37 protein-coding genes (1 of these 37 running past the window's edge) are annotated in these 57671 nt (G+C 69.4%); 23 read left to right on the plus strand and 14 right to left on the minus strand.

What is annotated here, in order from left to right; all coding sequences use genetic code 11:
* Window positions 1-333 precede the first annotated feature (333 nt).
* Window positions 334-2418 carry a S9 family peptidase gene (locus ACZ6QO_RS32995; RefSeq protein ID WP_465856569.1) on the plus strand — a complete coding sequence of 695 codons (2085 nt, stop codon included), beginning with the start codon at window positions 334-336 and terminating at the stop codon, window positions 2416-2418.
* A complete protein-coding gene (gene mgrA / locus ACZ6QO_RS33000) occupies window positions 2415-3422 on the plus strand; it encodes an L-glyceraldehyde 3-phosphate reductase (RefSeq protein WP_465856571.1) in 1008 nt (335 codons plus the stop codon). Before ACZ6QO_RS32995 ends, mgrA begins: the two co-directional genes overlap by 4 nt.
* 134 nt (window positions 3423-3556) lie before the next feature.
* Here the strand turns inward: mgrA and ACZ6QO_RS33005 are convergent, their stop codons facing one another.
* Entirely contained in the window at window positions 3557-6145 is a 2589-nt protein-coding gene (locus ACZ6QO_RS33005; protein ID WP_465856573.1) for a lysylphosphatidylglycerol synthase transmembrane domain-containing protein, read from the minus strand.
* A gap of 342 nt (window positions 6146-6487) precedes the next feature.
* Here ACZ6QO_RS33005 and ACZ6QO_RS33010 point away from each other — a divergent pair, with 342 nt between their 5' ends.
* Window positions 6488-8503: a molybdopterin-containing oxidoreductase family protein gene (locus ACZ6QO_RS33010; protein WP_465856575.1), complete on the plus strand. Its 2016-nt coding sequence runs from the start codon at window positions 6488-6490 to the stop codon at window positions 8501-8503.
* Window positions 8504-8623: 120 nt separating this feature from the next.
* Here the strand turns inward: ACZ6QO_RS33010 and ACZ6QO_RS33015 are convergent, their stop codons facing one another.
* The gene (locus ACZ6QO_RS33015; RefSeq protein ID WP_465856577.1) at window positions 8624-9073 is read right to left on the minus strand and encodes a GNAT family N-acetyltransferase; all 450 of its coding nucleotides are present in this window, start codon (window positions 9071-9073) and stop codon (window positions 8624-8626) included.
* A 117-nt stretch (window positions 9074-9190) separates the two neighbouring features.
* Between ACZ6QO_RS33015 and ACZ6QO_RS33020 the strand changes: the two genes are divergently transcribed.
* The 6 genes from ACZ6QO_RS33020 to ACZ6QO_RS33045 all read left to right on the plus strand — a co-directional run bounded on the left by ACZ6QO_RS33020 (window position 9191) and on the right by ACZ6QO_RS33045 (window position 15463).
* Entirely contained in the window at window positions 9191-9643 is a 453-nt protein-coding gene (locus ACZ6QO_RS33020) for a hypothetical protein (RefSeq protein ID WP_465856579.1), read from the plus strand.
* A gap of 341 nt (window positions 9644-9984) precedes the next feature.
* Window positions 9985-10536: an RNA polymerase sigma factor gene (locus ACZ6QO_RS33025; RefSeq protein WP_465856581.1), complete on the plus strand. Its 552-nt coding sequence runs from the start codon at window positions 9985-9987 to the stop codon at window positions 10534-10536.
* On the plus strand, window positions 10533-11378 hold the full coding sequence (locus tag ACZ6QO_RS33030; protein ID WP_465856583.1) for a hypothetical protein: 846 nt from the start codon (window positions 10533-10535) through the stop codon (window positions 11376-11378). Before ACZ6QO_RS33025 ends, ACZ6QO_RS33030 begins: the two co-directional genes overlap by 4 nt.
* 286 nt (window positions 11379-11664) lie before the next feature.
* Window positions 11665-13020, plus strand: a complete 1356-nt coding sequence (locus ACZ6QO_RS33035; protein ID WP_465856585.1) for a hypothetical protein — start codon at window positions 11665-11667, stop codon at window positions 13018-13020.
* 126 nt (window positions 13021-13146) lie between these two features.
* Window positions 13147-14970 carry an acyl-CoA dehydrogenase gene (locus ACZ6QO_RS33040; protein ID WP_465856587.1) on the plus strand — a complete coding sequence of 608 codons (1824 nt, stop codon included), beginning with the start codon at window positions 13147-13149 and terminating at the stop codon, window positions 14968-14970.
* A 265-nt stretch (window positions 14971-15235) separates the two neighbouring features.
* The gene (locus ACZ6QO_RS33045; RefSeq protein ID WP_465856589.1) at window positions 15236-15463 is read left to right on the plus strand and encodes a DUF6458 family protein; all 228 of its coding nucleotides are present in this window, start codon (window positions 15236-15238) and stop codon (window positions 15461-15463) included.
* An 86-nt stretch (window positions 15464-15549) separates the two neighbouring features.
* Here the strand turns inward: ACZ6QO_RS33045 and ACZ6QO_RS33050 are convergent, their stop codons facing one another.
* The 4 genes from ACZ6QO_RS33050 to pdhA form a co-directional block, all read right to left on the minus strand.
* On the minus strand, window positions 15550-15843 hold the full coding sequence (locus ACZ6QO_RS33050; RefSeq protein WP_465856591.1) for a Dabb family protein: 294 nt from the start codon (window positions 15841-15843) through the stop codon (window positions 15550-15552).
* 152 nt (window positions 15844-15995) lie between these two features.
* Complete coding sequence (locus ACZ6QO_RS33055) at window positions 15996-17507, minus strand: dihydrolipoamide acetyltransferase family protein (protein ID WP_465856593.1); 1512 nt, start codon at window positions 17505-17507, stop codon at window positions 15996-15998.
* Between the two features lie 12 nt (window positions 17508-17519).
* Window positions 17520-18494 (minus strand): alpha-ketoacid dehydrogenase subunit beta, encoded by a 975-nt coding sequence (locus tag ACZ6QO_RS33060; protein WP_465856594.1) that lies wholly within the window; start codon window positions 18492-18494, stop codon window positions 17520-17522.
* Complete coding sequence (gene pdhA / locus ACZ6QO_RS33065) at window positions 18491-19588, minus strand: pyruvate dehydrogenase (acetyl-transferring) E1 component subunit alpha (RefSeq protein ID WP_465856796.1); 1098 nt, start codon at window positions 19586-19588, stop codon at window positions 18491-18493. Before pdhA ends, ACZ6QO_RS33060 begins: the two co-directional genes overlap by 4 nt.
* A 365-nt stretch (window positions 19589-19953) precedes the next feature.
* On the opposite strand from pdhA, the gene purS reads away from it, so the two are divergent.
* Together purS and ACZ6QO_RS33075 are read left to right on the plus strand one after the other, a co-directional pair.
* Window positions 19954-20202, plus strand: a complete 249-nt coding sequence (gene purS / locus ACZ6QO_RS33070; RefSeq protein ID WP_465856596.1) for a phosphoribosylformylglycinamidine synthase subunit PurS — start codon at window positions 19954-19956, stop codon at window positions 20200-20202.
* A gap of 221 nt (window positions 20203-20423) precedes the next feature.
* Entirely contained in the window at window positions 20424-20813 is a 390-nt protein-coding gene (locus ACZ6QO_RS33075) for an ATP-binding protein (RefSeq protein ID WP_465856798.1), read from the plus strand.
* Window positions 20814-20860: 47 nt separating this feature from the next.
* Here the strand turns inward: ACZ6QO_RS33075 and ACZ6QO_RS33080 are convergent, their stop codons facing one another.
* From ACZ6QO_RS33080 to ACZ6QO_RS33090, 3 genes are all read right to left on the minus strand, one after another.
* Window positions 20861-24649: an AAA family ATPase gene (locus ACZ6QO_RS33080; RefSeq protein ID WP_465856598.1), complete on the minus strand. Its 3789-nt coding sequence runs from the start codon at window positions 24647-24649 to the stop codon at window positions 20861-20863.
* 188 nt (window positions 24650-24837) lie between these two features.
* A complete protein-coding gene (locus tag ACZ6QO_RS33085) occupies window positions 24838-26655 on the minus strand; it encodes an ATP-dependent nuclease (protein ID WP_465856600.1) in 1818 nt (605 codons plus the stop codon).
* Window positions 26656-28770, minus strand: coding sequence for a UvrD-helicase domain-containing protein (locus tag ACZ6QO_RS33090; protein WP_465856602.1), 2115 nt, complete (start codon window positions 28768-28770; stop codon window positions 26656-26658).
* A 210-nt stretch (window positions 28771-28980) separates the two neighbouring features.
* Between ACZ6QO_RS33090 and drmD the strand changes: the two genes are divergently transcribed.
* The gene (drmD, locus tag ACZ6QO_RS33095; RefSeq protein WP_465856604.1) at window positions 28981-32367 is read left to right on the plus strand and encodes a DISARM system SNF2-like helicase DrmD; all 3387 of its coding nucleotides are present in this window, start codon (window positions 28981-28983) and stop codon (window positions 32365-32367) included.
* A gap of 62 nt (window positions 32368-32429) precedes the next feature.
* Window positions 32430-36512, plus strand: a complete 4083-nt coding sequence (locus tag ACZ6QO_RS33100; protein WP_465856606.1) for an Eco57I restriction-modification methylase domain-containing protein — start codon at window positions 32430-32432, stop codon at window positions 36510-36512.
* A gap of 30 nt (window positions 36513-36542) precedes the next feature.
* Here ACZ6QO_RS33100 and ACZ6QO_RS33105 read toward each other — a convergent pair whose 3' ends face one another.
* From ACZ6QO_RS33105 to ACZ6QO_RS33120, 4 genes are all read right to left on the minus strand, one after another.
* Entirely contained in the window at window positions 36543-36971 is a 429-nt protein-coding gene (locus ACZ6QO_RS33105) for a hypothetical protein (protein WP_465856608.1), read from the minus strand.
* 69 nt (window positions 36972-37040) lie between these two features.
* On the minus strand, window positions 37041-38807 hold the full coding sequence (locus tag ACZ6QO_RS33110; protein ID WP_465856610.1) for an alpha/beta hydrolase: 1767 nt from the start codon (window positions 38805-38807) through the stop codon (window positions 37041-37043).
* A 383-nt stretch (window positions 38808-39190) separates the two neighbouring features.
* Window positions 39191-40495, minus strand: a complete 1305-nt coding sequence (locus ACZ6QO_RS33115) for a helix-turn-helix domain-containing protein (protein WP_465856612.1) — start codon at window positions 40493-40495, stop codon at window positions 39191-39193.
* Between the two features lie 340 nt (window positions 40496-40835).
* Complete coding sequence (locus ACZ6QO_RS33120; RefSeq protein ID WP_465856614.1) at window positions 40836-41714, minus strand: hypothetical protein; 879 nt, start codon at window positions 41712-41714, stop codon at window positions 40836-40838.
* A 217-nt stretch (window positions 41715-41931) separates the two neighbouring features.
* Here ACZ6QO_RS33120 and ACZ6QO_RS33125 point away from each other — a divergent pair, with 217 nt between their 5' ends.
* Together ACZ6QO_RS33125 and ACZ6QO_RS33130 are read left to right on the plus strand one after the other, a co-directional pair.
* Entirely contained in the window at window positions 41932-42279 is a 348-nt protein-coding gene (locus tag ACZ6QO_RS33125) for a hypothetical protein (protein WP_465856616.1), read from the plus strand.
* 157 nt (window positions 42280-42436) lie between these two features.
* Complete coding sequence (locus tag ACZ6QO_RS33130; protein WP_465856618.1) at window positions 42437-42892, plus strand: ATP-binding protein; 456 nt, start codon at window positions 42437-42439, stop codon at window positions 42890-42892.
* Between the two features lie 149 nt (window positions 42893-43041).
* On the opposite strand, the gene ACZ6QO_RS33135 is transcribed toward ACZ6QO_RS33130, so the two are convergent.
* Window positions 43042-43242, minus strand: a complete 201-nt coding sequence (locus tag ACZ6QO_RS33135) for a hypothetical protein (RefSeq protein ID WP_465856620.1) — start codon at window positions 43240-43242, stop codon at window positions 43042-43044.
* Between the two features lie 209 nt (window positions 43243-43451).
* Here ACZ6QO_RS33135 and drmA point away from each other — a divergent pair, with 209 nt between their 5' ends.
* From drmA to ACZ6QO_RS33175, 8 genes are all read left to right on the plus strand, one after another.
* Complete coding sequence (gene drmA / locus ACZ6QO_RS33140; RefSeq protein WP_465856622.1) at window positions 43452-46949, plus strand: DISARM system helicase DrmA; 3498 nt, start codon at window positions 43452-43454, stop codon at window positions 46947-46949.
* Window positions 46946-48793, plus strand: a complete 1848-nt coding sequence (gene drmB, locus ACZ6QO_RS33145) for a DrmB family protein (protein ID WP_465856624.1) — start codon at window positions 46946-46948, stop codon at window positions 48791-48793. Before drmA ends, drmB begins: the two co-directional genes overlap by 4 nt.
* Entirely contained in the window at window positions 48790-49575 is a 786-nt protein-coding gene (gene drmC / locus ACZ6QO_RS33150; RefSeq protein WP_465856626.1) for a DISARM system phospholipase D-like protein DrmC, read from the plus strand. Before drmB ends, drmC begins: the two co-directional genes overlap by 4 nt.
* Window positions 49576-49738: 163 nt before the next feature.
* Window positions 49739-50422, plus strand: a complete 684-nt coding sequence (gene purQ, locus ACZ6QO_RS33155) for a phosphoribosylformylglycinamidine synthase subunit PurQ (protein WP_465856628.1) — start codon at window positions 49739-49741, stop codon at window positions 50420-50422.
* A 50-nt stretch (window positions 50423-50472) separates the two neighbouring features.
* On the plus strand, window positions 50473-52728 hold the full coding sequence (purL, locus tag ACZ6QO_RS33160; protein ID WP_465856630.1) for a phosphoribosylformylglycinamidine synthase subunit PurL: 2256 nt from the start codon (window positions 50473-50475) through the stop codon (window positions 52726-52728).
* Window positions 52729-53231: 503 nt separating this feature from the next.
* Window positions 53232-55550 (plus strand): adenylate/guanylate cyclase domain-containing protein, encoded by a 2319-nt coding sequence (locus tag ACZ6QO_RS33165; protein ID WP_465856632.1) that lies wholly within the window; start codon window positions 53232-53234, stop codon window positions 55548-55550.
* 48 nt (window positions 55551-55598) lie between these two features.
* A complete protein-coding gene (locus ACZ6QO_RS33170) occupies window positions 55599-56273 on the plus strand; it encodes a Crp/Fnr family transcriptional regulator (RefSeq protein WP_465856634.1) in 675 nt (224 codons plus the stop codon).
* A gap of 117 nt (window positions 56274-56390) precedes the next feature.
* Window positions 56391-57671, plus strand: partial view of an MFS transporter gene (locus tag ACZ6QO_RS33175; RefSeq protein WP_465856636.1) — the 5' portion only. 225 nt of this gene lie beyond the right edge of the window; the window shows 1281 of its 1506 coding nt (coding positions 1-1281); it begins with the start codon at window positions 56391-56393; its stop codon lies beyond the right edge, outside the window.

Consider the following 57671-nt stretch of genomic DNA (forward strand, 5'->3'; position numbering starts at 1 on the left):
GATCAGAGCCAAATCGCGGTGTTACCCGCACTTGACTTCCAACCACCCGAACCATCTAGCATTCAGGCCGCCCCGTCTCCAGGGCAACCCCTCTAACTTACCCGATCGGATCGAGCGGTGCAAACCGCCCGGTCAGACCGGTGAAGTTCGTGGGGTACCGGCCGCCACGTGCACGCGCCCACGCCGAGCCGCTGTGCGGTGGTGTGGGGTTGTGCCGGGCGATGCCGACGACTGAAAGATTAGCAGCCTTCGGGAGTGTCGGCGCACACTTCGCCGTCATGGACACGCGTCAGGCCAGTGGGCCGGACGAGACCGCGCCATAGACTCGGCGACGTGAGCAGCGACATGCCTCCCGTGGCGAAGAAGGTCCCGGCCGAACGCACTCATCACGGCGACACCGTGATCGACGAGTACGCATGGATGGCCAACAAAGAAGATCCCGACACGGTCGCCTACCTCGAGGCTGAGAACGCCTTCACCAAGGCCAGCACCGAGCACCTGCGCGACCTGCAGGACCAGATCTTCCAGGAGATCAAGGGCCGCACCCTTGAGACCGATCTGTCGGTCCCCACGCGCAAGGGCGGCTGGTGGTACTACTCCCGCACCGCGGAGGGCAAGCAGTACGGGATCCAGTGCCGGCTCGAGGCCACCGGCGACACGCCTCCCGAGCTCAAGCCGGGCGAGCCGCTCCCGGGTGAGCAGGTGATCCTCGACGGCAACGAGCTGGCCGGCGACAGCCCGTTCTTCGCCGTCGGCACCTCGGCCATCTCCCCGGACGGCACCGTGCTCGCGTACTCCACCGACTTCAGCGGCAACGAGCGCTTCACCCTGCGCTTCAAGCGGCTCGAGTCCGGCGAGATGCTGGGTGACGAGATCCCGGGCATCTTCTACGGGGGCGCCTGGTCCGCGGACGGCTCGGCGTTCTTCTACACGACCATCGACGAGGCGTGGCGGCCGTACCGCGTGTACCGGCACATCCTCGGCACGCGCGCCGAGGACGACGTGCTCGTCTATGAGGAGGCCGACGAGCGGTTCTGGGTCGGCGTCGGCCTCACCCGCAGCGAGCGCTACCTCGTACTGAGCGCCGGGAGCAAGATCACCAGCGAGGTCCGCGTCCTGGACGCCGAGTACCCCACCGGGGAGTTCAGGGTCGTCCGCCCTCGCAAGACCGGTGTGGAGTACTCCATCGACCACGCGGGGGACCACTTCCTCATCCTGCACAACGAGGACGCGCAGAACTTCGAGATCGCGAGCGCGCCGGTGGACGACCCGGCCGCGTGGACGCCGTTCATCCCGCACCGCGACGACACCCGGCTGCTCGACGTCGACGCGTTCAGCGACCACACGGTCGTGCACTTCCGCCGCGACGGCCTCACCGGCATCCGGGTGCTGCCCGCGGACGGCGATCCGTACGAGATCTCCTTCCCCGAGCCGATCCACTCCGCCGAGCCGGCCGGGAACCCCGAGTTCCACACCAAGCGGCTGCGCCTGGCCTACACCTCGATGGTCACGCCCCCCTCGGTGTACGACTACGACCTCACCGAGCACCAGCTGATCCTGCTGAAGCGCCGTCCGGTGCTGGGCGGGTACGAGCCGGGCGACTACGAGCAGTTCCGGGGATGGGCGACCGCCGACGACGGCACGCGCATTCCGATCTCGATCGTCATGAAGAAGGGCACCGAGCGCCCCGCCCCCACCGTGCTGTACGGATACGGCAGTTACGAGACCTCGATCGACCCCTCGTTCTCCGTGGCGCGGCTCAGCCTGCTCGACCGCGGCATCGTCTTCGCGATCGCGCATGTCCGGGGCGGCGGCGAGATGGGCCGCAAGTGGTACGAGCACGGCAAGCTGGCCCAGAAGAAGAACACCTTCAGCGACTTCGTGGCCGCGGCGCGGCATCTGAAGAAGTCCGGCTGGTCGAGCGACATCATCGCCAGGGGCGGTTCGGCCGGCGGCCTGCTGATGGGGGCGGTGGCCAACCTCGCCCCTGAGGTGTTCGCCGGCGTCGTGGCGGAGGTGCCGTTCGTCGACGCCCTGAACACGATCCTCGACCCGTCGCTGCCGCTCACCGTCATCGAATGGGACGAGTGGGGCGACCCGCTGCACAACGCCGACGTCTACGAGTACATGAAGTCGTACACCCCTTACGAGAACATCGACGACCGGGTGTACCCTCCCATACTTGCGTTGACCAGCCTCAATGACACCCGTGTGCTCTACCACGAGCCGGCGAAGTGGATCGCCAGGCTCCGCGCCACCGCGAAGGGCGGGCCGTTCCTGCTCAAGACCGAGATGGGCGCCGGCCACGGCGGTCGAAGCGGACGGTACGACGCATGGCGCGAGGAGGCCTTCACCCTTTCGTGGATCATCGACCGGGCCGCCTCGCGGAAGCTCGAAGAGACAGGGGAGACGCAGTGACCTATTCGGCGACCAGCGACCGCTACGAACGCCAGCCGTACAACCGGTCGGGCAAGAGCGGCCTGAAGCTTCCCGCGGTCTCGCTCGGCCTGTGGCACAACTTCGGCGACGACAAGCCGTTCGACACCCAGAGGGCGACGCTGCGCAGAGCCTTCGACCTGGGCGTGACCCACTTCGACCTCGCCAACAACTACGGCCCGCCGTACGGCTCGGCCGAGGCCAACTTCGGGCACATCTTCGCCCAGGACTTCCGGCCGTACCGCGACGAGCTGATCATCTCCACCAAGGCGGGGTACGACATGTGGCCCGGCCCCTACGGCGAGTGGGGCTCGCGCAAGTACATGCTGGCCAGCCTCGACCAGTCGCTGTCACGCATGGGGCTCGACTACGTCGACATCTTCTACAGCCACCGCCCCGATCCCGAAACCCCGCTGGAAGAGACGATGGGGGCGCTGGACACGGCCGTGCGATCGGGGCGCGCCCTGTACGCGGGCATCTCCAACTACACGGCCGAGCAGACCAGGGAGGCGGCCCGCATCCTGCGGGAGATGGGCACCCCGCTGCTCATCCATCAGCCGCGCTACTCCATGCTGGACCGCTGGATCGAGCAGGACCTGCTGGACACCCTGGAGGCCGAGGGCGTGGGCTGCATCCCGTTCTCGCCGCTGGCGCAGGGCATGCTGACCGACAGGTACCTGCAGGGCGTCCCTGAGGGGTCGCGCGCCTCGCAGGAGCGGTTCCTGCGGCCGAGCCAGCTCACCGACGACCTGCTCCGGCGGGTCCGCGCCCTGAACGACATCGCGGCGGGCCGCGGCCAGTCGCTCGCCCAGATGGCGCTGGCGTGGGCGCTGCGCGACCAGCGGGTGACGTCGGTGCTGATCGGCGCGAGCGGCGTCCGGCAGCTTGAGGACAACGTCGCGGCCGTCGACCGCCTGGACTTCTCCGCCGAGGAGCTCGCGGCGATCGAGAAGGAGATCCCCCAGCCGGGAGAGCGCATCATCTGACCCGCGGTACCCGACACCCGACAGGCCCGGCCCCGGCACAGGGGACCGGGCCTGTTCCATATGCCGGATCCCCATGTCGGATCCCAGGTGGGACCCGCGGTCCCCATGTGGGACCCGCGGTCACGAGCCGGTGGTCACAGGCCGTCGTGCCGCTGGAGCCAGGCGAAGGACGCCCACCCCGGCAGCACCGGCAGCCAGAAGGTGAGCAGCCGGTAGAGCAGTACGGCGGACGTCGCCACCGTGGGCGGCAGCCCGGACAGCGTCAGGCCGACGTAGAGCGCCCCCTCGACCGCCCCGAGCCCGCCGGGCGTGGGGGCGGCGGAGCCGATGGCCGTGCCGGCCAGCACGACGATGGCCACGGCCGCGAAGCTCAGCGAACCGCCGAAGGCCCGCACGCAGGCGGCGAGACAGATGATGAACGTGAGCGTCAGCAGCAGCGTGCCGCTCAGTCCTTCCACGATCTTGCGCGGCGACTGGAGCACGTCCAGCAGGCGGGGCATGACTCCGGAGAACAGCGACCGGATGCGCCCGGTGATCAGGCGCCGCAGCGGCGGCACGGCGAGGACGATCAGCACGAGCACGGCGCCGGACAGCAAGGCGATGACCAGCCCGCGCGAGGGGCTGACCGACGGCGCGGCCTTGATGCCGGTGAGGTAGCCGAACAGCAGGAGCAGCAGGATGTGGCAGCCGAGCCCCACGAGCTGGGAGGCGCCCACGCTGGCCACGGCGAGGCCGGGCGCGATGCCGCGCTTCTGCAGGAAGCGCGAGTTGATGGCCACCGCGCCGACGGCGGCGGGCGCGACGAGCTTGACGAACGAGGCGGCGAACTGGGCGAGCACCGTCTGCCCGAGAGGGAGTTTCTCGGGGACGAAGCCGCGCACCATGAGCGCGGCCGCGACGTAGCTCAGGCCGGCCGCGGCCAGCGCGACCCCGCCCCAGCCCCACTCGGCCGTGGTGATCACCTCGGTGAGGTTGACCCGGCTGAGCTGCGAGAGCAGGAAGTACGCGGCCAGCGCGCTCGCGATGATCGTGACGAGCGTGCGCGGCTGGAAGCGCTCCAGGCGCACCTCCTCGACCTCCACCTGGGGGGTGAGGGCGAGGATGTGCTCGCGCAGCGCGGGCAGCAGGCCCTTGTTCCTGCCGACCTGGGCGCGCGTGCTGCGGGTGAGGGCGATGCGCTGGAGCAGCGGCAGCGCCCCGGCGAGCGCCCGCTTGGGGATGACCTGGGCGGCGCACATGACCGAGCGCTCTGGCCCGACCCGCAGCGCGAGGTAGGTGAGCAACTGGGTGACGTCCAGGCGCAGCAGCAGGTCGCCGGCCGCGATCTCGCCGCTGCGGGCGTCGGTCAGCACCACCTCGCCGTCGCCGTCGACGTGGATGCTCTCGCCGGTCAGGTGCCGGTGGGCCAGGCGCTGCGCCTGGAGCAGGTCGACCTGCTTCCAGATCCGGACGAGCAGCTCGTCGTCCAGCTCGTCGTCGGGCACGTCGTCGAGCGCGCGGGTGCTGAGGTGCTCGTACGCCAGGAGCGCGGCGTCGGTGCCGATCTCGCTGGTGCCGACCAGTCGCGGGGTGTTCACGCCGGCCGCCTGGGCGGCGTACGCCATCAGCGCCTCGCGTTCGAGCTCGGCGCGCAGCGAGCGGATGGCCCTGCGGCGGGTCTCGGAGCTGAGCCGGATGCCGCGCCACAGGCGGTACACGAGCCCGGCGACCTGCCGGTCGCGGTCGAGGACGGTGATGTCGAACCGGCGCCCGTCGGCCATGGTCACGGCGTAGCGGCGGCTGCCCTGGGCGTCGTCGGCCATGCGCCTGGCCTTGGCGGGGGCGAACCCGAGCCGGCGCAGGGTGGACATGACGGCGCTGCCGGGCGGCCGGGTGTTGGGGCTGCCGACGACGTACAGGGTGGCGTACCCGACGGCCAGGCCGACCAGGTAGGTGACGAAGACGCCGAGCGCGGTGGCGTCCGCGCTGGTGAACAGGGCGAACACGTCGAGGGCGATCGCCATCCACATCATGGCCCGCCAGGTGGGGCGACGGGAGATGCGCACGGCGGTGACGTAGGCGACGACCGAGGTGAGCAGGGTGTTGAGCGGCTCCACGTCGCGGTTGCCGGTGAGCAGGACGCGCAGGTCGCCGGGGCCGGCCACGGCCAGCCACTCGCCGAGGACGAAGGAGACGAGCATGCCGATGATCGCCGCGATCAGGCCCTCGGCCACGCGCAGCCCGTCGCGGTGGAAGACCCGCTCGACGGCGAACGCGGCGGGCACGGCGAGGACGGCGGTGCCGGCGAGGAAGCTGGCGATGCCGATGAGCAGGTCTGGTGCCCTGCTGGTGCCGTCGGTGACGTCGGCCTCGAGGCCGTTGAGCGTCTGCTTGGCGACGAGGGCGAGCAGGACGGCCGCGGCCAGCGCGAGGAGGGTGACGAAGAAGCGCAGGGCGTCGGACGGCCTGCGGATGCGCTGGGGCAGCAGCGGCTCGACGACGGGCACGATCGGCTCGCCAGGGATGGGGCGGGGACCCTTCGCCGTGACCGCGACGGCGATTTCAGGCGCGTCACCCAGCGCGTCATGCGGTGCGTCGTCATCCGGCGCGTCATCCCGTGCGGTGGAGACGCCCGTGGGGTGGCCAGGAGTGCGCGGGCCGTTCGGTGTCATGGAGGACCCGGCGACGGAGATGCTCTCCTCCGCCGCCTCCTCTGCCTCGTCGCGCTCCCTGATGTCGGTCACCGCTGGCGTCTGCGCACGTCTCGGGGCATATGATCTTTCCCTAGGGTCTGTTCACCTGCTGAAGGGCAGAAGCTCACCGGCGTTCGGGCGACCCCGTCGGCTCACGCCTCGGCGTCGTCGGCGAACCGGTGCACCCCGGCCATTCGCTGACACTCTACGGCGCGTCCGGCCGTGGGGGATCAGTCACATGGGGCGTCCTCAATGGTGACGGTAGGAGGGCCCTTCGCGCATCGCCCGTAAGTATGGGCTGATCGCACTACCTGGGGCGGATGTCAGGTTCGTACCAATACCCTCACCCCCGGGTACCTCCCCGTCTTGCAGTCTCTATGTACCGTTCTGTCCATGAGTCGTGAGCTGAATGTCCTTGGCGCGTGCCCCCTCGACTGCCCCGACACCTGCTCGTGGGTCGTGACGGTGAAGGACGGCGAAGCGGTGCGCCTGCGCGGCAACCACGACCAGCCGTACACGCGCGGCGCGCTGTGCGTGAAGGTCAACCGCTATCTGGAGCACGCCAAGGCGGACGACCGGATCCTCCACCCGATGCGCCGGGTCGGGCCGAAGGGGTCGGGGCGCTTCGAGCGCATCAGCTGGGACGAGGCGCTGGACGAGATCGCGGAGCGGCTCACCTCGATCATCGACGAGTACGGCGGCGAGGCGATCTGGCCGTACCAGGGCACCGGGACGCTCGGGTACATCCAGGGCGAGACGGGCCAGGCCGGGCGGCGGCTCTGGAACGCGCTGGGGGCGTCGTACCACGACCTGAACATCTGCTCCAGGGCCGGCAACCTCGGGCTCGCGCGGACGAACGGGACGCCGGGCGGCATGGACCCGGAGTCGTTCGCCCACTCCAGGCTGATCCTGCTGTGGGGGACGAACACGCTGACCAGCGGCCATCACCTGTGGAAGTTCATCCAGCAGGCGCGGGCGGCGGGCGCGCACGTGGTGACGATCGACCCGATCAGGACGCGCACCGCGGACCAGGCCGACGAGCACCTGGCGATCCGGCCGGGCACCGACGCCGCGCTCGCGCTCGCGTTGCTGCACGTCGTGCTCGACGAGGGCGCCGAGGACCGGGAGTTCCTGGAGAACCACACGCACGGCTGGCCGGACTTCGAACGAGAGATCCAGAAATATCCGCCCAGGGTGGCGGCCGAGATCACCGGCATCCCCGAGAAGGACATCCGCGCGCTCGGCGTACGGCTCGCGCACACCCGGCCGACCGGCATCCGGGCCACGATGGGCATCCAACGCCACCAGGGCGGCGGCACCGCCATGCGGACGATCGCCGCCATCCCGGGCGTGACCGGCGACTGGCGGCACCTGGGCGGCGGCGTCGCCTACTCCACCAGCGGGCACGTCCCCATCCAGGCCGACGTCCGCCCCGACCTGCTCCCCGGACCGGTCAGGACGCTGACGATGACCCGGCTCGCCGAGGGGCTGGAGGACACCGCCCACCCGGTGAAGTGCCTGTGGGTCTACGCCGCCAACCCGATGGGCAGCACCTCCGACCAGAACCGCGTGCGCGCGGGCCTGTCGCGCGAAGACCTGTTCACGGTGGTGATGGAGCAGTTCCCGACCGACACCGTCGACTACGCCGACATCGTCCTGCCGGCGACCATGCAGATCGAGCACTTCGACCTGCACGCCGGGTACGGCCACATGTACCTGATGTGGAACGAGCCCGCGGTGGCCCCGCCCGGCGAGTGCCTGTCGACGACCGAGACCTTCCGCCGGCTGGGCCGCCGCCTGGGGCTGACCGAGCCCTCCTTGTACGACTCCGACCTTGAGATCGCCGAGCAACTGCTGTCGGGCGGCCATCCAGCGCTGGAGGGGATCACCGTCGAGCGGCTCCGCCGGGACGGATGGGCCCGCCTGAACTACCCCGACCCGTTCCTGCCGTTCACTGACGGTTTCCCGACCGCCTCGGGGAAGCTGGAGTTCCCGCCTGAGGGCGAGGGGTACGTCGCGCCCCTGTCGGCGGTCACCGACGGGCCGTACAAGCTGGCGATGGTCACCCCGGCGGCGCACACCTTCCTCAACACGGTGTTCGGCAACAACCCGGAGCTGGCGCGCCGCGCCGGCACCCCGGAGATCCTGGTCAACGGCAAGGACGCCGCCGAGCGCGGGCTGAGCGACGGGCAGCGCGTACGGGTGTTCAACGGCAACGGCGAGATGACGCTTGAGCTGCGCGTCAGCGACCGGGTGGCCCAAGGGGTCGTCGCGACCACCAAGGGCAACTGGCCCAAGCTCAGCCCGGGCGGGGTCAACGTGAACGTCCTGGTCGACGAGCGGGACGCCGACATGGGCAGGGGCGCCGTCTACCACGACAACCTCGTGGAGATCGCTCCACTGCCCTGACGCCGCGCGGCCCCGGCGTCCGCGCGGGCTTTGGCGTCCGGACGGCTCCTCGCGTCCGCGCGGCTCTTGGCGTCCCGACGGGCCCTGTCCTGGGACGGGCGGGCCGTGCGACGCCGCCGGTCACAGGGCGAGTTTGAAACCCACGTGGGAGTCGACGAAGCCGAGCGAGGTGTAGAAGCGGTGGGCGTCGGCGCGGGCCTTGTCGCTGGTGAGCTGCACCATCCGGCAGCCGCGGTCGCGAGCCCGGTCGACGGCCCAAAGGATCATCGCGCGGCCGAGGCCCTGGCCGCGCATGGCCGCGCCCACCCTGACGGCCTCGATCAGCGCTCGCTCCGCGCCCCTACGGGACAGTCCCGGGATGTAGGTGATCTGCATGGTGCCCGCCACCTGGCCGCCGGTCTCGGCGACGATCAGCTCCTGCCGCGGGTCGGCGTCGATGGCCTGGAAAGCGTCGAGGTAGACCTCGTCCGACGGATCGCCCTCCCGCGTCGCCGCGATCGGGTCGTCGGCGAGCATCGCCACGATCAAGGGGACATCTGCCTGGCGAGCGGCACGAAAGATCACAGACATGGCCACAGGGTATCGAATCTCCCGAAACCATCACATAAGTGGTCGCAGGCGGTGTCAGGGGCGGTTCAGGGTTCGTCCCCGATGTGCCCGGGCGGCCGCGCGGGGCAATCTGTGAACATGAACGAACTGACTCGACGCGACGAGATGTCGCTCGCCGGCGCGGCCCTGCGGGGCGCGCCGTGGAAGGCCGCGGCGATCACCGGTGGTGCGAGCGCGGCGATCAGCTTTCTCATGGGGGTCATCTTCCCCGGCCCCGCCGACCTGACGTGGGCCCTGTGCCTCGGCATCAACCTGTTCAGCGTGGTCGCGGCCATCGGCGCGGTCGGCAAGCCGAACGTCGGCGACCGGGTGACCCGGCAGGCCAGGCTCTGGTCGCTGCGGCACCCGTGGCGGTTCGCGCTCTACCCCGGCATCGCGGCGGCCGTGCTGATGTACCCGGTGCAGCTCGTCTTCGACCAGGAGGGCGTGTTCGGCGCCGCCTGGGACGCGCTGTGGGGCGGCGCCCTCGTCTATCTGATCGCGGCCGTGGGCACCATGTCGCTCAGGGGAAGAGCCCAGTCGGCCCGCTGACCCGCTTTCCGCATCCGCCTCAGCCTCCTCTCACCTCGGACTCCGTCCACCCCGGAGCCCGTTCCGCCTCAGCCCCCGTCTGTCCCCGGAGCCCGTTCCACCACGGACTCCGTCCCACCTCGAAGCCTGTTCCACCACGGAGCTCGTTCCAGAACCGCCTCATATCCCGGGCCGTCACTCAGTGGCGGCCCGTTCGGCGTTGTCGGCGCGCGGATGCCCACCAGACGCATTTCTCTTCTCCACATTGGGTGAAACGTTTGCCGATAGCCGGACATGTGTGGTGACGAGTGGCTCCTCCGGCTTGGCCCAGAGGAGCAGCCCCCATCGGGAAGGACGGCGACGTGGGACCACCCGATCCCAGGCAGCGCTTCGAGGAGATCTACATGGCGCACTACGCGGACCTCCTCGGGTACGTCCGGCGGCGCACCCAGTCCCCCGACGACGCCGCCGACGCGCTCTCGGAGACCTTCACCACCGCCTGGCGCCGGGTGGGCGACATCCCCGAAGGCGAGCAGGCGCGACTTTGGCTGTACGGGGTCGCGCGGCTCGTCCTCGCCAACCAGCGCCGCGGCGAACTGCGGCGCACCGCGCTGGCCACGCGCCTGCGCGACGAGCTGGCCACCTGGGAGCAGGACGAGCCGTACCGGGACGTCGGCACGATCCGCGAGGTGTTCCGCCGGCTCAGCCCGGACGACAGAGAACTGCTCTCGCTGGTGAGCTGGGAAGGGCTGGACACCGCGCAGATCGCCACGGTGCTGGGCTGCTCGCGCGGTGCCGTGCGCCTGCGCCTGCACCGCGCCCGCAAACGGCTCGCCCGAGAGCTGGACGCCGCGGACCTCGACCTGGTCGCGTACGGCCCGCGCGCGGTCGCGCTGCTGAAGGGGCAATCATGAACGGCCACATCGACCGGCTCGTCGCCTCCATCGCCCCCGACCCCGGCCCCGGGATGACCCCGGGCGCACGGGAGTTGCTGAACGAGATCACGTCCGGCGCGGCGTACGAGCCGGACGCCAGGGCCGGGGCGCCGGTGCGAGGACGCCCGGGGTGGCATCGCCGCCTGCGCGTGCTCGCGCCCCTGGCCGCCGCGATCGTGCTGGCGAGCTGGTTCCTGCCGGACGCGGCCGGTCTCGGACCCCGGCCCGCCTCCGCCGCGCTGGAGATCACGCGGCAGGAGGGCGACTACATCATCACGGTGAAGGACCTGTTCGCCGACCCGAAGCGCTATGAGAGGGAGTTCAGGGCCGTTCATCTGAACATCAGGCTGGTGCTGGAACCCGTCACCCCGAGCATGGAAGGGGTGATCATGACCTTCAGCAACGAGATCACCGCCCTGGAAACCCCGGGCTGCGGCTTCCCGCGTCGCTCGCGTGAGTGCCAGATCGGGCTCAAGGTGCCGGTCGGCTACAAGGGCAGGGCGAGCATCCTGCTCGGTCGCCGGGCACGCCCTGGGGAGCAGTACAAGGGGAGATCGACGCTGGCCGCCGACGGCGAGCCGCTCCACTGCGTTCCGTTCGCCAACGAGCGCGTCCAGGCCGTCGTGCGGATGCTCAAGGAGCGGGGGGTGCCGCACGTGGAGTTCGCGACCTATCACGGCCTGGTCCCGTCGGCGCCGGACTGGTGGCACGTCCACGACGGCGTGATGAGCAAGCCGGGTACGGCGCTGCTGCTGGTCGACGCGGCTCCGCATCCGAACCCGGCGATCACCGTGGAGAACTACTGCCCCGATGGTTCCTGATCGACGGTCGCCCACCGGGGTGGCCGCCTTTGGCTCGCCACCTCACCAGGGCCGGGCGGCGGGTGGCATGAGCGCCTGGAACCTCCAGATCTGACCTGACTCCCACCGCCGCCGGGCACGGCCATGCCCGCGATCGCCTACTCACCGTGCATGAAACGACACGAGATGTCGTCGGCATGCCCGAAAACGAAGCGGACCCGCGATGCCACCTCTCTCCCGTACAGCACCCTCCGCAGTCCTCCGCCGAACCCGGCACACCTTCCGCGCGCACCGATGCTTCACCGTCGTGCTGGGGCTCGCGGCGGTGTTGCGGGGAGTGACGATGCTCGGGTATCGGCCGGCGCAGTTGTACTGGTATGACTCGTTCAGCTACCTGGACGTGGCGTCGCATCCGCGGCCGTCGCTGGGATTTCACCCGAGCGGGTATCCGTTGCTGCTGTGGCTGCTGCGGCCGTTCCACAGCGTGGCCCTGGTGGCCGGCGTCCAGCACGCGATGGGGCTCGGCATCGGGGTGCTGATCTACGCGGTGCTGCGCCGGCGGGGGCTGCCCGCCTGGGGGGCGTGCCTGGCCGCCGCGCCCGGATTGTTCGACGCGTCGTTCCTGCGTCTGGAGCACGCCGTGCTGTCGGACACCCTGTTCATCTTCCTCGTCGTCGCGGCACTGGCCGTGCTCGGGTGGTCGCCGAGGCCGACCGTGCGGGCCTGCGCGGCGGCCGGGGCGCTGCTGGCCATGGCCGCGCTGACCAGGACGATCGCCCTTCCTCTGCTCGTCCTCGTCCTGTTGTACCTGGCCGTGCGGCGGGCCGGCGTGCGCCGTCTGGCCGCCGCGGCGCTGGCGGGAGCACTGCCGCTGGTCGCGTACGCGGGCTGGAACGCCCAGGTCAACGGGAGGTTCGCGCTGACCGGCGGGGACGGGGTGGTGCTGTGGGCGCGCACCATGACCTTCGCCGACTGCGCGGTGATCAGGCCGCCCGCCGCCGAGCGGGGCCTGTGCCCCAACGGGGCACGCCAGGACGCGGCCTCGGAGTACGTGTGGGACCCCGCGGCCTCGCTCAACCGGCTGCCGGGCGGGCGGGACGGTAACAACGACCTGGCGCGCTCCTTCGCCCTGCGGGCCATCATGGCGCAGCCGCTGGACTACCTCGCCGACGTGGCGCGGGACACCGCGCTGACCTTCGCCTGGACGCCGGTGCGGCATCCGGCGCGGGTCACGCCGGCCTTCGGCTTCGCGCGGGGCGAGTGGGCGCTGCCGGACCAGCCGCTGGTGGCGAAGGTCCGTCAGGAGTACGACCCGGCCATCCGGGGGCTGCGCTCGGCCGAGCCGTGGGCGGGGGCGCTGGTGGCCTATCAGTACCCGGCGTACGTGCGCGGCCCGGTGATCGCGTTGCTCCTCCTGGTCGGCGGTCTGGGCGCGATCATCGGACGGCGGCGCGCGGCGCTGCCGTGGGCGGCGGCCGTCTTCCTGCTGACCGGCCCGGTGGCGGTGCTCGACTTCGACCACCGGTACGTGCTCCCCGTGATCCCGGTGGCCTGTCTCGCGGCCGCGCTGGGCGCGGACGACCTGGTCCGGGCCGTGCGCCGACGACGGGGGACGCGCTCGCGGGTTCGTGGGGCGAATGTCCGGATGGCGCAGGTCAGGTGATGCGCGCAGTAGGTGAGGTATCGCGTGTTCGCCGGTTTTCTAGGGGTTACTCGCGGGTAGCATATGCGGTAAGGTTACTCACCAGTAGGACACCGCCCGTATGCCTTGACGAGGGGACGCGCTGCCATGGGCCACTACAAGAGCAACGTTCGCGACCTTGAATTCAACCTGTTCGAGGTGCTCGGCCGTCGCGAGATCCTTGGCACCGGGCGGTTCGCCGAGGTGGACGAGGACACCGTGCGCACCGTGATCGCCGAGGTGGAGCGGCTGTCCACCGGCGTGCTCGCCGACTCGTTCGAGGAGGGCGACCGCACTCCGCCGGTCTTCGACCCCGCCACCAACACGGTGACGATGCCTCCGCGCTTCAAGAAGTCCTTCGAGACCTTCCGGGACGCGGGCTGGACCAATCTCGACCTGCCGGAGGAGCTCGGCGGCCCCGGTCTGCCGCGCAGCGTGAGCTGGGCGGTGGCCGACCTGATCCTGGGCTCCAACCCGGCCATCTGGATGTACTCGAGCGGCCCCGCCTTCGCCCACGTGCTGCACACCATCGGCACCGAGGAGCAGAAGCGGTTCGCCATGCTGGCCATCGAGCGGCAGTGGGGCGCCACGATGGTGCTGACCGAGCCGGACGCCGGCTCCGACGTCGGCGCCGGACGCGCCAAGGCCGTCCAGCAGCCCGACGGCACCTGGCACATCGAGGGCGTCAAGCGCTTCATCACCAGCGCCGAGCACGACATGGCGGAGAACATCTTCCACCTGGTGCTGGCCCGGCCCGAGGGCGCGGGTCCCGGCACCAAGGGCCTGTCGATGTTCCTGGTGCCCAAGTACCACGTGGACATCGAGACCGGCGAGCTCGGCGAGCGCAACGGCGTGTACGTGACCAACGTCGAGCACAAGATGGGCCTGAAGGTCTCCACGACGTGTGAGCTGACCTTCGGCGAGAAGCACCCGGCCGTCGGCACCCTGATCGGCGGCGTGCACGAGGGCATCAAGCAGATGTTCATGATCATCGAGCACGCGCGCATGATGGTCGGCACCAAGGCGATCGCCACCCTGTCCACCGGTTACCTGAACGCGCTGGAGTACGCCAAGCAGCGGGTGCAGGGCGCCGACATGACCAGGATGGCCGACAAGACCGCTCCGCGCGTGACCATCACCCACCACCCGGACGTCCGCCGCGAGCTCATGACGCAGAAGTCCTACGCCGAGGGACTGCGCGCGCTGGTGCTGTACACGGCGACCTTCCAGGACGCGGTCCAGATCGCCGAGTTCGAGGGAACCGCGAACCCCGCGGCCGAGGCGATGAACGACCTGCTGCTCCCCCTGGTCAAGGGCGTCGGCTCCGAGCGCTCGTACGAGATGCTGGCCCGGTCCCTGCAGACGCTGGGCGGCTCGGGGTATCTGCAGGACTACCCGATCGAGCAGTACATCCGGGACGCCAAGATCGACTCGCTGTACGAGGGCACCACGGCCATCCAGGGCCTGGACCTGTTCTTCCGCAAGGTCCTGCGCAACCAGGGTGCCGCGCTCGGCGCGCTGCTGGCCGAGGTCAGGGAGTTCGCCGCCTCCGAGGCCGGCAACGGCAGGCTCAAGGAGGAGCGCAAGCTGCTCGACGAGGCCGCCGGCGAGGTCAAGACGATGGCCGACACCATGGCCGGATGGGCGATCGGGTCGCTGGAGAACCCGAAGGAGGTCTACAAGGCAGGCCTCAACACCACCAGGTTCCTGCTGGCCCTGGGCGACCTGGTCATCGCCTGGCTGCTCCTGCGGCAGGCCGAGGTGGCGCTCAAGGCCCTCGGCGCCTCCGACCGCGACAAGGCGTTCTACACCGGCAAGGTGGCCGCCGCGTGCTTCTTCGCCCAGACCGTGCTGCCCCGCCTGGCCGCTGAGCGCCGGACGCTCGCCGCGACCGACCAGAGCCTGATGGAGCTCCCCGAAGAGGCCTTCTGACCCGGGGCCGGTGCCAGGCCGACGGCAGGTCGCGGACCGTCGGGCCGACGCGTCCTGGGCACACCGGCCGACGGGTTCCGGGCCACGATCAGCGGGTCACGGCGTGCCGTTGACGGCTCGCGCGGGCCCGCAGGGGCGGCGATCGCCCGGCGGGCGCGGGGAATTCGTGCTGGAAGGGTGCTGAGATCGGTAGTGTTACCGCGCGCGGCTGGGTATTAACCTGCCGCGTAGCGCTCTTTACCGAACACGAGTCCCGGAGGTCTGGATGGGCATCGGGGTCAGTATCTTCTTTCTGACCATCGGGGCGATTCTGAAGTTCGCGATCGAGCCCGACGTGCTCGGCAGCGCCGTCCACATCGACATCATCGGCGTGATCTTCATGATCGTCGGCGTCGTGGGGCTGCTGCTGAGCTTCTTCCTCATGTCACGCCGCGTCGAGATCTCCGAGACCGAGGTCCCGCAGCACCGCGAGAACCACCCGCCCACCATCTGACCTTCGGGCGCGGCCCCCGAGCACGCCCTCTCTCGCGACGCCGTACGGCCGCCTCCGGGCCGTACGGCACCGTTGAGATGCTGTGCTCAGATGCTGTACTGCACCGCGGCCCTGCCGGCGAGGATCGGCCTGATGACGTCGGCGATGACCGCCCGGTGCACCGGGTGGTCGCGGTACACCAGGTAGTCCTCGACCGAGTCGAAGTCGGCCACGACGGCGAACTCGTGGTTCCCCGGGTTGATGCCCGCGTCCCTGCCGACCTCGTAGCGGCGGATCTCCGGGATCGCCGCCGGCAGTTCCTTCAGCCCGGCCTCCACCTCGGCCTTCTGCTCCTCGGTGGCGCCCGCGACCCAGGTGAACATCACGACGTGCCGGAACATGATCTCTCCTTCAGCGATGGCAGACCGCCAGCGTACGGCCCGGCCCCGCCCGGTACGCGCGCGGGCCGCCACGACAGCGGCACGCGCGCGGCCACGGCCGCCCTCCGGAAGCGGGGGGACCTCCGGAGGGGGACCATCGGTCCAGGTTCGGGTCAGTTCCAGGCGAGCATGCGGAGGGGGTCCTGGAGCATCGCGCCCACGTCGCGCAGGACGTAGGAGCCGATCTCGCCGTCCACGACGCGGTGGTCGAAGGACAGCGCGAGCGTGGTGACCTTGCGAGGGACGATCTGGCCGTCCACGACCCACGGCAGGTCGCGCACCTGGCCGAACGCCAGGATCGCCGCCTCGCCGGGGTTGAGGATGGGCGTGCCCGCGTCCACGCCGAACACCCCCACGTTGGTGATGGTGATCGTGCCGCCGGTCAGGTCGGCGGGGGTGCACCGTCCCGACCGGGCCTTCTCGGTGAGCTCGCCGAGCGCGCCGGCCAGTTCCGGCAGGCCCATGGCCTGCGCCTCCTTGACGTTCGGCACGATGAGCCCGCGCTGCGTGGCCGCGGCGATGCCGAGGTTCACGTAGCGCTTCACCACGATCTCCTCCCCCGTCCAGGTGCAGTTGATCAGCGGGTACCGCCGGACGGCCGTGAGCAGCGCCTTGGCGACCAGCAGCAGCGGCGAGACCCTGACCTCGGCGAAGTCGGGCATCTCGCGCAGCCGCCGCACGGCGTCCATGGTGGCGGTGACGTCGACCTGGAGCCACTCGGTCACGTGCGGAGCGGTGAAGGCCGAGGCGACCATGGCGGCCGCCGTGGCCTTGCGCACGCCCTTGATCGGGATGCGCTCCTCGCGTTCGGCCGGAGCCGGGCCGGCGTACGCGGACGGTGCGACGCCCGGCGCCGCCGCGGCGGGCACGGCGCCCTCGGCGGCGGCGTGCACGTCGTCCCGGGTGATGGAGCCGTTCGGGCCGGTGCCGGTGAGCGCGGCGAGGTCCACGCCGAGGTCCCTGGCCAGCTTGCGCACCGGAGGCTTGGCCAGCACGGCCACCCCGCCCGACGCCCGCACGGCCTGCGCGGACTGTGCCGCCTGTGCGGGCTGTGCGGCGGCGGGCTGGACCGCGGTGGGCCGGGGTTGATCGGGCTGCGCCGGAGCGTGCGGGCCAGAGGTCGCCGACGCGGCGCCCGGGGATGGGGTGGTGGTCTTGCGGGGACGGCGGGAGGTGGCGCCCGGCTTGACGCCGTATCCGACCAGCACCGGCTGGCGGGCCGGGGTTCCGCCGGCGCCGGCGGGCGGGCCGGGGACCATGTCGTCGGCCAGCGCCGCCGCGCGCGGCACCGGACCGCCCTCGGCGGGGGCCGCGGGGGTTCCGGGTCCGGAGACGGCGGGGGCGCCGGTGCCCGCGGCGGCTCCGGCGGAGGGCGCGGGGCCGCCCTCGCCGTCGTCCACCGCGATGATCGGGCGGCCGACGTCGACCGTCTCGCCCTCGGCGGCCATGAGGGAGCTGACCACGCCCTCGAAGGGGCAGGGCAGCTCGACGACGGCCTTGGCCGTCTCGATCTCCACGATCGTCTGGTTGATCTCGACCTTGTCGCCGGCGGCGACGTGCCACTTGACGATCTCGGCCTCGGTCAGGCCTTCACCCACGTCGGGGAGCTTGAACTCGCGAAGCACGGTGAGCCCCTCCTAGAAGGCGAAGGTACGGTCGACGGCGTCCAGCACCCGGTCCAGGTCGGGCAGGTAGTCGTCCTCCAGCCGGGACGGCGGGTAGGGCGTCGAGAAGCCGCCGACGCGCAGCACGGGCGCCTCCAGGTTGTAGAAGCACGCCTCGGTCACCCGCGCGGCCAGCTCGGCGCCGAGACCGGAGAAGACCGGCGCCTCGTGGGCCACCACGCAGCGGCCGGTGCGCCGCACCGACTCGAAGATCAGGCCGGTGTCCAGGGGGTTGAGCGAGCGCAGGTCGATGACCTCCAGCGAGCGGCCCTCCTCCTCGACGGCCGCGGCGGCCTCCAGGCAGGTCTTCAGCATCGGGCCGTAGGCCAGCACGGTCACGTCGGCGCCCGGGCGCACGATCTGGGCGCGGTCGAACGGCAGCGGCTCCGCGTCCCGGTCGACGTCGGCCTTGTCCCAGTAGCGGCGCTTGGGCTCGAAGAAGATGACCGGGTCGTCGCACCTGATGGCCTGCTGGATCATGTGGTAGCCGTCCACCGGGTTGGAGCAGGACACCACTCGCAGTCCGCCGGTGTGGGTGAAGTACGCCTCCGGCGACTCGCTGTGGTGTTCCACCGCGCCGATGCCGCCGCCGCAGGGGATGCGCACGACGATCGGCAGGCTGATCTTGCCGAGCGAGCGGAGCGGCATCTTGGCGAGCTGGGTGATGATCTGGTCGGCGGCGGGGAAGACGAACCCGTCGAACTGGATCTCGCACACCGGGCGGTAGCCGCGCAGCGCGAGGCCGATGGCGGTGCCGACGATGCCGGACTCCGCGAGCGGGGTGTCGATGACGCGGCTCTCGCCGAAGTCCTTCTGCAGCCCGTCGGTCACGCGGAACACCCCGCCGAGCTTGCCGACGTCCTCGCCCATGATGAGGACCTTGGGGTCGTCCTCCATGGCGGTGCGCAGACCTTCGTTGATCGCCTTGGCGAGCGTCAGCGTGGTCATCGCTCGCCTCCCTCGAAGCTCGCCAGGTACGCGGCGTACTGCTCGCGCTCCTCGGCCAGCAGTGCGTGCGGCTCTCTGTACACGTGCTCGAAGATCTCCAGCGGGTGGGGGTCGGGCATCTCCAGGCAGCGCTTGCGCACGTCCCGGCCGAGGTCGGCGGCCTCGGCGTCGATGGAGTCGAAGAAGTCCTGGTCGGCGAACTGGTTCTTGAACAGGTACGCCTTGACGCGCTCGATGGGGTCCTTGAGCTTCCACGCCTCGAGCTCCCCTGCCACGCGGTAGCGCGTCGGGTCGTCGGAGGTGGTGTGGGCGCCCATGCGGTAGGTGAACGCCTCGATCAGCATGGGGCCCTGGCCCTCGCGGGCGTTCTTCAGCGCCTGCCGGGTGACGGCGAGGCAGGCGAAGACGTCGTTGCCGTCCACGCGGATGCCGGGGAAGCCGAACCCGCTGGCCCGGCGGTACAGGGGGATGCGCGACTGCTTCTCCAGCGGCTCGGAGATGGCCCACTGGTTGTTCTGGCAGAAGAACACGACCGGAGCGTTGAACACCGAGGCCCAGATGAACGACTCGTTGACGTCGCCCTGGGAGGTGGCCCCGTCGCCGAAGTAGACGATCGTCGCGGCGTCGGCGCCGTCGCGCTGGATGCCCATCGCGTAGCCGACGGCGTGCAGAGTCTGGCTGCCGATGACGATCGTGTAGAGGTGGAAGTTGTGCTCGGCGGGGTCCCAGCCTCCGTGGTTGACGCCGCGGAAGAGCCCCAGCAGGTTCACAGGGTCGACCCCGCGGCACCAGGCGACCCCGTGCTCGCGGTAGGTCGGGAAGGCCATGTCCGCGTCGGTCAGGGCGCGCCCCGATCCGATCTGGGCGGCCTCCTGGCCCAGCAGCGAGGCCCAGATGCCGAGTTCGCCCTGCCGCTGGAGTGCCACGGCCTCCATGTCGACGCGCCGCACCAGGACGAGGTCGCGGTAGAGGCCGCGCACCTCCTCGGGCGTCAGGTCGATGTCATAAAGGGGATGCTCGACGCGCTCACCCTCGGGGGTGAGAAGCTGGACGAGCTCGGGGGGTGCCTCGGCACCACCAGAGGCGTCGGATATCACGTGCCGCTCCTGTGCGCTCAGGGCCGTGCCGATGGGATCGCCACCGAGGTTCCGGCCAGTTGACCCGCGTTCATACCTACTGGTGGTGGTACGAGCGCGTTTGGGGACATGGTGGCAGACATCACAGGCCATTGCGCAAGACCGGCCACCCCGTCTTCCACACTTCTCCCGTTCCCGATGCGCCCTGTCGCACACCCTGTCGCACACCCTTCGGCCCCCCAGTGTGCAGGCAGGGGTCCCCTGTGCGCGGCACCGGGGCGGGGACCGGCGACGGGGCCGCCACCGTTAGGCTGGTGCCGCCGGACCAGGCCGGACCAGGCCGGACCCGCAGCGGGGGCTGGCGACACGAACGGGAGGAACACGTGGCACGCGTCATCGTCGACGTCATGCTCAAGCCGGAGATCCTCGATCCGCAGGGGCAGGCGATCGCCCGGGCGCTCCCGCGGCTCGGCTTCTCGGGCGTCACCGAGGTACGGCAGGGCAAGAGGTTCGAGGTCGAGCTCGACGGGCCGGCCGACGAGGCGGCGCTGGCGCAGGTCCGCAAGATGGCCGAGACCCTTCTCGCCAACACCGTCATCGAGGACTACTCTGTGCGGGTCGAGGCGGAGTAAGTTCCCTCCTCCGGTCCCAACGACGTACCAGATCACGCAAAAGGGAAATTCGGTCGGATCAGAAAGCAAGCGTCTGACCAACACTAAATAACAACAGCGTGATTCTGCGGTTAGCCCTGATTCTCCGGGGAACCTCCCCCACGTGGCTTTCGGCGTCGCGGAGGAGTCCGGTGGATATTGAGTTCTCGTTGGCCTTGCCGCGGGATGCCATGGGCATCCCGATGGTCCGGCGGGTTCTGGGTGACACCCTTCGCTGCATCGGCGTGACGGAGTCCTGCGTGTCCGACGTGCTCCTTGCCACCTCCGAGGCGTGCGCGAACGCCGTACGGCACGGCGGGCCGTCCAAGCGCTACGCGGTGACCGCCGCCATCGGCCAGGGCCGCTGCGAGCTCCGCGTCGTCGACAACGGCCTCGGGCTCGGAGCCATCCCCCGGCAGTACCCCTCGGGCGACGCCGAGCACGGGCGCGGCATCCTCATCATGCAGTCGGTCGTCGACGAGATCTCCTTCTACATCACCCCCGGCAACGGCACCACCGTCTGCCTCCGCAAGGAACTCGACTGGGACGAGGACTGGCTCGCCACCCACGACCGCGAACTAACCTCGGTCTGACCCGGGCCATTCCCTCCCTGCCGGGCGCCGGCTTCCTACGACCCGCCTTACGTCCGGGCCCCTGGCGGCGTCTTCTTGACCTTCCTCTTGGCGGGCAGGACGGGCGGCACGCCGATCGGGCCGATGGCCTTTCTCGCCAGCTCCGTCCAATGCGGCACGTCCACGCCATCCAGGTTGTCCGATGTGAGGATGAGTGAGCCTTGCGGTCCGCCGCCCATCTCATGGAGAAGCACCCCGCCTTGCTCATACCAGAGCGCTTTGCGCTCCCAGGACTCCCGGTACGTAGGGCTCTCGATCATGCCCAGATGTTCCCAGTAGAGCGTTCGCCCGTCCGGAACGCGGATCGTGAAGTCCGGCCGGTAAGTCTTCCCGTTCAGCGTAAGCGGAGTCTCATAGCTCCAGTAGCCGGGAACCAGCTCGTCAAGGATCTCAGCGATGATCACCTCGTTCTTACTGCGAACCAGGGTGCCGTTTCCCGTGAGATGGATGAGCCTTGAATCCAGTGTGCCGGCTGGAGACCCGTCCGGAAAGAAGACCGGCTTCGGGGCCGGCAGGAAGAACAGGTCGGTCAGCCGGCGGGCCGTTTCCGAGCTGGTCGAGACGGTGAGCTCCAGCAACTCGTCGATCGAGCGCTCATGCAGGAGGACCACCTGATCCTGCTGCCTGGTGAGCGCGGTATAGAGCATCTCCCTGGACAGCCTGCGAGCTGAGCCGGGAAGCATGACGAAGACCTTCTTGAATTCCGAGCCCTGCGACTTGTGAATCGTGATCGCCCATGCCAGCTCCAGCGTCGGGTCATCTTCATCGTCTCCCCGATAGCTGTATGTCGTGCCGACCTGGGATGAGAACTCGATGTGCGTCCATCTCGGCTTGCCGCCGGGCTTGGTGATCTGGCCGACGACCACGCCGATCTCACCGTTCGCCACATAGTCCAGGCCAGTCCCCTTCGGGTAGGCGTCACGGTTGCCGTTGCGATTGTTCAGCACCTTGTCGCCGAGCACGATCTGCTCACTCCCAATGGGGCGAGGCGTGGTGCGCAGTCGGTCGGACTTCGACGCGGCATCGAGCGCCTGTTGCCGATGTGCGCGCTTCAGGTGCCGGTTGATCTCCACGGTGCCCCAACCGTGACCACGGGTGGGCGACAGAATCTGCCACTCCTCGCAACGTGCGGCGGCTCCGTCCTTGCCTTTGGGGAACTGGACCCATTGTCCGGCTTCCTTGCCCCCGTAGGAGATGTCGAAGCGAGCGGAGGCGGCCGGCCCGGTGACGCCCAGCCCGTCAGCGAGAGCGCGGTCCACGACTTCCAAGGGACGTACGCCATTCCAGGCAAGAGATGCCAGGCGGTCCATCTCCACGCCGGTGCGCAGCCGCTCCCAGACCTCCTCGAACCCCTGCGGAACCTCGTCCCCGGAAAACCACGCCGCGAGCATCAGATCATCGCGAATCTGCCCCTTCTGCCGACGCAGTTCGGTCAGCTCGGCATATCCAGGAGCGACCCGGGGAAATCGGGGAACGTCGGCACCGGCGGTGAGCCGTTGGATCAGATCGACGAAGGGACGGCCCGCGCCGATCGGCGGGAGCTGTCGCGGATCGCCGACCAGGATCAGGCGATCGGGAAGCACGAGAGCGTCGAGCAGAGCGCCGAGTTGGTCCTCCGTGAGCATCGAGGATTCGTCGATCACCACTGTTCCGTACAACGGCGCCTTGCGCGCTTCGCCACCACGAATGAGATATGAGCCGGTCTCGGGGTGGTAACGCTTGTGTTTGGTCAGGAACTGAGCGACAGTATGCGCTTCGAGCCCGACCTTGTTCTGAAGCTGCACCCGCGCCTTGCCTGTCGGCGCCAGCAGCAGCACTCCCTTGCCTCTGACCTCCTCGCGGATGACCAGCGCCTTGATGAGCGTGGTCTTGCCAGTACCCGCCCGGCCGTTGAGCACGCTCAACGGAGCCGCGTACAGCTCGGCCAGGGCGGCCTTCTTCTCGTTCCGCGCTCGCTGCTCGGTCTCGGCGTCGGAGTCGCTCTCCGCCTCATAAGAGCCGAGCACCTGGTCCAACTCATCCGCCAGTCCGGACGGAACCGCGATGCGGGGTCGGCCCATCTGGTAATCGACCGCCTGTCTGATCACGTACGCGGTCGTCTCCAGCCGTGTGAGCTTGAAAGCCGGTGTTCCGTCATCGAGTCTCGTACCGGTCACCGGCGGCCAGGCTGGGGAGTCCACGTCGTACTGGAGCAGGTCTGGGTGGAACTCGTACGCTCGGAGAAGCTCCTCGGAGATCGGACAGGGCTCGGGCAGCCGCCGTGCCTCGATCCTCTCGATGACATGCGCCAGTGTGACCAGGGTGTCACCAGTGGCGGCGGCCTCCTCAAGCACCGCAACCAAGAGTGCTTGCACCCGCCGGGAGTCCCCGCCGTCGCTCATCGTGCTCGGATCTGCGAGGGGAAAGCGCGTGCGAATGGCGGCCCGCGGAAAACAACCGCGGTCGATCACATCGAAGGGCACCGGCACCTGCTCGCCGACTGTGCAGACATACGCCAAATAGGGGTCGGCGAGGAGCTCATCGTGATCCAGATCGATCTTGGTCGTGGACCGGAAAAGCGCGGAAGCCTGATCGGTCGTGAGCTGGAAGCGCGAAAGCAGCCGCAGGACGGCGACTTGCTCCTCGCTGAACGTCCGCCAAGCTCGGCGATGAGGCTCCGATATCTGCTTGCTCACCTCCTCGGGGTAGCGATCTGGGTGGGCGATGGCGTCGGTCAGCACGTCCCAGGGATCAACGTGCTCGGGAGTGTGCCGCGCGATGGCCCGGGCGAGTACCTTGCTGTGCTTGAACTTCAAGGCGCCGAGGACCGCGCCGAGGCCGGGAGCGGGGCCTCGCATGCGCCAGAGCTCGCCGATGCGATCGTCCAGCCACGTCAGGGACGATTCCGGTACGTCGATTCCGAGCTTCTCGCATCGCCGGGCCGCGGCGTACAGCTGCTCCAGCGCGGCGATCGCGGTGTCGTGCGAGACGTGCTCGGTGACGTAGGAGAATTCACGTCCTCCGGTTGCCGGCGCCCATGCCAGAGCCTCTACCACGTCCTCCCCTCGTGCGTCCCGTTCGGCCATTTCCGCCACCGGCAGCAGGATGCCTCCGCTGCCATCGGGCCGGAGGGAGTGCAGAACGGTCGTCTCCCACATGTGGTTCGGAAAGGCGGTCCTCCCCTCCGTCTTCCACGGTCCGGGCAGTTGGATCTCTGTGATCCGCGCGGCGCCGACCAGTAGGGGGCCGCCGGCGCGGGCTTCATCGAAGGGCGAGTGCTTGACGTAGAAGAAGACCAGCGACTCCAGCGGGCTGACGTCGTCGAAGAACCGCTTGATCACTGCCTGCTGGTTGTCGCCGTGGATGATCCACGACGGCCTGAATCCCAGCGCCTCGTCGACCCTCTCCTCCAGTTCGTCGTCATAGTCGACGTCGAACTCACTCAGAACGTCGACGATGCCCTTGCGCAGGAGCCAGTAATACGGGATCGCATGAGCGCCATAGGCGGGAACCGTCAAGGGAGTCGGCTGGATCCGCCCCTTCAACGCCGCAGAGCGGCGGTAAGGGTGCTCGCTGACCAGTCGGTAAGGGTGAGGGCTGAGGAAGGTGCCGCGCTCGCCCACACAGGCGATCTGGGACGCGTCAACTTCGCTCAGCGGCTTACCCGCGTTCGCGACCTCGTAGTCGTCCTGCCGGCGCTCGCCCACGTTCCCGAGCAGAATGCACGAGGCGTTCCCCAGCGGATCCCGGCATACCCTGCCGGACCAGCCAGAGTCATGCCAAGGGACGCGAATCGAAAGGTGGACGGTGCTGCTCATCGCATGCGCCTTCTCTCAGGAGTCGGGCAGGAACGCAGCGGCATCATGCTCCCCATTCCCGTCACTACGTAAAGTAAATGATCGTAACAGGCTGAATGTTGTAGTCGCCTAGAATCGCTAGCATCAATGACAGATCTCCGGCGGCCAGGCGGCCGGAGCGCCTTCGCATGGACATGGATCCGAAGCGGTCAGCGAACGCAGCGGCAGCGAGGCAGCGGGAGCCGACGAAGTTCGGCCGCGAAATCCCTGGTCGGAGCCGGAAACGGCGGGGCGAGAAGGCAGCCGGCGAATGTGGGCGCACTGGCGTGACGAGACATGTCCCGGCCGTCGAACAGGTCCGCGATCGCGGCCACGAGTGCGTCGGCCCGCTCTCTGACCAGAGATCCGCTGAGGTCGAACTGTTCGTTGAGCTCGGCCAGTAGATTGCCGGCCTTCCAGGCGTTACTCTTTTCCGCGTTCACGCCAAGCCAGGTCTCAACGGCTCCGGCCAGCCGGATGCCGCCGAGGGTGCATGAGCCAGGGTCGTTGGCGGCGGCCCGCAATGCCTCCCATGCGGCTTCGTCCCGGCACACCGCCCGTACGAAATCGTCTCCTGTCCTGCCATGGGCATCCCCGTCCCAGATGACCACGTGCGGGATCTGGAACATCGAGAGCGTCGTCGCCGCGCGGTGAAGTTCGTACTTGCCGAAGGCGTCCAGTACTCCGACGTTGGCCCCGATCCGCTGGAGCAGGCCCTTGGAGCGCAACCAGTTGAAGAACACCACGTCGCTGAACCCTTCGACGACGATCACCTGGTCCGCGAAGAAGGCCGCCGCGCGCTGGCCGTCAAGTTCGCTGAGCAGACGGGCCTGCCGCAGCTCCCGAGATCGGCTGGGCTGCGCCTGTCTGAAGCACCGTTGCGCGGCCTGGGCGTATCTGGAGCGCTCATCGACGCGATCCAGCGCCGCATCGACGTCGTCGGGCGCCAGGAAGGCGGCTGCCACGCCGCCGCCGGACCTGTACAGCCGTACCAGAGAGTCGATGCCGTCGGCGGCGGAGGCGAGCATGGTGGGGTCGTGGGTGGTGATCGTTACCGCGGTGGCCGGACCCGCCGCCAGCTTGTGCAGGTCGCGTGCCAGGCCGGCGATCTGCGCGGGATGCAGGTGCAGCTCGGGCTCCTCGAACACCACCCATCGCAGATCGGATGCCTTGGTGTATCCGGCACGTCCACGCAGTTCCGCGGCGATCTGGATCAACCCGACAATGATCGCGCGTTGCACTCCCATGCCTTGGGCGTCCAGAGGCATGTCCTGACCGTCCGCGATCAGCCGCAGTTCGACGTAGTGACGCAGGATCGTGTCAGGCGTGAGTTCGGCCAGGGCGATCTCCGGCTTCAGCTTCCATGCTCCGAGGACGTCGCTCAGCCGGTGGGACATGGTCGTGACGGGATCGGCCTCCGCGATCAGCGCATCCTTGAGCCGTCCAAGGCTCGCCTCGACCTCGCTCACCGCTCGCGCGACCCGCTGTCCTGACGTGGACGCTTCCAGGATATCGCGCAGTGGCGAGGAGCCGGCCAGCGTGGTGTAGTCGGAAAGACGCGCGGCAGCGGGTACGTAGACGCATCGGCCGATGGCGGGCGACCGCCACGCGAGGGGCGGCTCGCCGCGCCGGATCGCGTAATGGACGTCCGTGCGGCGATCCTCCGCCACGAGACCGGCGGTACCAGGCCGGTCTCCGAAGTACCGGCGCACGGTCAAGCGGGCACCGTCGGCGTGCTCGGTGAGCTCTTCGGCCTCCTCGTCGTCCAGTTCGTACTCGACCTCTACGAAGGACGCGCCACCGTCGTGTCTCCACGGCAGATCCCTGCGCGGCTCCCAGTCCAGGTCGCCGTAGAACAGCCGGATGGCGTCCAGGACGGTGGACTTCCCCGCGTTGTTCGCGGCGATCAGAGCGCCGAACCGCCGGAGATGGATCTTGAGGTCCTGGACGGCGCGGATGTTATGGATGTGAAGCCGCACCGGACGCATTCAGCCCTCTTCCAGAAACGCGCTCGGCGTGCCCGAGTATGAGATGTACAGGGAGTCACGGGCGCGCGTGCCGGCCACGAACAGCAGGCACCGCTCGCGCTGCACGTCCCGCTCGTGCACCATCGGATCCTCTTCCTGCGGCGTGATCGCGCCCGGCAGGGGGACCAGCCCCGCCCGGACACCGATGACGGCGACGCAGCGGAACTCCCTGCCTTTCATGCCGTGCATGGTGCCGATCCGGAGGCCGTCCGAGGACACATCCGACTCCAGGTCCACAGAGCCGATGGCCGCCGCCTGAAGGGCCCGCTGAGCCGCTCTGACCAGCTCGTGCGATCGGGATGCCACCCCGATCGCGGCGAGTTCGACGCCTTCGGCCTCCCAGGATCTGATCTGCTCGACGAGGCCGGCCAGCTCCTGTTCCTGATCGGTGAAGCCCCGCACCATCGGCCTGCGACCGTTGGTCGGTGAATGGAGACCCGCGAGGTCGTCGGCGGCCCCGTCCAGCCCCGCGACCGGGTGCTCGCCGAGCCGGGGAATGGCCCACGCGAGGATCTGCTGGGTCGTCCGGTACGAGATCTTGAGCTTGCGGCCGCGCCCACGCACGTTGATGCCCAGCGAAGCCGGCGAGACCCGGTAGTCGTAGATGCGCTGGTGCGGGTCGCCGACGAGGAAGAGATCGTCAGGGCCTGGAGCCACCGCGGTCCGCAACAGCCGCCAGTGCGCGGGGTGGAGATCCTGTACCTCGTCCACGAGGACATGACGGTACGGAGCCGGCTCCATGTGGGAGAGTTCTTCGGCCGCGAGCGCGCACAACTGGGGATGGACCCATTCCCCACGGTCGGCCAGCTCGGCGGTGACCCGTTTGACGGCCTCCCACACGATGTGCCGCTGCCCGACTGAGAGCGGACGCCCGCGACCAGGGCGGTCGCATCCGAGGTACTGCGCGAGGGTCCGGATCTCCTGGGGGAGGATGACCCGCAGCCACTCCTCCTGGAGGAAGCGGGCCGTGAACGTGGCGTGGACGGCCCTGGCGGCGGCCGCCCAGCGGCTCCGCAGGGTCCTGTCGTCGATGACCGCGGGCTCGTACCCGCGCGCCTGTTTGACGATCTCGTAGGCGAAGGAGTCCAGGGTGGAGACCCGGATGCGGTCGTAGACGTCGTCGTCACGGATGAGCAGTCTCAGCTGCGAGCGCAAAGCGCCGGCGAGGTTCCGGCTGAAGGTGGCGATGAGAATCGGGGTGCCGGGCTCGTCGGCGTACCTCTTGGCCAGGTGGTGCGCGCGGTGCAGCAGGGTCACGGTCTTTCCGGTGCCAGGCCCGCCTGTGACCAGTGCGGGGCCGGTGAAGCCGTCGCGGTAGGCGAGGGCCCGCTGGTCGGGGTGCAGGAAGATGCGCCACGCGTCGATGGGGTGGGCGAGGATCTCCCGCCAGTCGTCGGCGTCGTCCACGAGGACGACGTCCGAGGGGGTACGGCGCATGGCGGTCGCCAGGTCGGCGGGGTCAACCGGGCCGGCGATCTGCTCGGCCGCGTATGCCCTGACCTCCGCGTGCGCCCGTGGGTAGGAGGCTCCGGAGGCGAGAGCGAGCAGCGCCTCGAACTGCATCCGCGGGATCAGGTTCTGCAGGGCGAGGAGATGGTCACGGGTCACCAGCAGCCGGACGAGCTCGCGGATTTCGGGGTCGATGCCGAGCTCGATCAGCTGCGCGTCGGTGACGTGCTCGAACAGGCGGGCGCTGGTGGCCTCGGCCTCGTGGTGCAGCGCCGTCCGGTAGTGCTCCAGGCCGGTGTCGTGCCGCAGCTCCAGCACACCGGTCACCAGGTTGACGCTGGCCCGCATGGTCACCGCGAACCGGACCGCCTCGCCGTGGGGCAGTATCGCCAGCAGCAGGTAGAGGTCGTCCGCGGAGGACAGCATCACGCCATACGTGCCGCCGTCCATCGGGCCCGCCAGGTGAAGCAGGCGTATCCGCCGGTCGCGGGCTTGGGGAACTCGCACCAGAACCCAGCGATCGCGGGCGGTGAACGAGGCGACCACATCAGAAATTGCTTTTTGGGCGGATTTGTCGAGTTTGCTGAATTGCCTCAGGGCCTCGCGGGCCAGCCCGAGTCGCGGCATGCCGGCCTTCCCTCCCCGGCGGTCTCGATAACGAAACTCCAACCGCTCATTGGAACGTTGTTGACCTCCACCACGCCGTGAGAAATATTAAGACCTTTGGCGTGGCCTTTGCGGAGTTATTCGCCGGGCGTGGGCGACGACCACACGAAGGCCAGATCCGAGACTCACGACTCGCGTACCCCCCCGACGACGAGGAGAGACCGCACAGTGATGGCCCATGCAGCGGCGCAGGCGGTTGACGGCATCCCGGCGCAGGGCCAACTGGTCACGGTACGCAACCGTCCGTGGGTGGTCGCCGACGTGCTCCGCAGCAGCGTGGCCAGCAGCGACCCGCATGTCGCCACCGGCGCGCCAGAGCACCTGGTGACGCTGGTCAGCGTCGAGGACGACGCCCGTGACGAGGAGTTACGGGTGATCTGGGAGCTGGAACCCGGTGCGGTCGTGCACGAGCAACAGGATCTGCCCAGCCCAGAGCACGGCTTCGACGCCCCCGAGTCGCTCGCGGCGTTCCTCGACGCGGTCCGCTGGGGAGCGATCGCGTCGGCCGACAAGACGGCGCTGCAAGCCCCGTTCCGGTCCGGCATCGAGATCGAGCCATACCAGCTCGACCCCGTGGTGCGGGCGCTGTCCATGCCGCGCACCAATCTGCTCATCGCCGACGACGTGGGCCTCGGCAAGACGATCGAGGCCGGGCTCGTCATGCAGGAGCTCATGCTCCGGCACCGCGCCCGCACCATGCTCATCGTCTGCCCGGCCAGCCTGACCCTGCAGTGGCGCGACGAGATGCGCGACAAGTTCGGCCTGGACTTCCGCATCGTCGACAGCACTCTGCTCAAGGACCTCCGGCGTTCGCGCGGCCTGTACGCCAACCCGTGGAGCCACTACCCGCGCCTGATCGTCAGCATCGACTGGCTCAAGCGCACCCGGCCGATGCGGCTGCTGCGTGAGCTGCTCCCCCCGGTCCCGCGCTACCCGCGGACGTTCGACCTGCTGGTGGTGGACGAGGTGCACACCTGCTCCCCGGCCGGCCGGGGAGCCTATCCCGTCGACTCGCTTCGGACGGCCGCGATCAGGGAGCTGGCCCCGCACTGCGAGCACCGGCTGTTCCTGTCGGCCACCCCGCACAACGGCTACCTCGAGTCCTTCACCGCGCTGCTGGAACTGCTGGACGACCAGCGGTTCGCCCGGGGCGTGAAGCCGACCGAGGATCAACTCGCCAGGGCGATGGTGCGCCGTCTCAAGAGCGAGCTGCCGCCCCGATGGAACGGCTCCGCCCTGTTTCCCAAGCGGTGCCTGGACTATCTGGAAGTCGACTACTCCGGCGCCGAGACGACCGCGCACGAACAGCTCACCAGATACGCCAGGTCACGGTCGGCGGGGACGGGGCGAGTGGCGGCCGACTTCGTCGTCAGCCTGCTGAAGAAGCGCCTGTTCTCCTCCCCCAAGGCGTTCGCCGAGACGGTCGAGACGCACCTGGCCACCATGACGGCCAAGGAGGACGCCTTCGCCAAGGAGGCCGAGCTCGCCGCCGGGCGCGAGGGGGACGCCGGAGTGAGGCTCCTCCGGCCGCTGATCGACGATCTCGACGTGACCGCCGAGGACGACGAAGCGTACGCCACCGCGGCCCAGGCGGCCCTCACCGCCGCGCGGCAGCTCATGCGCCCGCTCACCGCGGAGGAGCGCGACCTGCTCGGTGACCTGCTGAAGTGGGCCCGCGACGCGCAGGACCGGCCGGACGCCAAGTTCGCCGCCTTCCGCGCCTGGCTCGACCCGCTGGTCCGGCCGGGCGGCGAGTGGAACGACGAACGCGTCATCGTGTTCAGCGAATACCGCGACACCCAGCGCTGGCTGCACGAGCAGATGCTGGCCGCCGGCTACCCCGCCGACCGCATCGAGTTGCTGTACGGCGGGCAGGACCGCGACGAGCACGAGCGCATCAAGACCGAGTTCACCGAGGCCCCCGGCACGGACAACCCGGTGCGCGTCCTGCTGGCCACCGACGCCGCGAGCGAGGGCATCAACCTCCAGAGGTACTGCCACCGCGTGCTCCACTGGGAGATCCCGTGGAACCCCAACCGTCTGGAGCAGCGCAACGGCCGCGTCGACCGGCACGGCCAGCCCGCCTCGCAGGTGGACATCCGGCATTTCGTGCCGCGCGGCTGGGAGAACGCCGTCCCCGGCTCGATGGAAGGGTCACTGGAGGACGAACTCGCCTTCCTGTGGATAGCGGCGAAGAAGGTCGACCAGATCAGGGAGGACCTGGGCAGCGCCGGAGACGTCATCGCCGCCCGGGTCGAGGAGAAGATGCTCGGCAGGCGCGTCGACTGGCGGGCCACCGACACCGAGATCGCGGCGAAGGCCTCCCGGGCGCGGCTCAAGGTGGAGCGTGACCTGGCCCGCGAGCTGTCCCGCCTGGCCGGCAAGCTCTCCGAAAGCCGCACGGAGCTGAACCTCACCTCCGCCACGGTGGAACGCGTTGTCCGTACCGCGCTGCGCCTGGCCCACCGCAAGGACCTCATCCCCGCCGAGGCCCCGGAGGGCGTCTCCGCGCCGTGCTTCCGGCTGCCCGAACTGCCCGGCGCCTGGGCCCAGGCCCGCAACGACGGGCTGTTACATCCGCTCACCGGCCAGGAACGCCTGGTCGCCTTCGCCTCCGAGGCGGTGGCGGGCCGCAGTGACATCGTCCTGCTGCACCTGGGGCACCGCCTGGTCCAGATGTGCATGCGCCTGCTGCGCGCCGAACTATGGGCCAACGCCGCCGACGGCGCCGGCCGCACGCCCGCTCCCGAGTCGGCGTCCGTACCCGAGCCGGCGGTGACGAACGGGCGGGCGACCGCGTCCGCTCCGCAACCGGTGAACGGGCAGGTGAACGGACACGCGACGGCGCGGGAGAACGGGCACACCACCGCGCCTGCCCCAGGCCACGACAGCGGCGGCTCCAAGCTGTCGAGGGTCACCGCCCGCGTCGTGCCGGGCGACGTGCTCCGCGTCCCCGCCGTCGTCGCGCACGGCCGCGTCGTCATCACCGGCTCGGCCGGGACCCGCCTGCACGAAGAGATCGTGTACGCCGGAGGACTCATCGACGCGGGCAAGCTCGTCCCCACCCGGGAGGCTGAGATCGACCAATGGCTGGCGGCGGCCTCCGAACAGCCCATACCACCGCGGATGCGCGACCAGCTCACCGGACTCTGGCGGCCCGTCCTCGCAGAGCCCTTGCGCAGACGCCTGGCCAACCGGGCCGAACAGCGCAAACGGAGCATCCGCGCCTTGCTCGACAAACGCTGCGAGGAGGAGGTCACCGCGATCGAAGCCGTGCTCGACGAGCTCAAGCGCTCGATCGAGGCCGCGCTCGCCGAGACCACGCGCTGGCAGCAGCCCAGCCTCTTCGAGGACGAGCAGAAGGAGCAGCGCGAACAGCTCCGCAAGGACCACGAAGCGCTGCAGGAGCGGCTGCGCGCGATCCCCGCCCAGCGTGTCGCCGAGACCGAGGCGCTGCGCCGCCGCTACGCCGACCCGAAGGAGCGTTCCTTCCCCGTGTCCGTGACCTTCCTCGTCCCCGCCGCGCTCGCCCACGCCGCCGCCCGAGGTGAGCGGTGAGCCCCCGGACGAGCACGCGCACGGCCACCATGTCAGGGCGCGGCGTCCGACGGTCCCCGGTCGTGTCAGTGGCCGACCAGCACGCCGACTGGCTACGGCTGCTACGGCCCGACGGCCCGTTCCTGGCCGTCAGCGCACTCTCCGACGTCATGGAGCAGGGCCTGGACGTCGTCCCGGCCGAGACGACCGCCCGGCTGCGTCAGGCCTGGCTGGAGGTGCAGGCGGCACCGGACCTGCTGCGCCCCGCCTGGGTGGACCTGATCTTCACCGAGTTGCTGCGCTGGCCCGCCGGGGTATTGGCCGCCGATGGCCGGCTTCCGGACGAGCTGCGCTCCTGGGGCGGCGACCAGGCCCGCCCCGACGCCGTCGTCTACGGCCCCGCCCCCGCGTCCGGTCGCGCCGAGCGGCTGCTGGTCTACCGTCGCCGCTGGGATGAGCCGCTGACCCGGGCGACCCGCGACCAGCCCTCCATGGTCGAGCAGGCCGCCATGCTCTGCCGCCGCCGGGGCGTGCCGCTGGCCCTGCTCACCGACGGCCGGTTCTGGGTGCTCGTTCATGCCAAGCAGGGCGGCCCGACGAGCACCGCGATCTTCGACGCCGACCTGTGGTTGGAGGAACCCGCGCTGCTGCGGGCCTTCGCCTCCCTGCTCGGCGCCTCCCGGTTGCTGCCCCCGCCGGCCCAGGCGGACGGCACCCCGTCGGCCTCGCTCGCCGAGCTCTTCGAGCGTACGGCGAACGCGCAGACGCAGGTCACCGACACACTCGGTGACCAGGTGCGGCAGGCCGTGGAGCTGCTCGTCGGCGAGTTCGCCCGGCTCGACCGCGAGTCCGGCGGCGCGCTGCTCGCCAAGGTCCCGGAACGGGAGATCTACCGGGCCACGCTCACCGTCATGATGCGGCTGGTCTTCCTGCTGTACGCCGAGGAGCAGCGGCTGTTGCCCGTACTCGATCCGGTCTACTCGGCCGGCTACGCGGTCTCCAGCCTCTACACCCAGCTTGACGAGGTGCACCAGCTGCACGGAGACGAGATCGCCGACCGCAGTCCGGCCGCCTGGCCGCGCCTGCTCGCCCTGTTCACCGCCGTCCACCGTGGCTGCGACCACCCCGACCTGCGCATCCCCGCCTACGGCGGCTCGCTGTTCGACCCGGCCACCTACCCGTGGCTGCCGGCGCTGAAGGTGACCGACCGGGTGATCCACCGGATTCTCGACGCGCTCCTGCTGCTCAAGCCGAAGCAGCGCGGCAGGACGCCGGAGCGGCTCTCCTACAAGGGCGTCGGCGTCGAGCAGATCGGGCACGTGTACGAGGGCCTGCTGGAGTACTCCTGCAAGAAGGTCGACGAGCCGTACGCCGGGCTGATCGGCGGGCTGGAGCCGGAGATCTCCCTGAGCCTTCTCGAAGCCGAGCACGCCAAGGGCGAGGAGTCGTTCGCCGAGTGGCTGAAGAAGGTCTGCGGCGCGAGCCAGACCCAATTGCGCAAGGCCTTCGCCTACCGACCAACGACGAGCGAGATCGGCGATCTGGGCTCGGCCTGCGACAACAACGCCGAACTGGCGGCGCGCGTCCGCCCGTTCCTCGGCCTGCTCCGCCGGGACCTGCGCGGCATCCCCACCGTGTTCCCGAAGGGCTCGGTGCTCTTCACCCAGGTCGGCGACCGCCGCGCCACCGGGACCCACTACACCCCCCGGCCGCTCGCCGAGGAGGTCGTCGAACACACCCTCGCGCCGCTGGTCTACTCCCCCGGCCCCGCCGAGGGCGTCGAGCCGGGGGTGTGGCAGGCCAAGTCGTGGGAGGAACTGCTCAAACTCAAGGTCGTCGACCCTGCGATGGGCTCCGGTGCCTTCCTGGTCTCCGCCTGCCGCTACCTCGCCGACCGTGTCCTGGACGCGTGGGAACGCGACGGCCTGCCGCGTGAGGTGGCGGTCGCGGTCGGGGCCGACTACGACCGCGATTCGCTCCACCTGCACGCCCTGCGCCTGGTCGCCGCCCGGTGCGTCTATGGCGTCGACCGCGACGAAATGGCCGTCGAGCTGGCCAAGCTCTCGTTGTGGCTGGTCACCCTGGCCAAGGACAAGCCGTTCGGCTTCCTCGACCACGCCCTGCGCTGCGGAGACTCGTTGGTCGGCCTGGTATCCGAGTCTCAGGTCGTGGCCTTCCACCTCGACCCCGAGCGCGGCCAGGCCCTGAACAACCGGCTCGCCGGAGAGATCGACAAGCTGGCCTCGTCCATCCTCACCGAGGCGACCGAGCTCCGCGAACGCATCGAGGCCACCACGGTCAACGACCCCCGTGAGGCCGAAGAGAAGGCCACCCTGCTCGCCCGCGCCGACGGCCTCACCGCCCGCCTCCGCCTCGCCGCCGACGCGGTAGCCGGCGCCGCCCTCTCCACCGCGGGAAAGAGCGAGGACGCCTTCGACACCCGCCTCACCTCAATCGCCGACGAGGTCACGGCCGCCCTGCACGGCGACACCACCAAAGAGCAAACGGCCCGCACAACCATCACCTCCTGGCTTAAAGGAAACTGCCGCCCTGCGCCGATCCGCCCCCTGCACTGGCCCCTGGAGTTCCCCGAGGTCATGCGCAAGGGCGGCTTCGACGCTGTGATGGGCAACCCACCCTTCATCGGTGGCAAACGACTGACCAGCTCGATCGGTGAGGACTTGCGTGAACACCTTGTCAAGCATGTCGCCGGAGGAAAGCGTGGCAGCGCCGACCTATGCTCATACTTCCTGCTCCGTAATCTGTCGGTGGCACCGAGCGGCCGGGTCGGCCTTATCGCCACGAACACGATCTCGCAAGGTGACACGCGTGAAGTCGGGCTTGATGAGGTGTACGCACGCCGCTGGCAGGTCTACCGCACCGTAAAGTCGCAGCCCTGGCCTGGTACAGCTTCTCTGGAGGTTTCCTTGGTCTGGGCAGGACGCCCAGGGGAGCGAGAGAAGCGGATCCGGGACGGCAGCGAGGTGCCTGCCATCACTTCTTCCCTCGATCCCGAAGGTCGCTTGGACGGTAATCCCCATCGGCTCGCCGCCAACGCCGGCCACTCGTTCATCGGCTCCTACGTTCTCGGCCTCGGCTTCATGATGACTCCCGAAGAAGCCAGGGCACTGATCGAAAAGGATCCACGCAATGCAGAGGTTCTATTCCCATACCTCAATGGAGAGGACCTCAACTCACGCCCGGACTGCTCTGGTCGCCGCTGGGTGATCAATTTCCATGACTGGCCCATCGAGAAGGCTAGGGATTATCCGGAACCTTTCGCCATCGTGGACCGCAAAGTCAAACCATTCCGGGAGCAGAGCAACCGAAAGGTATACCGTGACTATTGGTGGCAATATGCCGAAAAACAAAGGGCAATGCTGGAGGCTATTGCAAGCCTGGATCGGGTACTAGTAATCGCACTAGTTAGCAAGACCGGATTGCCGACGTTTTCCCGGGCCGGCCAGGTGTTCTCACACATGCTAGGGGTGTTCGTCACCGACAAAAATGCAGACCTCGCACTACTGTCGAGCGCATTCCACTTCACCTGGTGGACCACAAAGGGCCAGTCAACGATGCGAAGCGATACCCGATATACTCCGTCGGATGGATTCGAAACGTTCCCTCAGCCGACTCCAACAAAACGAATGGCCATGAGCGGGGAGGTACTTCACACCTTTCGAAGCGGGCTGATGATGGAGCGCGGACTAGGGTTGACTGCTCTATATAATCTAGTGAACGACCCATCTGAATCCGACCCGGGAGTCGACCGGATTCGCGAACTCCATGTCGAGATCGACGAAGCGGTGCGGGAGGCGTACGCACTCGATGAAGAGCGTGAGCCTCCTATCAGCGAGTACGAGGCTAGGAAGGCGAATTCCTCATTGCCCGCCTGGTCGGAGATCGACCTCGCTCACGCGTTTTACGATCACGGCCAAGGTGTGCGCTGGACAATCAGTCCGCAGGCGCGCCTTGATGTGCTGGACAAGCTCCTAGCGCTAAACTTCTACCGTTATGCGCAGGAGGAGAAAGCTGGCCTGCACTCGGGCAGGAAGTCGACCAAGGGCAAACGAGTCAAGCCTGCCACTACCCAGCCTGCACCCGCCCAAGCGGTGACCGATTCCTTCGGCGGCACCCTCTTCCAACCGCCGGACACTCTCTTCTGAGACTTTCCACGTACTCCTCGCAATATGGCATCACGGATTCGAGGAAGGCTCTGGAGTTCCATTCGGCCATACGCATATTGACGACACCCCCAGGCCGAGCTCGTCATCGCCGACAGCATCGAGCGCCAACAGGAAATCGTCCGGCGTGGAACGAGCGGCTATGGTCTTCCCGGTCTTGGATACGCCCTCGATGACGTAACCCCGCTGTTTCCAGTATTCCCTGACCTGTAGCGCTACCGCGTTGATCTGGTCTTCCGGAATCCCGCGGAGGTAGTAGTTGCGGCCGACAATGATGCGACCCTTTGAACCACCACTGGCCGAATTCCCGCAGGGCCCGTTCCGCAGACTGGTGGGATCAATCTCCAAACGAGGTTTCGGCGTCAGCGCTGAAACGGTCTCGTTGATGAGCTGCTCGACACGAGCCAGAGCCTGAGCTTCGGTCATAGTTGGTTTTTCCACAGTGCCTCCATGACCGCACGCAGCCGTCAATACCGCAATGGCAACCAACCCAGCGAGGAAGCGGGGCATCTATCCTCCAGCCGGCCGGGGAGAGGGTACTTGGTGGAAGGTCGGTTCCTCTGCCGACTTCGGCTCTGCTACTACTGATGGCGGCGCCGTTGGACGTGGGGGCGCGGGGCTCTCAGGAGGTTCAGGAAAAGGAACCAACTCGTCATACTGACCGTTGATCAGGTATCCGATGTTCCGCAACGAGATCGACCTTCGATCCCAGCCTCTTTCATTGTCGCCCCAGTAGCTGGAGTGGCCTGCGAAACTGCCAATTGAGTCCCCGGAGTCGGGTACGTAGAAGCGCTTCGCGCCGAACTCGCTGCGACTGGGGTCGGCGCCGAACGGCCCTTCGCCCTTCACGAAACCCTTCCAGATGTCCTTCGCCAATTCTTTCAGTACGCCCTGCGCGTCGGGCGTCACCGGCTGCAGAGGCCCAAAAGAGCCGATGTCGCCCACTGGGTCGTTGGGGGCCTCCCCCACCCAGACCGAATCAACTCCCAGATCCTTGGCGTGCATGGCGACGACCCCGGGGCTACCCACGAAGATCAGTTGATCCGCGAAGGACTTCGGGCGCATTTGGGCGGCGACCCCGGTCACCGTGGACCCGTAGCTGTGCCCAAGCACGGTGAACCGAGCGTCGGAGGCGGCCCGGTGAGCGGCATGCACGCCGTCGGCGAAGCTGGCCAGCGCCGGAGCCCCGGCAAGAGCGTCGTCGAGCGTGGCAGGCGTGTGCGCCGGCCCCGCGTCCCCCCACTGCGGAGCCGCGTACCCCAGCCAGGCGATCGAGGCGACCTTCGTCCCGGGAGCGAGGAAATTCGCTTGTGCCCACATATCTGAGGCGCGCTGGACGTCGCCGTCGAACTTCTCCAGTCTCGTACCGGTGCCGGGCACATAGGCAACGACCCTGTCAGCCTCGTCTGGATCGCCGAAGGAAATCGCGGTCTTACCCAGGCCGCCAAGCTCCACCTGCATGAGGTACGCCGAGGGGAGACCGTTCCGCCCTCCTTGCGCCAAGCCCCGTTCGACGGAGGCGAGTTGGCGCATCTTCACTTCGGCTTCCTCAATCGCCTTTCTGACCTCATCCGAGGAGGGCAGCGCGCGAAGTCGTGCCAACTCCGAGCCGAGCCAGGTCTTTTCCGCTCGGAGGTAGTTGCGGTTGGCCTGGTCGCGGGCGGCGGCGGGGAGGCCGTTCAGGCTGCCGATCAACTGGGGAGACTGGTTGATCAGACGCTCCTGGGCCGGCTTGCCCAGTTGGTGCCACCATGCGCTGAGCCGGTTGGCCAGAGTCGCGTCCTTGCCGGTGTTCTGGAGGGCCACCAGGGCCTTGAGCGCCGCTGCGTCGCCGTTATCGGCCGCGGCCGTCAGCTTGCTCACCTCGCCGGGGTCGGGTGCGTACCCACCGAACAGTCCGAACCCCGCCATCGCCTTGGTGGCCGGCCCAGTGCCGTGCTCCTGCTGGATCATCGACAGGCGTCGCCGCAGGTCACCGACCTGCTCCTGTGCCCACTCGCCGGCACCGGCGACTTCCTTGCCCAATGACGCGGGCATGCATAACGCCGAAAGCTCTACCGACAGCCGATGACCTGCCTCGGGTAAGTCCTGCCCGGCCCGCTGCAACGAGGTGACCAGCCCCTCCATGGCGGCGACGTCCATCCCGGAGAAGCCGGTTCGCACCGCCGTCATCACGTTCACCGAGGTGGTGAACGATGGCGCTTGAGGCGCCTGGCCGCCCAGTTGCCGGATGCGGGCCGCGATCTGCTGGGCCGCTTCCTGGAAGGCTCGTTGCATCGCCGTACGCTGCTCGCTCAAGGCCCTGGAGAACGCAGGCGCTCCCCCGCCCACCCACGCGGAGGCCGCCATGCACCGCATCGGGGAATCCAGCGCCGTGGCATGCTCGTCGGCCAGCCGAATCACCCTCGATAAAGCAGCCTCCAAATCCGCCGTCTGCCCCGTAGCCACAAGGTGTCAGAATTCCATGTAGATCGGACATTCTGCAACCACTCATACACACGCGGCAGCACACGGCCCTTACTTCTTGAATGCCCGTATCTCCGGCGTGGACACGGCGGAAGTCGGGGAAGAAGCGCGGAAGTCGGTCACGGCGCGACATTCCGGGGCATGACGTCCTCTCCACTCCCCTGAACAGGCACGCGCCGGTAGACCGCCTCTCTTCAGTGACTTCGGACGGGTTCGAGGGCCAGGACCTTGCGAAACTCGGCGACGGAGGAACGGTCCTGCTGGTCATGAGGCACAGCGCGGAGCACGATGTGACCGGTCTCGATGATATGACGGATTCGTTGACTAGGTTTGAGTGCGTCGATCGTCGTCGCTGCCCGGTGCATCCCTTCATCCACTCCACCTTGGACAACTGTGCACAGCGCCCGATGGAGATCAGCGTTGACGGGGTGGATGTAGCTCCGATTGTGCTTGAGAACGTTGCAGCGGGCCGTTTCCGCCGCCGACTCCTGGCCCGCAGCGGCGTACACCCAGCTTTCGGTGAAATAGATGCGATTCGGCGTCCAGAAGCCGTAGTAGTCCGGGGCAACACCCTTGTCCGCGATCTTGTACAGGGTGTGCAACGTGTCGAGCGCCTGCTCGTGTCTGCCGAGCATGGACAGGGCCTTGGCCTCAGTGGTCATCAGGTCGACATTCGGCTCGCGAGTGAGTTGCTGGCCACGACGCACCAACTCGAGTACTGCCTGAGGGGATCGCTGGCCGTACAACCCATGCCCGGCCTCCTCGCACCTGACCAGTAGGCGGAGAGCCAGGTCACCGGAGGTGTCTGCGGCCTGCCGTGCGGTGTACCACCAGCGCATGGCCCCGCCGTGATCGTCCAAATAGGTCAGGACAATGGCGTGCAGGGACGAGAGCACGGCCATGCTGCGTTGTAGTTCGATCTGGTCGGCCGGGGGGGCGGTGGCCAGTTGGCGGCGGAGCGCGTAGAGGTCGATAATCAGGTCGGTGGCGACCTGGGCCGGGGGACGGGTGCGCATCGCGTGCAGGTGGTCGGCGCAGGCCAGGTCCCAGTCTTCGAGACTTCGGTGCTCCCGCCCCAGCGAGATGTCGAGCAACTGGCGCAGGGATTCGCTGGAGACGCCCAGGGTGCCCAGCGTGCCGAGGCCGGCGAGGAACTGGAGGGCGGCACGGCGTTCCATGTCGTCATCTCCATTGCAATATGCGGAGTTTCCGCGATACCTACCCGCATTCCGCTGCTCCGACTCGGCGGCGCCGAGACGCTCCAGCGTGGCGTACAGCGCCATGAGAATGCCGTGTGCCCCGTACACCTGATCAAGACGCGGAACCATGTCCGGCGGGGGAACGCGTTCGCCGCGCTCCCACTTGGCGAGGTTGGAGAAGTCGGTGTACATCTGCGTGGCCGCCCGGCGCAGCCCGAGATTCGGCCTGCTCTCGCGGCAGTGGCGCATCACCGCACCGAACAGATGCCAGGGGGAGGCATGCGGGTCGACTGCGCTCATGACGCCCCTCACGATCGTGGACTTCGGCGTGACCACGCATGACCACGCCATCACCCTTCCATTATTCGATCACTGTCAATGATCGCATCACTTCAATGCGTAGTCACGGGAAATCACGAAATCACCGCTGATACGCGTACCGCGCCCCAGCCGGAAACGCGAGCCGCCGACGACGCCGAGGCGGTCGCGTCGGCGGCTTCCGCCGTCACGCGGGGAGGCCGTTATTCGGCGAGGGCCACCTTGCGGGACTTCAGCACCCTGAAGGTGGCCCCGGCCATGCCTTCGGCGCGGCCCCATTCCCGGGACAAGGAGACAGGGTGGAGGAAGATCTCGTCGGCCATCAGGCGAGCAACTCCTCGACGGTCGCGACCACACCTGCGCGACGAAGCCACGTCTCGAGCCGGCCCGAGTCGGCACACGACGCGATGCGCTCACGCTGCTCTTCGCTGATGACCAGACCGCGCCCCTCCAGCACCAGCAGAACGGATTTGGCCTCACCTTCGGCCAGGCCCTCCTTGCGGCCCTCCTCGCGGCCCTTGGCACGGAGCTCGGAGATGTAGGGGTAGGGCTTGGTGGCCATCAGCGTCCTCCATAGATCGCGCGCGTGTCCCTTGCCGAGCCCCAACTCGGTGAACTCGGCCAGGCCGGCGGCCTCTTTCTTGTCGATGTCGCGGAGTGCGTCGGACAATACATCGAGTATCGCATTCGCCTGTCGTGACCTTGCGTGTACGACCGCTGACAGGATGGCGAAGTGGATGTCCTCGGCCGCCTGGTTCACGTCGACGACAGCGGGGACGTTGCCGGGGCCGAGTACCAGGGGGCGGACGGTCAGAGCGTGCCACTCGGGCAGCCCGACCGTGTAGGGCTCTTCGGCCCAGCGCGCGGTGGCGGCGCTGCGGCAGGTGACGATCAACAGGACGTCGCACTCGTAGGTGTCGTGCAGTTGGGCCAGGTAGCGCGCCCATCGGCGGCGCTTCTCCTCTGATTTCTTGGTCTGGGATTCAACGGCGACGATCAGCCGCCGATCGGGAAAGTGCAGCATCAGCAGGGTGTCGACCCAGCGGGAGACGGGTTCCAGGTCGGTGAGGTCGACGTTCATGATCTCGACCTTGACCGGGTCGGGGAGGGGCATGCCCAGCTCGTTGCGCAGGACGCGAGAGAGCAGCTCGGTGCGTCGCTGGAAGATCCGGTGCAGTGCCTCGTGCGGAGCAGCGGGCATGGCGGAAAGTTACCATGAGATTACCCAGAGCATGCACTCGTGAACGCATGCCCCGTGGTCTCGGCACGCGACCACACCTGACCACGCCGTTGCCCTTCCACCCCCTCCGGTCACCGTTCACGATGACACCGCTACAGCCAGTAGCCGTGAAATGGCGGGACCCGCGGGCGATAGCAGCGCCACGCGGGCCCCTGATCAGGAAAGCAGGTCCTGACCTGTGGTGAAGCGTAGAGGTCTACGGCGCCTGTTCGGGCGCGGTGGCGGCAAGCGGATCGGCCGGCACGCCCTCGGGCGGCCGTACGTCGAAGTCGAACGCGCCGGTCATGGCGAGCCCGACCTGGCCGACCGTGCCGCCGCCGTCCTGCTGGACCGGATGGAGCCGGCCTGGACGATCATGTACGGGCCGTGGAGCCGCCGCTTCTACGCCCTCGCGCTGTACCCGACCCCGGAGCCGCTGGTGGTGGAGGCCCGCACCGCTCAGGACCTTCTCACCGAGATGCGCCACGCCGAGCAGGAGTGGGTGCTCGGCACCCGGCCGCACGCCACGGTCGCACCGGCCGCCTGAGCGGTCCCCGCCACGTTCCCACGGCGCTGCCCGGCATCCGGCACGCCGGATATCGAAGGTCTCCCGGTGTCACATCGGCGCCCCTCAGAAGCTCCTGCCCGGCGCGCCGTCCGCCCTGTCATTTCGCCGCACCTCCCACTCAAGGACACCCGACGCGATGAGCACCCCCGCGCCACGAACCGAGACCGCCGCCTTTCCGGCCACCGGCACATCGGTGGCCGAGGCCCGGCGCTGGCTGGGCAAGATCCTGGACGGCCATCCCCGCCGCGACGACGCGGTCCTGCTGCTCTCGGAGGCCGCCACCAACTCCCTGCTGCACACCGATTCCGCCACGATCGGCGTCGCCGCGACGATCGAGGAGAACGGCGACGTGCGGATCGCGGTCACCGATGGAGGCGCCGAGACCATCCCGAACATTCCCGGGCACCCCGAGGACGACCTGACATCCTCCGGCCGTGGAATCCGCCTGATCCGCGTCCTGTCCACCCGCTGGGGCTTCACCGAGGACCGCCCCCACCACGTCCTTTGGTTCGTCCTCTCGGGTCACGACAGGGAACACGGCAGGGCGACCCCCACGGCGCCGTTGGTCGATGGCGTGCGCAATGGAGCATGAGCCGTCTCAGCGAGACCTTCGGAGCCGATGTGGGCCGTGGTGCGCTCACCCTGGCCCATGGTCCATCCGGTATCCGGCGAGGCGCTTCTTGATGATCAGAGAGGAGACATCGGTGTCGAGGATGACGGGGGGTGTGTGCATCTGCAAGATCAGCTGAGATGTGCGTGGCGTTCGGCGTATGTGAAGGTCAAGAACTCCTCCAGCTCTTTGTCCGTCTGAAAGACGTCCGGTGCTGTGAGGTCATCGAGGGATGTGATCGGTCGGGCGCCCTTGGCCCTGACCAGTTCCTCTGGGGAGGTCTTGGGACGCACCGGCGGGTATATCGGGTGGTCAGGCTGGCTCTCGCTCATGATGACCCCCTTGTCCTCGCGTGCCGACAGGTTCAGCGTACAGCGGCCGCCGCGTGATCACAGGGAGTCCCACATAACGTGATAACAGGGAGTCCCACATAAACCGACGGCAGGGACAGAGCCTGACGTGGTTCTCGGGCGGAATGTCAGGCCGGACGCCTAAAGTCGTGCCTGTGATACAGCCATCGGCGGGGAATTCGGTCCTAGCGGTGCCGGATGCGGCGGCTATCCGGGATGAGCTGCAGAAACTCGTCCTCGATGACCTGCACGGCCCGTACGACGACGAACCGGAGGAGTTCGACGAAGATCCGGCCGATCGCTATCTCCTCGGCCGGCTGGCGCCGACCGGCACCCCCGTCGCGCCCGAGGAGCTCGATGATCTCGCCGGTTCCGAGCCGATCGACTCGGGCGAGGGCGACCCCGAGCCCTCGGCGCCCAATGTGCCGAGCATGGCTCCCTCGGCGCTCGGCTTCACCTGTTTCGTGGCCGGAGACGCCGACCGGCTCGTCGTCACCGGGCGCTGGGCACGGTACGAGCGCACCCACAGCGAGGAGACCGGCCGCATGGTGTGGCGGCGGGTCCCGATGTCGGGCACCGTCGGGGTGCCGCTGCGTGAAGGCAAGCTCGGCCGTCAGAAGCTGAACGACGACCAGCCCGAGATCGTGGTCGAGGGCAGGGCACGCCGGCACGATGGCGGGTGGCTGGTCTCCCTTTTCCTGGTCAACACCCAGGCGTGGCCCAGGACGCGCCGGGCCGAGCGGTGGATCTTCCAGGTTCGGCTGTCGGCCACCGGGGCGGACGGCGCACCGGTGTTCCTCCCGAGGCCGGAGCGGGAGTCCGGCGGGGACGCCGCCGACCGGGCCGAGCAGCGACGGCTGGCCATGGCGTACCGCTTGGTACCGGAGTTCGCGGTCGGGCACGGCGTCGCCGTGGAGACCGTGCCGACGCCGGCGGATCCGATGCGGGCGGTCGAGATCCGCACCGCGGCCGTGCCGGAGCACGAGATCCCCTACACCGACGTGCCCGATGCCGGGAAGGACCCCGACCTGCCGGAGCTGGCCGACCTCGTGCTGGACATGAGCACCCTCGCCGAGCTGGCCGGCCGTCCGGGGGACGAGGTGCGGGAGTTGATCGCGGGGCTCACTCCGCTGGTCTCCGGTTACCGTGCGTGGATCGACCGAGCCGAGCGGTCGGTCGACGATCCGGAACGCCGCCTGGACGGCTACCGCGGGGAGGCGCGCGAGGCGTTGAAGGCGGCGCGCCGGGCGGCCGACCGCATCGAGCGCGGCCTGCGACTCCTGGGCGAGAACACGCTCGCGCGGCGGGCGTTCGCCTTCGCCAACGAGGCGATGCACCTGCAGCGTGTCCACACCCTGGCCGCGGAGAGCCGGCGTGCGGACGACCGGCTCTCGCTGGAGCAGGCGGTCGAGGAGGCCGACACACCGGTCAATCGAAGCTGGCGGCCCTTCCAGCTCGCGTTCCTGCTGCTGAACCTGCCGGCGCTGGCCGACCCCCTGCACCCCGAGCGGTCCGACGACCCCGAGAAGGCGATCGCCGACCTGCTGTGGTTCCCCACCGGAGGCGGTAAGACCGAGGCGTATCTGGGCTTGACCGCGTTCACTCTCGCCGTGCGGCGGCTCCAGCCCTCGCTCGGCGGGCTGGACGCCGGCGATGGCGTGGCCGTTCTGATGCGTTACACGCTCCGGCTGCTCACCATCCAGCAGTTCCAGCGGGCGACGGCGCTCATCTGCGCCTGTGAGACGCTGCGCCGCGCCGACGAGGCGGTGTGGGGGCACACCCCGTTCCGCATCGGCCTGTGGGTGGGCGGGCGGGTCACGCCCAACACGACCGAGAAGGCCGCCGACGCGGTGGCCGAGCTGCGCGGAGGCCGAGGAGCGCCGCGTAAGGCGGTGGGGTCCCCGCATCAGCTCACCTCGTGTCCCTGGTGCGGCACGAAGATCCAGCCCGGGCGGGACATCGTCGTCGACACCGTCCACGCCCGGACTCTGGTCCACTGCCCGGACGTGTTCTGCCCGTTCAGCGGGTGGGCGAGCCAGAACGAGGGCCTGCCGGTCCTGGTGGTCGACGAGGAGATCTACCGTCTGCTCCCCTCCTTGGTGATCGGCACTGTGGACAAGTTCGCGCAGCTCGCCTGGAAGGGTGAGACGGCCACCCTGTTCGGGCGGGCCACCTTGAGATGCGAACGGCACGGATACCTCACCGACGACCTCGCCGCGTCGGTCTGCGACGGCCGTACCGGGCACGTGGCGAAGGGTGCGGCTCGCCCGGCCAAGATCGCTCCGGCCGCGCCACTGCGCCCCCCCGATCTCATCGTCCAGGACGAGCTGCACCTGATCTCCGGTCCGCTGGGGTCGCTCACCGGCCTGTACGAGACGGCCGTGGACCTGCTCGCCTCCTGGGAGGGCAAGCCCGGTGAGCAGGTCCGGCCGAAGGTCATCGCGTCGACCGCGACCGTGCGCCGGGCCTCACGGCAGATCGGCTCACTGTTCCACCGCAGGACGGAGGTGTTCCCCCCACAAGGGCTGAACGCCGCTGACAGCTTCTTCTCCCGGCAACGAGACCGGTCGCTGCGGCCGGGGCGCCGGTACGTCGGCGTCTGCGCGCACGGAGTGCGGATCAAGTCGACGCTCATCCGGATGTACGTCGCGGTGCTCGGCGGAGCGCAGAAGCTCCACGAGAAGTACGGCCGGAACGAGGTCACCGACCCCTACATGACCCTGGTGGGCTACTTCAACAGCCTGCGCGACCTGGGCGGCATGCGCCGTCTCGTGGAGGACGACATCTCCACCCGGCTCTCCCGGGCCGACGAACGCGGGCTCGCCCGTCGCTACGACCCGATGCTGCGTGAGCTGACCTCGCGGCTCTCCTCCGGGGAGATCCCGGAGATCCTCGACGGTCTCGGCGTCACCTTCACCGGGGATCGCGTCCGGGGTGAGCGACGGCCGATCGACGTACTGCTGGCCACGAACATGATCGCCGTCGGGGTGGACGTGTCGCGGCTCGGCGTCATGGTCGTGGCGAACCAGCCGAAGTCCACCGCCGAGTACATCCAGGCGACCAGCCGGGTCGGCCGCGCGTCGCCGGGCCTGGTCTTCACCGTCTACAACTGGGCACGCCCCCGCGATCTTTCGCATTACGAGACGTTCGGTCAGTTTCACGCCACGGTGTACCGGCACGTGGAGGCGCTGTCGGTGACTCCATTCGCCCCCCGGGCGATCGACCGGGGCCTGACAGGGGTTCTCATCGCCTTGATCCGCAACCTGGAGACGACCTACAACGCCAACCTGACGGCGCAGGCCTTCAACCGGCACAGCAAGCTCGCCGACCATGTCGTGATGTTCCTCAAGCGCAGGGCCGGCGAGGTCGCAGGTCGCAACGAGGTCTCACGCCAGGTCGAGGACCATCTGCTCGCCAGGCTCGACCATTGGGACCGCAGGCGGCGCGAGCCCGGCACCCGGCTCGCCTACGCCAAGCCCTGGCGGGTCGACGATGTGGCGGGGCTGCTCCGCAAGCCCGAAGAAGGCGGCTGGGGGATCACGACCTGCCCGACCTCGCTGCGGGACGTCGAGCCGGGCATCCGCCTGCTGCTCCTGGCCGATCCCGGCGTGGAGGAGATCCCGCAGTTCGAGGCGGTCGCGGCGGAGCAGGCCGTACCTCCGAGGGCCGGTACAGAGGAGGACGGGTGACCACCCCCGTGACCCCGCCCCTGCGCGTGGGCGAGCTGCGGCCGAGCCAGCTCCTGCACACCTACGGCGTGGGGGCGGTCCTCGACCTGCCCAATCTGTCGGTCACCGTGCTCGGCCTGGACTTCTGGGAACGCGCCCGGGCCACCGAGGTGATCGAGGACCGGCTGCTCGCCGCCGTCCGGGACAAGCTCGGCGACCAGGTCGAGCAGCTCCGGACGCCGCCGTACATCCCCGAGACCAACGACGTCTTCGACGAATGGGCGCGCGTCGGAGTCCCGGTGACGCTGTTCCCCCAGTGGCTGCGGTGTTCCCGTGTCCAGTGCAACCGCCTGGCACCCGCGACCTCTGGCGTGTTCGAGCTGATCCAGAACCCGTACCAGCCGGACAAGATCCGCTATGTTCACGGCTGCAAGGGGCAGGGCGGCAGCCGCCCGGTCGCGGTGCCCGCGCGGTTCGTACTCGCCTGCTCACAGGGCCATCTGGACGACTTCCCATGGGCCTTCTACGTCCACAGAGGGCTCGTGCCGCCCGCGGAGGAAGCGCACACCTACCGCCTGCGGGAGCGCGGGACGACGGGTGAGGCGGCCAACGTCTACGTCGAATGCTCCTGTGGGGTAGCGGCCCGGGCCATGTCCGAGGCGTACGGCGAGAAGGCCGAGCAGAACCTCCCGGGGTGCCGCGGTCGCCACCCGCATCTCGGGCGAGCCCCCGGATGCGGCGAGCCGACCCGCACGCTGGCGCTGGGCGCGACCAACACCTGGTTCGCCATGCAGCTGCGCGTCTTCAGCCTGCCCCGGGCCGAAACCGGTCTCGACCAGCTGGTGACCGAGTACTGGGGCCAGCTCGGCCTGCTGGCGAGGCTGGAGTCCGGCATGGCCAGGCAACTGATGAAGACGCAGTCCAGCTGGCCCGAACTGGAGCAGTACGGCGCCGACGCGGTATGGAAGGCGATCAAGAAACATGCCGCGGCCGAGGAAGAGGGGGCCGAGGTCGAGGACGCGCTGGACCTGCTCGGCCCCGAGTGGACGGCGTTCACCGCCGCGGCCGACACCGACCTGCGCGACTTCACCACCCGCCGGGTATCCGTACCGGGGGGGACCCGTGAATGGCTCGCCGGGGTCACGCTGGTGCCGCGGCTGCGTGAGGTGGCCGCCCTGTACGGCTTCACGCGCATCGACGCGCCGGAATGGGACGTGGTCAATACTCCCGACTCACGAGTGGCCCCGATGGCTCTCGCACAGCCCACATGGGTCCCTTGCGCCGAGACCCGTGGCGAGGGCATATTCCTGCGGTTCTCCGAGGATCGGCTGCGCGAGTGGGAAGGACGACCGGAGGTCAGAGAGCGGGCCGCCTTTCTCATCCCGGCGCACGAGAAGTGGCGAGGGCAGCGCAGCCTGCCGCCCGGCCACTTCCCCGGGGTGCGTTATGTGCTGCTGCACACCTTCGCCCACGTGCTGATCCGGGAGTTCGCGCTGGAGTGCGGCTATGGCGCCTCGGGCATCGGCGAGCGCGTCTACGCCGACGCGAACCGCGCGATGGCCGGAGTACTGCTGTACACCGCCGCCCCCGACAGCGAGGGCACGCTGGGTGGGCTGGTTTCCCTCGGGCATCCCGACCGGCTCGGCATCCTGATCGACCAGGCACTGGACAGGGCCCGGCTCTGCAGTTCCGACCCGCTGTGCGCCGGGCATGATCCCCTGGTGCACGGGCGCCTGTACGGCGCGGCCTGTCACGCCTGCCTCTTCGCTTCCGAGACCTCCTGCGAACGCGGGAACCACTACCTCGACCGGGCACTGCTGGTGGACACCATCCTCGGCGGCGGCGCCGGGTTCTTCGGCCGATGAGCGAGGAATTCGCTCAGGAGATGGCCGAGCTGGCCGGGCAGGTGCCCTTCCCCCACCTCCTGGCCTGGGCCGAGCTGCTCCGGACCGCGCACACGCCAGGGGAGGAGGTCCTGGCGAGACTCATCGAGGCACGTCCTTCCGCCGCTTCCTATGCGGTCCGGCTCGTGAAGGCATGGCGACGCCATGCGGCGGAGATACCAGGAGCGGGGGTGGCACTGGGGCTGGAGGCCGCCGCACGCGTTCATCTCGCCGAATCGGCCGCCCGCGCGTCGATCGTCGTGAGCGGGCCCACCAGCGATGCCGTGCCGGTACGCCTGACGGTCTCCGCCGTGACGGAGATCGTACGGGCCGCACGCGAATCGCTGCTGGTGGTGAGCTTCGCCGCGTACGGCATCGACGAGATCGCCCGGGAACTCGCCGCGGCGACGGAGCGAGGCGTCCGGGTCGATCTCGTCATGGAAAGCGGAATCGAGGAAGGAGGAACGCTCCGGGGAGCGAACGGTGCGACCGCGTTTCGCCTGTTGCGCGGGAAAGCCACCTTCTGGGGCTGGCCCCCGAAGTACCGGCCCGTCGGTGCCTCACTACATGCCAAAGTGCTGGCCGCCGATGAGAAGATCGCACTGCTCGGCAGCGCGAACCTGACGCGACGCGCCATGCTCACGAACATCGAGATCGGGGTCATACTCCGCGACCCCGGCGCGGTCACCCAGATCGTCTCTCATTTCCGCACGTTGATGCGGCCAGGAAGTGGCCCGTTGGAGCCGGTCACAGTGGATCACTGATGCGGGCGCCGCTGTGGGAGCGGGCGCTCTACTCGGTCTCCCTGACAACCTGATGCCCTGCGTCGGTCGCTCGGGGGCGGCAGGTAACCTGGGTGTACCGCCGCAGGCCGCCGTCGATGAGTCAGACGCCGGCGCGGCGCTCGCATGTGGAGGGTACGAGACCATGGGTGCTGCCCGTGTGGGCGTGGTCACTTTTCCCGGAACTCTTGACGATCAGGACGCCGCGCGAGCCGTCAGGCACGCGGGCGCGGAGGCGGTGCCTCTGTGGCACGCCGACCGCGACCTGAAGAGCGTCGACGCCGTCTTCCTGCCCGGCGGGTTCTCCTACGGTGACTACCTTCGCTGCGGGGCCATCTCCCGCTTCGCGCCGCTGATGGACGAGCTGATCCCCGCGGCGCGTGCCGGGCTGCCGGTCCTCGGCACCTGCAACGGCTTCCAGATCCTCTGCGAGGCGCACCTCCTGCCGGGCGCGCTCACCCGCAACGAGGGCCTGCACTACATCTGCCGCGACCAGCGCGTCCTGGTGGAGAACGCCGCCACGGCCTGGACGGGCGACTACGCCTCCGGCCAGGAGATCCTGCTGCCGGTCAAGCACGGCGAGGGCCGGTACGTCGCCGACGCCGCGACGCTCGGCGCCCTGGAGGCCGGCGGCCAGGTCGTCTTCCGCTACCTGGGCGGCAACCCGAACGGCTCGATGAACGACATCGCGGGCATCTGCAACGAGGCCGGCAACGTCGTCGGCCTCATGCCCCATCCCGAGCACGCCGTCGAGGAGCTGACCGGCGCCCCCAGCGTGGACGGGCGCGGCTTCTTCACCTCGATCCTGAAGAAGTTCGTGAACCTGTGACCGAGGCCACGACGACCGGAGCCGGCGCCAATAGGGCGCGAGGAGAACACATGATCGACTCTGTCAAGCGGGCCACCCAGTCCCCGGACGAGCCGCAGCCGTACGCCGAGCTCGGTATGAAGACCGACGAGTACGAGCGCGTGCGCACCATCCTCGGGCGCCGGCCCACCTCCTCCGAGCTCGCCATCTACTCGGTCATGTGGAGCGAGCACTGCTCCTACAAGTCGTCCAAGGTACATCTGCGCCAGTTCGGCACCAAGGCTCCCAAGTCCGAGGCGTTGCTGGTCGGCATGGGAGAGAACGCCGGCGTCGTCGACATCGGCGACGGCTGGGCGGCCACCTTCAAGATCGAGTCGCACAACCACCCGTCCTACGTCGAGCCCCACCAGGGCGCGGCCACCGGCGTCGGCGGCATCGTCCGCGACATCATGTCGATGGGCGCGCGGCCGGTGGCGGTCATGGACGCCCTGCGCTTCGGCGCCCTGGACGCCCCCGACACCCGCCGGGTGCTGCCGGGCGTCGTCGAGGGCGTCGGCTCCTACGGCAACTGCCTGGGCCTGCCCAACATCGGCGGCGAGCTGTCCTTCGATCCCTGCTACATCGGCAACCCGCTGGTCAACGCCCTGTGCGTCGGCCTGCTCCGCAAGGACCAGATCAAGCTGGCAACCGCGCCGGGCCCGGGGAACAAGGTCGTGCTGTTCGGCGCGCGCACCGGCCCCGACGGCATCGGCGGCGCGTCGGTGCTCGCCTCGGCCACCTTCGAGGACGAGTCGCACGCCAAGCGCCCCGCCGTCCAGGTCGGCGACCCGTTCATGGAGAAGCTCCTCATCGAGTGCTGCCTTGAGCTGTTCGAGGCCGACGTGGTGGTGGGCATCCAGGACCTCGGCGCGGCCGGGGTGTCCTGCGCCACGACCGAGCTGGCCGCCAAGGGCACCGGCGGCATGCGCGTCGACCTCGGACTGGTCCCGCTCCGCGACCCCTCGCTCCTCCCTGAGGAGATCCTGATGAGCGAGTCGCAAGAGCGCATGATGGCCGTGGTGACCCCCGAGGACATCGACGCCTTCATGGCGATCTGCGCGAGGTGGGACGTCCCGGCCACGGTGATCGGCGAGGTCACCGACACCGGCCGGCTGGTGATGACCTGGAAGGGCGAGGTCATCGTGGACATCCCGCCGGGCACCGCCGCCGACGACGGCCCGGTGTACGAGCGCCCGTTCCACGAGCCCGCGGGCCAGCACGCGCTCAACGCCGACGACCCGGCGCGGCTCGACCGGCCCGACGACCTGCGGGCGACCCTGCTCACGCTGCTCGGCTCGCCGAACCTGGCCTCCAAAGAGTGGGTGACCTCGCAGTACGACCGCTACGTGCGCGGCAACACCGTGCTCGCCATGCCGGCCGACGCGGGCGTGCTGCGCATCGGCGAGGTGATGCCCGGCGCCGAAGAGACCGACCGCGGCATCGCCCTCGCAACGGACGGCAACGGCCGGTACGCCAAGCTCGACCCCTACGCCGGGGCCCAGCTCGCGCTGGCCGAGGCGTACCGCAACGTGGCGGTCACCGGGGCGCGTCCGCTCGCGGTGACCAACTGCCTGAACTTCGGCTCCCCCGAGGACCCCGAGGTGATGTGGCAGTTCGCCGAGGCGGTGCGCGGCCTCGCCGACGCCTGCAAGACGCTCGGCGTGCCGGTGACCGGCGGCAACGTCTCCTTCTACAACCAGACCGGCTCCACGCCGATCCACCCGACCCCGGTCGTCGGCGTGCTCGGCGTGCTGGACGACGTGCGCAAGCGCGTCCCGCACGGGTTCACCGCCCCCGGTCTGAAGATCGTGCTGCTCGGCGACACCCGCGCCGAGTTCGGCGGCTCCGAGTGGGCGCACGTGGCGCACGGCCACCTGGGCGGGCTGCCTCCGGCGGTCGCCCTGGAGGCCGAGCGCGAGCTGGCCGGCGTCCTGGTCGAGGCGGCGGGCCGCGGCCTGGTCGACGGCTCCCACGACGTGTCGGACGGCGGCCTGGCCGTCGCCCTGGCCGAGGCGTGCCTGGCCCGCGGCGTGGGCGGCATGGTGGAGCTTCCCGGCGACGACCCGTTCGTCGACCTGTTCAGCGAGTCCACGGCCCGGGTCCTGCTCGCCGTGCGGCCCGAGTCCTACGACGAGCTCGCCGACCTGTGCGCCCGGCGCGAGGTGCCCACGTACTGCCTGGGCCTGACCGGCGGCTCCACGCTCAAGGTCGAAGGCGTGCTGGAGGTCGCGGTGGACGAGCTGCGCGCCGTCCACGAGGCCACGCTGCCTGCGGTCTTCTCGTCCTGACGCTCACGGCAAGGCGGTGGATCCCCCACTGACGATCCACCGCCTCTGTGACCTGAACCGGTCACCCGTTAAAGGGACTAATGGCACCAGGTCCCGCCAAAGTAACCGAGATTACGGGCATACCAGTAAATAGCCGCAGCTCAGTTCGATCTCGATATCTATCGGGCCGACAGCTCTGTTCGCCGACAGCGCGGACTGACGCGATAATCGGCACGTTCGGGGGAACTCGACTGGCTGATGCGGAGGCAACCATGCCGTCGAACGATCACACACGCGCGTCCACCGGCTCCGGAGCGGAGGCGGACACCGTGCCTGATCACGTGAAGCCGCCAGAGGGACCGCCCGCGGGAAAGGCCGACGCCTCCGGCGACTCCGATGCCTCCGGCGCCGCGAGCGGGCCCGCCGAGGATCCGCCTGGTCAGGGCGAAGGCGGCTCAGACCGGCGCGGTGCGGGCGAGGACGGCCGGACCGTGGCCGGTCGGGGGAAGGTGGCCGGCTTTGACGTGGCCGGTCCGGAGGACACCGCCGCCGAGACGGTGCTGTTCGAGAAGGTCGGCACGACGGCGGCGCCGGTCCGCAGAGCCACCCCCGTGACGGCGGTGGCCCAGGAGCCCGGCGAGGCGAATGCGACGGCGGTGGTCAACGAGCCCGGCACAGCTGTCGCGACCGGTTCAGGGACGGCGGCGTCGTCCCTGACGGCCGTCGCGGGAGCCGGACCGTTCCCTGGGGACCGGGACGGCGGCCTTGACGTGAACGACGGAGCCGACGTGGACGACGGCTCCGATGTGGACGACGGGCTCTCGCTGTCGCCCTACCTGCCGCCCGCGACGCACCCGGTGCGGGGCATCGTGTGGGCCATGCACCTGGCCGTACCCCTGCTCGGCCTGTGGCTGCTGCTCGCCTACCCCGAGCAGCTCAACGTCCGCTGGGAGCATCCGCCGAGCCACTTCTGGCTGATCGTGGTGGTGGCCGGCGTCAACGTCGTCCTCGGCATGATGATCAGCCAGGCCGCCACCCGGCACAGGGACGCGCGGCTGCTGCTGGTCTCTCTGGTCTTCCTCAGCAGCGCCGGGTTCTTCCTGCTGCACGGCCTGTCGACGCCGCACATCATCCTGGAGACCGGCAGCTACGGCTTCGACATCGGCCAGCCCGTCGGGCTGATGGTCGCCTCGGTGCTGGCGTTCGCCTCGTCGCTGCCGCTGGGCGAGCGCGCGGCGGCGGCCGTGCTGAGGAGCGCCGACCTGCTGCGGGCCGGTCTGGTGGTCATCCTGGTGGGGTGGGGCGCGGCCTCCCTGATCGAGGGCCTGACGCCGCTGAGCGCGCCGCCGCCGGCCGCGGGCGCCACCATCGGCGTCTTCTCCTGGCTCGGCGCCGGGCTGTTCGCCCTGTCGGCCGCGCTGATGTTCCGCATCCACCGCCGCCGGCCCTCGGCGATGCTGGTGAGCCTGATGACCGCCTACGCCCTGCTCGGCGAGGCCATGGTCGCCGGCTTCTTCCGGCCCAACTGGCTGCTGTCGTGGTGGGAGTGGCACCTGCTGCTGACCGGGGCCTTCGCCTTCGTCGCCTACAGCGCCTACATCCAGTTCCGCCGCGAGGGCTCAAGCCAGGGCCTGTTCGACTCGGTCACGCTGGCGGCGACGATCCGCCGCATCCAGGGGCAGTACGACGAGGCGCTGGAGGAAGTGGTCGGCCACCTGCGGCGCATGGGCGAGAGCGGCTCGTCCTCACGCGCGCCCGTCGCGCTGCGCCTGGCCGGCAAGTTCCGGCTGAACGAGGGCCAGGCCGCGGTGCTCGACCGCGCCGGGCAGGCGCTCGCTGCCGAGCGCGAGCTGTCCCTGCGGCTGGGCGCGCTGGTCGAGGTCGGACGCCAGGCGCGTGTGGGCCTCGGAGAGGACACCTTGCTCGCCGGGGCGCTCGAACGCGTCCGCCAGGCCTACGGGGACGTGCGCATCGGCCTGGTCTCCCACGGCGCGATCACGCTCGGCGACCGCGCGTACGGCGTGGACGAGTTCAAGGCCACCGAGACGCTCAGCGGCGACGGACGGGTGATCCATCCGCTCACCGTCAAGGGCGTGGTGGCCGGGGCGCTGGAGGTCCCGATCGGCACCACCCGCCAGGACGAGGCGCTCGCGGCCACCCTGGCCAGCCAGTTGTCGATCGCGCTGGAGAACGCCCGCCTGTACCGCGAACTGGAGACGCTGTTCCGCCAGTACATGTCGCCCGACGTGGCGGCGTCCCTGCTCGCCGACCCCGACCAGGCGGCGCTGGGCGGCTCGCTGGTGGAGCTGACCGCGCTGTTCGCCGACCTGAAGGGCTTCACCTCCTTCTCCGAGCGGGTGTCACCCGGCGAGATCGTGGAGATGCTGAACCGCTACCACGCCGCCGCGGTGCCCTGCATCCTGCGGCACGGCGGCACCATCGTGCAGTTCGTCGGCGACGCGCTGCTCGCGCTGTTCAACGCCCCGGCGGCGCAGGCCGACCATGCCGCGCACGCCGCCCGCGCGGCGCTCGAGATGCAGGCCGCCGCCGAGGAGATCGCCGCGGGCAATCCCGGTTACCCGAGGTTCCGCATCGGCATCAACACCGGCCTGGCGCTGGTGGGCAACATCGGCAGCCCCGAGTTGCGCGGGTTCAACGCTATGGGCGACGCGGTGAACGTCGCGGCGCGCCTGGAGGGCATGGCGGAGCCGGGGACGGTCGTCATCGGGGCCACCACCCGAGAGCAGATCGGCGCCGGCGCCGAGGTACGGTCTTTGGGCGAGCTCAGCCTCAAGGGCAAGGAGCAGAGCGTCGAGGCGTTCGTGCTCTCGGCACTGGACTGACGCCGTGCTTCGCACTCTCGGCACCGGACCCCTCACTCTGGAGGAACGATGACGTCCACGTCAGCCGCCGAGCCGGGAGAGTTCCTGTCCCTGCTCACCAAGGACGAGGCCGACGACCTGTCCGCCGCCGGCCGCAAGAGGCGGTGGGATCGCGGCGCGACGGTCATGGCCGAGGGCGACACCTCCGACTGGGTGCTCCTGCTGACCTCCGGACGGGTCAAGGTGTCCTCCTACACCGCCGGCGGCACCGAGGTCGTGCTGGCCATCCGCGGGCCTGGAGCGCTCCTGGGCGACATGTCGTCCATCAGCGGCGAGCCCCGCTCCGGCACGGTGACCGCGCTGGAGGCCGTCGAAGGCGTCGTCGTCCGTGACTTCTCCGGTTTCCTGCACGATCATGGCCGGGTGGCGGTGCTGCTGCTGCAGATGGTCGTCGGCCGGCTGCGCGACTCCGACCGCAAGCGGGTCGAGTACGGCGCGTTCGACACGACCGGCCGGGTGGCAACGCGGCTGGTGGAGCTGGCCGAGCGGTTCGGCGAGCCCACCAACGGGGGCGTGCGGGTCGCCCTGCCGCTGTCGCAGGACGAGCTGGCGGGCTGGACCGGCGCGTCCCGCGAGGCGGTCAGCAAGGCGCTGCGCTCGTTGCGCGACCGCGGGCTGATCGAGACGGGCCGGCGCCGGGTGGTCATCTACGACCTGGAAGGCCTCCGCAAACGCGCCCGCTGAGGCGTGCTCGCCTGGCCTCGCTCCGCTCGGCGGGCGCGGGGCCGCTCACCCCTCAGCGATCGCTTGCGTGACATAGGGGGATAAATACGGACGTACGGCGTACGTCAGACTATGAGGATGGTCGCCCACCCCCTCGACAAGGCAACGACCCCTCTCCCCGGAACCCCCGAATACGCCGAGAGGCTCCGCTACGCCTGGCGGGTCTGCTCGGTCACCAGCCTCGGGCTCGCCCTCATCGGCGTCAACGCGAGCACCCTGAACGTCGCCCTGCCGGCGGTCGTGCGCCACTTCGAGGCCGAGGCGTTCGCCGCCTCCTGGATCCTGCTGTCGTACCTGCTGGTCAACACCGCGACACTGGTCTTCTTCGGCCGGGTGGCCGACCTGCTCGGGCGGCGCGAGGTCTACCTGGTCGGCTTCGCGCTGTTCACCACGTGCTCGCTGCTGGCCGGGCTCTCCCCGGGCGTGGGCTTCCTGATCGCCATGCGGGCGCTCCAGGCGCTCGGCGCGGCGATGATCCTCGCGAACGGCACCGTCATCATCACCGGCGCCTTTCCGCCCGACCGCCTCAGCCAGGGCATGGGCGTGTACATCGGCACCCTGTCGGTCGCCCAGCTCGCCGGGCCGACGCTCGGCGGGCTCATCGCCGACACCGCCGGCTGGCAGTGGGTGTTCTGGGCCAACGTCCCGCCCGGGGTGATCGCGCTGGTCTGGGGATGGACGACGCTGCGCCGGGTGCCCGCCGCCGCGCGCACGCCGGTCGACGCGGCCGGCAACCTCATCGTCTTCGCCGCCCTGTCGGCCGCGCTGATCGCCCTGTCGGAGGCGGGCTCGCGCGGCCTGTCCAGCCCCGTCGTGCTCGTGGGCGCACTGATCTTCCTGGCGCTGGTGCCGCTGCTCATCGTCGTCGAACGGCGCGCGTCCCACCCGGTGCTCGACCTGCGGCTGTTCGGCGAGCGCATGCTGACCTTCGCCAACCTCGCCTCGTTCTGCACCGCCCTGTCGCGGTCGGCGCTGGTGCTGCTGGTCGCGCTGTACTTCCAGGCCGCGCGCGGCTTCGACGCCTTCACCGCGGCGCTCGCCGTGCTGCCCGTGCCCGTCGGGATGGCGGTCGCCTCGCCCATCGCCGGCGCCCTCGGCCGGCGCGTCTCCCCCTACCTGCTGTCGGTCGGCGGCTGCGCGTTCAACTTCGCGGGGCTGCTGAGCCTGATGCTCTCGACCGGCGCCGCGACCCCGTACTGGATCACCGCCGTCGGCCTGTTCCTCGCCGGGTGCGGCAACGGGACCTTCCTCACCGGCAACACGACCCAGGTCATGAGCGCGCTGCCGCCGGGGAGCCTCGGCGTGGTGAACGGCTTCCGGCTCATGATCATGAACGTCGGCATCGTGCTCAGCGTGGGC

It is taken from the genome of Sphaerisporangium sp. NPDC049457 (genome assembly GCF_055586705.1).

Coding starts and splice junctions, on each gene's coding strand:
- ACZ6QO_RS33010 (WP_465856575.1), top strand. CDS start 6,488: ATGAGTCGTGAGCTGAATGTCCTTGGCGCGTGCCCCCTCGACTGCCCC.
- ACZ6QO_RS33015 (WP_465856577.1), bottom strand. CDS start 9,073: ATGTCTGTGATCTTTCGTGCCGCTCGCCAGGCAGATGTCCCCTTGATC.
- ACZ6QO_RS33020 (WP_465856579.1), top strand. CDS start 9,191: ATGAACGAACTGACTCGACGCGACGAGATGTCGCTCGCCGGCGCGGCC.
- ACZ6QO_RS33030 (WP_465856583.1), top strand. CDS start 10,533: ATGAACGGCCACATCGACCGGCTCGTCGCCTCCATCGCCCCCGACCCC.
- ACZ6QO_RS33040 (WP_465856587.1), top strand. CDS start 13,147: ATGGGCCACTACAAGAGCAACGTTCGCGACCTTGAATTCAACCTGTTC.
- ACZ6QO_RS33045 (WP_465856589.1), top strand. CDS start 15,236: ATGGGCATCGGGGTCAGTATCTTCTTTCTGACCATCGGGGCGATTCTG.
- ACZ6QO_RS33050 (WP_465856591.1), bottom strand. CDS start 15,843: ATGTTCCGGCACGTCGTGATGTTCACCTGGGTCGCGGGCGCCACCGAG.
- ACZ6QO_RS33060 (WP_465856594.1), bottom strand. CDS start 18,494: ATGACCACGCTGACGCTCGCCAAGGCGATCAACGAAGGTCTGCGCACC.
- ACZ6QO_RS33075 (WP_465856798.1), top strand. CDS start 20,424: ATGGTCCGGCGGGTTCTGGGTGACACCCTTCGCTGCATCGGCGTGACG.
- ACZ6QO_RS33080 (WP_465856598.1), bottom strand. CDS start 24,649: ATGAGCAGCACCGTCCACCTTTCGATTCGCGTCCCTTGGCATGACTCT.
- ACZ6QO_RS33085 (WP_465856600.1), bottom strand. CDS start 26,655: ATGCGTCCGGTGCGGCTTCACATCCATAACATCCGCGCCGTCCAGGAC.
- ACZ6QO_RS33090 (WP_465856602.1), bottom strand. CDS start 28,770: ATGCCGCGACTCGGGCTGGCCCGCGAGGCCCTGAGGCAATTCAGCAAA.
- drmD (WP_465856604.1), top strand. CDS start 28,981: ATGGCCCATGCAGCGGCGCAGGCGGTTGACGGCATCCCGGCGCAGGGC.
- ACZ6QO_RS33110 (WP_465856610.1), bottom strand. CDS start 38,807: ATGCAACGAGCCTTCCAGGAAGCGGCCCAGCAGATCGCGGCCCGCATC.
- ACZ6QO_RS33115 (WP_465856612.1), bottom strand. CDS start 40,495: ATGAGCGCAGTCGACCCGCATGCCTCCCCCTGGCATCTGTTCGGTGCG.
- ACZ6QO_RS33120 (WP_465856614.1), bottom strand. CDS start 41,714: ATGCCCGCTGCTCCGCACGAGGCACTGCACCGGATCTTCCAGCGACGC.
- ACZ6QO_RS33130 (WP_465856618.1), top strand. CDS start 42,437: ATGAGCACCCCCGCGCCACGAACCGAGACCGCCGCCTTTCCGGCCACC.
- ACZ6QO_RS33135 (WP_465856620.1), bottom strand. CDS start 43,242: ATGAGCGAGAGCCAGCCTGACCACCCGATATACCCGCCGGTGCGTCCC.
- drmC (WP_465856626.1), top strand. CDS start 48,790: ATGAGCGAGGAATTCGCTCAGGAGATGGCCGAGCTGGCCGGGCAGGTG.
- purQ (WP_465856628.1), top strand. CDS start 49,739: ATGGGTGCTGCCCGTGTGGGCGTGGTCACTTTTCCCGGAACTCTTGAC.
- purL (WP_465856630.1), top strand. CDS start 50,473: ATGATCGACTCTGTCAAGCGGGCCACCCAGTCCCCGGACGAGCCGCAG.
- ACZ6QO_RS33170 (WP_465856634.1), top strand. CDS start 55,599: ATGACGTCCACGTCAGCCGCCGAGCCGGGAGAGTTCCTGTCCCTGCTC.